Origin of the sequence: Aquaspirillum sp. LM1 (assembly GCF_002002905.1) — a bacterium.
Lineage (GTDB): Bacteria > Pseudomonadota > Gammaproteobacteria > Burkholderiales > Aquaspirillaceae > Rivihabitans.
In genome coordinates, this window is the sequence record NZ_CP019509.1 from 57132 (window position 1) to 114491 (window position 57360).

Annotated in this window: 52 protein-coding genes (2 of these 52 running past the window's edge); 18 read left to right on the forward strand and 34 right to left on the reverse strand. The window is 62.7% G+C overall.

Going from position 1 to position 57360, the window contains the following annotated elements; translation table 11 throughout:
• The 4 genes from aceE to BXU06_RS00245 form a co-directional block, all read left to right on the forward strand.
• Window positions 1-1338, forward strand: the 3' portion of a protein-coding gene (aceE, locus tag BXU06_RS00230) for a pyruvate dehydrogenase (acetyl-transferring), homodimeric type (protein ID WP_077295953.1). 1329 nt of this gene lie to the left of the window's left edge; only the last 1338 of its 2667 coding nucleotides appear in the window; the start codon falls outside the window, past its left edge; its stop codon occupies window positions 1336-1338.
• Between the two features lie 30 nt (window positions 1339-1368).
• On the forward strand, window positions 1369-3000 hold the full coding sequence (gene aceF, locus BXU06_RS00235) for a dihydrolipoyllysine-residue acetyltransferase (RefSeq protein ID WP_077295954.1): 1632 nt from the start codon (window positions 1369-1371) through the stop codon (window positions 2998-3000).
• 120 nt (window positions 3001-3120) lie between these two features.
• Window positions 3121-4902 carry a dihydrolipoyl dehydrogenase gene (gene lpdA, locus BXU06_RS00240; protein WP_077295955.1) on the forward strand — a complete coding sequence of 594 codons (1782 nt, stop codon included), beginning with the start codon at window positions 3121-3123 and terminating at the stop codon, window positions 4900-4902.
• A 305-nt stretch (window positions 4903-5207) separates the two neighbouring features.
• A complete protein-coding gene (locus tag BXU06_RS00245; protein WP_077295956.1) occupies window positions 5208-6911 on the forward strand; it encodes an ATP-binding protein in 1704 nt (567 codons plus the stop codon).
• 143 nt (window positions 6912-7054) lie between these two features.
• Here the strand turns inward: BXU06_RS00245 and BXU06_RS00250 are convergent, their stop codons facing one another.
• The 5 genes from BXU06_RS00250 to BXU06_RS00270 all read right to left on the reverse strand — a co-directional run bounded on the left by BXU06_RS00250 (window position 7055) and on the right by BXU06_RS00270 (window position 10856).
• Window positions 7055-7762: a C39 family peptidase gene (locus tag BXU06_RS00250; protein WP_077295957.1), complete on the reverse strand. Its 708-nt coding sequence runs from the start codon at window positions 7760-7762 to the stop codon at window positions 7055-7057.
• Entirely contained in the window at window positions 7762-8322 is a 561-nt protein-coding gene (locus tag BXU06_RS00255; protein ID WP_077295958.1) for a hypothetical protein, read from the reverse strand. The genes BXU06_RS00250 and BXU06_RS00255 overlap by 1 nt, the downstream gene beginning before the upstream one ends.
• A 407-nt stretch (window positions 8323-8729) precedes the next feature.
• Window positions 8730-9083, reverse strand: a complete 354-nt coding sequence (locus BXU06_RS00260; protein ID WP_077295959.1) for a hypothetical protein — start codon at window positions 9081-9083, stop codon at window positions 8730-8732.
• 503 nt (window positions 9084-9586) lie between these two features.
• Window positions 9587-9871, reverse strand: a complete 285-nt coding sequence (locus tag BXU06_RS00265; RefSeq protein ID WP_077295960.1) for a hypothetical protein — start codon at window positions 9869-9871, stop codon at window positions 9587-9589.
• 148 nt (window positions 9872-10019) lie between these two features.
• Window positions 10020-10856: a transporter gene (locus BXU06_RS00270; RefSeq protein WP_216352511.1), complete on the reverse strand. Its 837-nt coding sequence runs from the start codon at window positions 10854-10856 to the stop codon at window positions 10020-10022.
• 311 nt (window positions 10857-11167) lie between these two features.
• Between BXU06_RS00270 and BXU06_RS00275 the strand changes: the two genes are divergently transcribed.
• Entirely contained in the window at window positions 11168-11893 is a 726-nt protein-coding gene (locus BXU06_RS00275) for an ATP-binding protein (RefSeq protein ID WP_216352512.1), read from the forward strand.
• Between the two features lie 46 nt (window positions 11894-11939).
• On the opposite strand, the gene BXU06_RS00280 is transcribed toward BXU06_RS00275, so the two are convergent.
• The 14 genes from BXU06_RS00280 to rsxA form a co-directional block, all read right to left on the reverse strand.
• On the reverse strand, window positions 11940-12905 hold the full coding sequence (locus BXU06_RS00280; RefSeq protein WP_077295962.1) for an FHA domain-containing protein: 966 nt from the start codon (window positions 12903-12905) through the stop codon (window positions 11940-11942).
• Window positions 12906-12963: 58 nt separating this feature from the next.
• Entirely contained in the window at window positions 12964-15081 is a 2118-nt protein-coding gene (locus BXU06_RS00285) for a TOMM precursor leader peptide-binding protein (protein WP_077295963.1), read from the reverse strand.
• Window positions 15065-15784, reverse strand: a complete 720-nt coding sequence (locus BXU06_RS00290; RefSeq protein ID WP_171982064.1) for a class I SAM-dependent methyltransferase — start codon at window positions 15782-15784, stop codon at window positions 15065-15067. Before BXU06_RS00290 ends, BXU06_RS00285 begins: the two co-directional genes overlap by 17 nt.
• Before the next feature lie 288 nt (window positions 15785-16072).
• Window positions 16073-16462, reverse strand: a complete 390-nt coding sequence (locus tag BXU06_RS17795) for a BMA_0021/BMA_0022 family TOMM bacteriocin (RefSeq protein ID WP_216352513.1) — start codon at window positions 16460-16462, stop codon at window positions 16073-16075.
• Window positions 16463-16924 carry a BMA_0021/BMA_0022 family TOMM bacteriocin gene (locus BXU06_RS17800; RefSeq protein WP_216352514.1) on the reverse strand — a complete coding sequence of 154 codons (462 nt, stop codon included), beginning with the start codon at window positions 16922-16924 and terminating at the stop codon, window positions 16463-16465.
• Window positions 16894-20898: a TOMM system kinase/cyclase fusion protein gene (locus BXU06_RS00300; RefSeq protein WP_077295965.1), complete on the reverse strand. Its 4005-nt coding sequence runs from the start codon at window positions 20896-20898 to the stop codon at window positions 16894-16896. Before BXU06_RS00300 ends, BXU06_RS17800 begins: the two co-directional genes overlap by 31 nt.
• A 511-nt stretch (window positions 20899-21409) precedes the next feature.
• A complete protein-coding gene (locus BXU06_RS00305) occupies window positions 21410-22750 on the reverse strand; it encodes a hypothetical protein (protein ID WP_216352515.1) in 1341 nt (446 codons plus the stop codon).
• 170 nt (window positions 22751-22920) lie between these two features.
• Entirely contained in the window at window positions 22921-23193 is a 273-nt protein-coding gene (locus BXU06_RS00310; RefSeq protein ID WP_077295966.1) for an RnfH family protein, read from the reverse strand.
• A 140-nt stretch (window positions 23194-23333) separates the two neighbouring features.
• Window positions 23334-24029: an electron transport complex subunit E gene (locus tag BXU06_RS00315; protein ID WP_077295967.1), complete on the reverse strand. Its 696-nt coding sequence runs from the start codon at window positions 24027-24029 to the stop codon at window positions 23334-23336.
• Between the two features lie 2 nt (window positions 24030-24031).
• Window positions 24032-24640, reverse strand: coding sequence for an electron transport complex subunit RsxG (rsxG, locus tag BXU06_RS00320; RefSeq protein WP_150125047.1), 609 nt, complete (start codon window positions 24638-24640; stop codon window positions 24032-24034).
• Between the two features lie 2 nt (window positions 24641-24642).
• Entirely contained in the window at window positions 24643-25740 is a 1098-nt protein-coding gene (locus tag BXU06_RS00325) for an RnfABCDGE type electron transport complex subunit D (protein WP_077295969.1), read from the reverse strand.
• On the reverse strand, window positions 25737-27272 hold the full coding sequence (rsxC, locus tag BXU06_RS00330) for an electron transport complex subunit RsxC (protein WP_077295970.1): 1536 nt from the start codon (window positions 27270-27272) through the stop codon (window positions 25737-25739). Before rsxC ends, BXU06_RS00325 begins: the two co-directional genes overlap by 4 nt.
• 26 nt (window positions 27273-27298) lie before the next feature.
• Complete coding sequence (locus tag BXU06_RS00335; RefSeq protein WP_077295971.1) at window positions 27299-27838, reverse strand: RnfABCDGE type electron transport complex subunit B; 540 nt, start codon at window positions 27836-27838, stop codon at window positions 27299-27301.
• An 18-nt stretch (window positions 27839-27856) separates the two neighbouring features.
• Window positions 27857-28435 (reverse strand): electron transport complex subunit RsxA, encoded by a 579-nt coding sequence (gene rsxA, locus BXU06_RS00340; protein WP_077295972.1) that lies wholly within the window; start codon window positions 28433-28435, stop codon window positions 27857-27859.
• 354 nt (window positions 28436-28789) lie between these two features.
• Between rsxA and nifL the strand changes: the two genes are divergently transcribed.
• The 4 genes from nifL (at window position 28790) to modC (ending at window position 33950) form a co-directional block, all read left to right on the forward strand.
• Window positions 28790-30322 (forward strand): nitrogen fixation negative regulator NifL, encoded by a 1533-nt coding sequence (nifL, locus tag BXU06_RS00345; RefSeq protein ID WP_171982065.1) that lies wholly within the window; start codon window positions 28790-28792, stop codon window positions 30320-30322.
• 12 nt (window positions 30323-30334) lie between these two features.
• The gene (nifA, locus tag BXU06_RS00350; RefSeq protein ID WP_077295974.1) at window positions 30335-31942 is read left to right on the forward strand and encodes a nif-specific transcriptional activator NifA; all 1608 of its coding nucleotides are present in this window, start codon (window positions 30335-30337) and stop codon (window positions 31940-31942) included.
• A gap of 260 nt (window positions 31943-32202) precedes the next feature.
• Window positions 32203-32886, forward strand: coding sequence for a molybdate ABC transporter permease subunit (gene modB / locus BXU06_RS00355; RefSeq protein WP_077295975.1), 684 nt, complete (start codon window positions 32203-32205; stop codon window positions 32884-32886).
• The gene (gene modC / locus BXU06_RS00360) at window positions 32883-33950 is read left to right on the forward strand and encodes a molybdenum ABC transporter ATP-binding protein (RefSeq protein ID WP_077295976.1); all 1068 of its coding nucleotides are present in this window, start codon (window positions 32883-32885) and stop codon (window positions 33948-33950) included. Before modB ends, modC begins: the two co-directional genes overlap by 4 nt.
• Window positions 33951-35160: 1210 nt before the next feature.
• Here modC and BXU06_RS00365 read toward each other — a convergent pair.
• From BXU06_RS00365 to BXU06_RS00410, 11 genes are all read right to left on the reverse strand, one after another.
• Complete coding sequence (locus BXU06_RS00365) at window positions 35161-35394, reverse strand: DUF2789 family protein (RefSeq protein WP_077295977.1); 234 nt, start codon at window positions 35392-35394, stop codon at window positions 35161-35163.
• Between the two features lie 66 nt (window positions 35395-35460).
• The gene (gene arsA, locus BXU06_RS00370) at window positions 35461-37233 is read right to left on the reverse strand and encodes an arsenical pump-driving ATPase (protein ID WP_077295978.1); all 1773 of its coding nucleotides are present in this window, start codon (window positions 37231-37233) and stop codon (window positions 35461-35463) included.
• Window positions 37234-37378: 145 nt separating this feature from the next.
• Window positions 37379-37735 carry an arsenite efflux transporter metallochaperone ArsD gene (gene arsD / locus BXU06_RS00375; RefSeq protein ID WP_077295979.1) on the reverse strand — a complete coding sequence of 119 codons (357 nt, stop codon included), beginning with the start codon at window positions 37733-37735 and terminating at the stop codon, window positions 37379-37381.
• Between the two features lie 72 nt (window positions 37736-37807).
• Window positions 37808-38167: a helix-turn-helix transcriptional regulator gene (locus BXU06_RS00380; protein WP_077295980.1), complete on the reverse strand. Its 360-nt coding sequence runs from the start codon at window positions 38165-38167 to the stop codon at window positions 37808-37810.
• A gap of 42 nt (window positions 38168-38209) precedes the next feature.
• Window positions 38210-38467 carry a hypothetical protein gene (locus BXU06_RS17155; protein WP_150125048.1) on the reverse strand — a complete coding sequence of 86 codons (258 nt, stop codon included), beginning with the start codon at window positions 38465-38467 and terminating at the stop codon, window positions 38210-38212.
• Between the two features lie 85 nt (window positions 38468-38552).
• Window positions 38553-39320 carry a VacJ family lipoprotein gene (locus BXU06_RS00385; protein ID WP_077295981.1) on the reverse strand — a complete coding sequence of 256 codons (768 nt, stop codon included), beginning with the start codon at window positions 39318-39320 and terminating at the stop codon, window positions 38553-38555.
• The gene (locus BXU06_RS00390) at window positions 39304-39573 is read right to left on the reverse strand and encodes a lipid asymmetry maintenance protein MlaB (RefSeq protein ID WP_077295982.1); all 270 of its coding nucleotides are present in this window, start codon (window positions 39571-39573) and stop codon (window positions 39304-39306) included. The genes BXU06_RS00385 and BXU06_RS00390 overlap by 17 nt, the downstream gene beginning before the upstream one ends.
• Window positions 39560-40189 (reverse strand): phospholipid-binding protein MlaC, encoded by a 630-nt coding sequence (locus BXU06_RS00395; protein WP_077295983.1) that lies wholly within the window; start codon window positions 40187-40189, stop codon window positions 39560-39562. Before BXU06_RS00395 ends, BXU06_RS00390 begins: the two co-directional genes overlap by 14 nt.
• 46 nt (window positions 40190-40235) lie before the next feature.
• The gene (gene mlaD, locus BXU06_RS00400) at window positions 40236-40715 is read right to left on the reverse strand and encodes an outer membrane lipid asymmetry maintenance protein MlaD (protein ID WP_077295984.1); all 480 of its coding nucleotides are present in this window, start codon (window positions 40713-40715) and stop codon (window positions 40236-40238) included.
• Between the two features lie 26 nt (window positions 40716-40741).
• Window positions 40742-41527 (reverse strand): lipid asymmetry maintenance ABC transporter permease subunit MlaE, encoded by a 786-nt coding sequence (mlaE, locus tag BXU06_RS00405; protein ID WP_077295985.1) that lies wholly within the window; start codon window positions 41525-41527, stop codon window positions 40742-40744.
• Entirely contained in the window at window positions 41520-42332 is an 813-nt protein-coding gene (locus BXU06_RS00410) for an ABC transporter ATP-binding protein (RefSeq protein WP_077295986.1), read from the reverse strand. The genes mlaE and BXU06_RS00410 overlap by 8 nt, the downstream gene beginning before the upstream one ends.
• A gap of 324 nt (window positions 42333-42656) precedes the next feature.
• On the opposite strand from BXU06_RS00410, the gene BXU06_RS00415 reads away from it, so the two are divergent.
• The 7 genes from BXU06_RS00415 (at window position 42657) to BXU06_RS00450 (ending at window position 51146) form a co-directional block, all read left to right on the forward strand.
• Window positions 42657-44552: a type II secretion system protein GspD gene (locus BXU06_RS00415; protein WP_077295987.1), complete on the forward strand. Its 1896-nt coding sequence runs from the start codon at window positions 42657-42659 to the stop codon at window positions 44550-44552.
• A gap of 44 nt (window positions 44553-44596) precedes the next feature.
• The gene (locus tag BXU06_RS00425) at window positions 44597-45454 is read left to right on the forward strand and encodes a hypothetical protein (protein WP_150125049.1); all 858 of its coding nucleotides are present in this window, start codon (window positions 44597-44599) and stop codon (window positions 45452-45454) included.
• Window positions 45451-47148 carry a GspE/PulE family protein gene (locus tag BXU06_RS00430; protein ID WP_077295990.1) on the forward strand — a complete coding sequence of 566 codons (1698 nt, stop codon included), beginning with the start codon at window positions 45451-45453 and terminating at the stop codon, window positions 47146-47148. The genes BXU06_RS00425 and BXU06_RS00430 overlap by 4 nt, the downstream gene beginning before the upstream one ends.
• Before the next feature lie 62 nt (window positions 47149-47210).
• Window positions 47211-48416 (forward strand): type II secretion system F family protein, encoded by a 1206-nt coding sequence (locus tag BXU06_RS00435; RefSeq protein ID WP_077295991.1) that lies wholly within the window; start codon window positions 47211-47213, stop codon window positions 48414-48416.
• Window positions 48416-49834 (forward strand): hypothetical protein, encoded by a 1419-nt coding sequence (locus BXU06_RS00440; RefSeq protein ID WP_077295992.1) that lies wholly within the window; start codon window positions 48416-48418, stop codon window positions 49832-49834. Before BXU06_RS00435 ends, BXU06_RS00440 begins: the two co-directional genes overlap by 1 nt.
• Window positions 49831-50415 carry a hypothetical protein gene (locus BXU06_RS00445; RefSeq protein WP_077295993.1) on the forward strand — a complete coding sequence of 195 codons (585 nt, stop codon included), beginning with the start codon at window positions 49831-49833 and terminating at the stop codon, window positions 50413-50415. Before BXU06_RS00440 ends, BXU06_RS00445 begins: the two co-directional genes overlap by 4 nt.
• A gap of 185 nt (window positions 50416-50600) precedes the next feature.
• A complete protein-coding gene (locus BXU06_RS00450; protein ID WP_077295994.1) occupies window positions 50601-51146 on the forward strand; it encodes a YaeQ family protein in 546 nt (181 codons plus the stop codon).
• A gap of 75 nt (window positions 51147-51221) precedes the next feature.
• On the opposite strand, the gene BXU06_RS00455 is transcribed toward BXU06_RS00450, so the two are convergent.
• The gene (locus BXU06_RS00455; RefSeq protein WP_077295995.1) at window positions 51222-51731 is read right to left on the reverse strand and encodes a type II secretion system protein; all 510 of its coding nucleotides are present in this window, start codon (window positions 51729-51731) and stop codon (window positions 51222-51224) included.
• Window positions 51732-52499: 768 nt separating this feature from the next.
• On the opposite strand from BXU06_RS00455, the gene bioA reads away from it, so the two are divergent.
• Window positions 52500-53849, forward strand: coding sequence for an adenosylmethionine--8-amino-7-oxononanoate transaminase (gene bioA / locus BXU06_RS00460; protein WP_077295996.1), 1350 nt, complete (start codon window positions 52500-52502; stop codon window positions 53847-53849).
• Between the two features lie 103 nt (window positions 53850-53952).
• On the forward strand, window positions 53953-55071 hold the full coding sequence (proB, locus tag BXU06_RS00465; RefSeq protein WP_077295997.1) for a glutamate 5-kinase: 1119 nt from the start codon (window positions 53953-53955) through the stop codon (window positions 55069-55071).
• Window positions 55072-55142: 71 nt separating this feature from the next.
• On the opposite strand, the gene BXU06_RS00470 is transcribed toward proB, so the two are convergent.
• The 3 genes in view from BXU06_RS00470 to BXU06_RS00480 are tightly spaced (at most 18 nt apart) and all read right to left on the reverse strand, a layout consistent with a single transcriptional unit that may run on beyond the window.
• Window positions 55143-56000 (reverse strand): hypothetical protein, encoded by an 858-nt coding sequence (locus BXU06_RS00470; protein ID WP_077295998.1) that lies wholly within the window; start codon window positions 55998-56000, stop codon window positions 55143-55145.
• Between the two features lie 18 nt (window positions 56001-56018).
• Window positions 56019-57041: a hypothetical protein gene (locus tag BXU06_RS00475; protein WP_077295999.1), complete on the reverse strand. Its 1023-nt coding sequence runs from the start codon at window positions 57039-57041 to the stop codon at window positions 56019-56021.
• Window positions 57038-57360 carry the 3' portion of a DUF4255 domain-containing protein gene (locus tag BXU06_RS00480; RefSeq protein ID WP_077296000.1) on the reverse strand. It continues 268 nt past the right edge of the window, so the window shows 323 of its 591 coding nt (coding positions 269-591); its start codon lies beyond the right edge, outside the window; its stop codon occupies window positions 57038-57040. Before BXU06_RS00480 ends, BXU06_RS00475 begins: the two co-directional genes overlap by 4 nt.

Sequence of the window (57360 nt, forward strand, 5' to 3'; positions counted from 1 at the left end):
GCAGATGACAGCCCGGAAATGCAGTACATGCACGCCCGCCGCGCCGCGCTGGGCGGCTACCTGCCGGCGCGCAAGCCGGTGAAGGCACCGATGACCGTGCCGGGTCTGCATGCGTTTGACGCCATGCTCAAGGACAGCGAAGGGCGCGAATTCTCCACCACCATGGCCTTTGTGCGCATGCTGGGCACCCTGCTGAAAGACAAGAATATCAGCCGCCAGATTGTGCCGATTGTGCCGGATGAATCGCGCACCTTTGGGATGGAAGGCATGTTCCGCCAGTACGGCATCTGGTCTACCCAAGGCCAGAACTACGTGCCGCAGGACGCCGACCAGTTGATGTTCTACAAGGAATCCAAAGACGGCCAGATGCTGCAGGAAGGCATCAACGAGCCGGGCGCGATGTCGAGCTGGATTGCTGCCGCCACCAGCTACGCCAACCACGGCATCCCGATGATTCCGTTCTACATCTACTACTCGATGTTCGGCTTCCAGCGCATTGGCGACCTGGCCTGGGCAGCGGGCGACCTGCGCGCACGCGGCTTCCTGCTGGGCGGCACCGCTGGCCGCACCACGCTGAACGGCGAGGGCCTGCAGCACGAAGACGGCCACAGCCATATCCAGGCCGGCCTGATCCCCAACTGCATCAGCTACGACCCGACCTACGCCCACGAACTGGCGGTGATCCTGCAGGACGGCATGCGCCGCATGTATGTGGAACAGGAAGACGTGTTCTACTACATCACCCTGATGAACGAAAACTACCCGCACCCGGCGCTGCCGGCGGGCAGCGAGGAAGGCATCCTCAAGGGCATTTACCTGCTCAAGGATGGCGGCGAGGCCGAAGTGAAGGTGCAACTGATGGGCTCGGGCACCATCCTGCGCGAAGTGGAAGCCGCTGCCGACCTGCTGCGCAACGACTTTGGCATTGCCTCCGATGTCTGGAGCGTGACCAGCTTCAACCTGCTCAACCGCGATGGCCGCGAAACCGAGCGCTGGAACCTGCTGCACCCGACCGAAACTGCCCGTCAGTCGTTCCTGACTGCCAGCCTGAGCGGTCGCAACGGCCCGTTTGTGGCCGCCACCGACTACATCCGCGCCTACGCCGACCAGGTGCGCGAATTTGTGCCGGGCCGCTACACCGTGCTGGGCACCGATGGCTTTGGCCGTTCCGACAGCCGGCAGAACCTGCGCAAGTTCTTTGAAGTGGACCGCTACTACGTGGCCGTGGCGGCGCTCAAGGCGCTGGCCGATGAAGGTAAACTGCCGGCCTCGCGCGTGGCCGAAGCGATTGCCCGCTATGGCATCGACGCCGACAAACCGGCCTCCTGGCTGGTGTAACCCCGGACGACGTGCGACAAGGACAAGAACATGAGCAATCTGATTGAAGTCAAAATCCCCGACATCGGCGGCCACAGCGGCGTGGATGTCATCGAAGTATTCGTCAAGCCGGGCGACAGCATCAAGGTGGACGACGCCCTGGTGACACTGGAAACCGACAAGGCCACCATGGACGTGCCGTCCACCGTGGCCGGGGTGGTCAAGGAAGTGAAGATTGGCGTGGGCAGCAAGGTCAGCGAAGGCGATGTGGTGGTGCTGGTGGAAGCCGGCGCAGTGGCTGCTGCTGCTGCGCCAGTGGCCGCTGCGCCAGCTGCCGTTGCCGCGCCAGCGGCAGCGGTGACCCCAGCCCCGGCAGCCAGCGCCAGCGTGACTATCGTGGTGCCGGACATCGGCGGCCACAGCAATGTGGATGTGATCGACGTGGCCGTGAAAGTGGGCGACGAGATCAAGCTGGATGACACGCTGATTACCCTGGAAACCGACAAGGCCACCATGGACGTGCCAGCCACTGCGGCGGGCACCATCACCGCCGTGGCAGTCAAGGTGGGTGACAAGGTCAGCGAAGGCGCGCTGATTGTCACCGTGGCCAGCCGCGAGGCGGCTCCGGCAGCGGCCCCGGCGGCGACTCCCGTGGCTGCGCCCGCCGCTGCCGCATCTGCGCCTGCTACGCCGGTCGCCGCTGCTCCGGCGGCGGTGGCACCCGCTGCCGTGGCCAGCACAGTCAACGAAGCCGGCTTTGCCAAAGCCCACGCCGGTCCATCCGTGCGCCGTCTGGCCCGCGAGCTGGGCGTAGATCTGGGCCGGGTCAGCGGCTCTGGCCGCAAGGGCCGGATTACCGATGAAGACGTGAAAACCTTCGTCAAGGGCGTGATGGCCGGCTCGCTGACTGCCGCTGCCGCCCCGGCGGCCCCGGCTGGCTCGGGCGTGGGTCTGGACCTGCTGCCGTGGCCGAAGGTGGACTTCGCCAAGTTTGGCCCGATTGAAACCAAGCCGCTCTCCCGCATCCAGAAAATCTCCGGGGCCAACCTGGCGCGCAACTGGGTGATGATTCCGCACGTCACCTTCAATGACGAGTACGACATCACCGAGCTGGAAGACTTCCGCAAGAGCATCGGCAAGGAATGGGAAAAGTCCGGTCTGAAGATCAGCCCGCTGGCCTTCATCATCAAGGCGGCCGCCGAAGCACTGAAAGCCTTCCCCACCTTTAACAGCTCGCTGGACGGCGACAACCTGGTGCTCAAGCAGTACTACCATATCGGCTTTGCCGCCGATACGCCCAATGGGCTGGTGGTGCCGGTGATCAAGGACGCCGACAAGAAGGGCCTCAAGCAAATCGCCAAGGAACTGACCGACCTGTCGGCGCTGGCCCGTGACGGCAAGCTCAAGCCCACCGACATGCAGGGAGCCACCTTCACCATCTCGTCGCTGGGCGGCATTGGCGGCACCGGCTTCACCCCGATTGTGAATGCGCCGGAAGTGGCCATCCTGGGCGTGTGCAAGAGCCAGATCAAGCCGGTGTGGAACGGCAAGGAATTTGCCCCGCGCCTGATGTGCCCGCTGTCGCTGTCGTTTGACCACCGGGTGATCGACGGTGCCGCTGCGGCACGCTTTACCGTGTATCTGGGCAAGCTGTTGTCGGATGTCCGCCGGCTGATTCTGTAAGAAGCGCGTCTCCCGCCTCTTTGCACAGGGCTGCCGGCCACCGCCAGGCAGCCCGACAGCGGCCATCCGCCTTCGCGGGGCCGGCCAGCGGCCCGCCCCGCCCTACAGATTGGGAACACCATGAGCACTCTGATTGAACTGAAAGTCCCCGACATTGGCGGCCACAACAATGTGGACGTGATCGAGGTATTTATTAAAGTGGGCGACAGCGTGGGCAAAGACGACTCGCTGATTACCCTGGAAACCGACAAGGCCACCATGGACGTGCCGGCAGAAGCCGCCGGCGTGGTCAAGGAGTTGAAACTGGCCGTGGGCAGCAAGGTCAGCGAAGGCGATGTCATCGCCCTGATCGAAGCCGGTGCCAGCGCCGCTGCTGCACCGGCTGCCGCTGCTGCCGCCAGCGCCGAAGCCAAAGCCGCCCCTGCCCCGGCTGCCGCGCCAGTGGCCGCCAGCCACAGTGGCACCGCCGACGTGGAATGCGATGTGCTGGTGCTCGGTGCTGGCCCTGGCGGCTATTCCGCCGCCTTCCGCGCCGCCGACCTGGGCCTGAAAGTGGTGCTGGTCGAGCGTTACAGCACGCTGGGTGGCGTGTGCCTGAACGTGGGCTGCATCCCGTCCAAGGCGCTGCTGCACAACGCCGCCGTGATCGACGAAGTCAAGCATCTGGCCGCCAATGGCATCAAGTTTGCCGAGCCGGAAATCGACATCGACATGCTGCGCGGCTACAAAGAAAAAGTCATCGGCAAGCTTACCGGCGGTCTGGCCGGCATGGCCAAGGCGCGCAAGGTGCAGATCGTGCGCGGCGTGGGCAGCTTCCTCGACCCGCATCACCTGCAAGTGGAAACCACCGACGGCCAAGGCCAGGACAAGACCGGTGCCAGGCAGGTGATCAAGTTCAACAACGCCATCATCGCCGCCGGCAGCCGCGTGGTAAACCTGCCGTTTATCCCGCAAGATCCGCGCATTGTCGATTCCACCGGCGCACTGGAATTGAAGTCCGTGCCGAAGAAAATGCTGATCATCGGCGGCGGTATCATCGGCCTGGAAATGGGCACGGTGTACTCCACCCTGGGCGCACGCCTGGACGTGGTGGAAATGCTGGATGGCCTGATGCAGGGCGCGGATCGCGACCTGGTGAAGGTGTGGCAGAAGATGAACGAACACCGCTTCGACCACATCATGACCAGCACCAAGACCGTGGCGGTTGAAGCGAAGGAAGACGGCATCTACGTGACGTTTGAAGGTGCCAAGGCCCCGGCTGAGCCACAGCGCTACGACCTGGTGCTGGTGGCCGCTGGCCGCGCACCCAACGGCAAGCTGATCGGCGCGGAAAACGCTGGCGTGGCGGTCACCGACCGTGGCTTTATCGAAGTGGACAAACAGCAACGCACCAACGTAGCGCATATCTACGCCATCGGCGACGTGGTTGGCCAACCGATGCTGGCGCACAAGGCGGTGCACGAGGCGCATGTGGCGGCAGAAAACTGCGCCGGCCAGAAGTCTTACTTCGACGCACGGGTGATTCCGGGCGTGGCCTACACCGACCCGGAAGTGGCCTGGGTGGGTGTCACCGAAGAAATTGCCAAGCGCGACGGCATCAAGATCGAAAAAGCCGTGTTCCCGTGGGCAGCGTCTGGCCGGGCGATTGCCAATGGCCGCGACGAAGGCTTTACCAAGCTGATCTTTAACGCCGACACCCATCAGGTGATTGGCGGGGCCATCGTCGGCACCCACGCCGGCGACATGCTGGGCGAAATTTGCCTGGCCATCGAAATGGGCTGCGACGCCACCGACATTGGCAAAACCATCCACGCTCACCCGACCCTGGGCGAGAGCATCGGCATGGCCGCCGAAGTGGCGCACGGCAGTTGCACCGACTTGCCGCCGCAACGCAAGAAGTAAGCGCAAGACACGACGCACTACCCATCACAAAAGGGCAAGCCTGAGCAGGGCTTGCCCTTTTGTGATGGGTAGTGCAGGGAATCGGCGGCAAAAATCGTCTGACAACACGATTTTTCTGAATCAATCAGCGCGTCCCTAGCGGTCCTGTGCGGCGGCACCTGGCCGCGCTTTTTTCCCGCCGCTGTCATCAATCCGACATCCTCTGTTCGCCTGGTTTTGGCCAAGCGACTGTTTCAACGGGATAATTCTTCTGGCACAAAACTCGCTGCACCCGGTGTTTCTGGTATCCAACCCTGAGGCACCCCATGAAGCTACATATCGAACGCGCGCATATTGAAGCCTTGATCGGGCAGTTTCCGCGTCTGGCGGATTTGCGCGAGCAGCTGCGCTTTGGCAACCGGGTGGAGGTGGCGTTCAACCAGTTGCAGCCTGACGAGCTGGAGGCGCTGATTGCGCGTTATCGGCAGGGTGGGGTGTTCCTGCGCGCGCAGGCGGCGCAGCTGCATACCTTGCGCCAGGCGCTGGCCAGCGGCGGGCCAATATTTGACCCGGACAATCTGGAACTGCTGGTGCCGGCGCTGGCGCGTTACCTGATGACCGACGCCAGCCGTGGCTGGCTGTTTTCGGCACAGGTGACGGGCAAGCCGCTGGCGTATGTGGTCACCCGGCTGGACTTTACCCCGCCATCGGACGAGGAAACCGGCAAGGTGTTCATTGAGCTGAAAGCCAATGCCAAGGCACGGCTGGCCACCGCCACGGTGCGAATCAGCGCCCCTGACATTGCCAACCGCACCATTGCCGAAATTCTGGCCGCCAAGGGCTTTGTCAAGGAAACCCCGGACCTGCTCAGCAGCTACGACGAATGCGCCGCACGTTATTTTGACTGGCGCGCGCGCTATGGCCAGCAGTTTTCCGGACGCGGCGTGGGCTACTTTGCCGATAACCCCACCGCCACCCACCGGGATACCGATTATGCGCGCAAGGATGTAATCATCCTGTCGTCCACCGGCAGCCCGGCGCGGCTGGTCAACGACGAGGGAATTCTGAACGAGCGTCCGCTGGCGCTGGACGCCACCGGGGATATTCTCAGCAAGTTTGTCCGCCGGGTGGCGCGCAATTCACGGCTGAGCGGCAAGGAAGAAGCCGAGGTGGAAGACGCACAAACGGCGATTCCCAAGGGCATGTTCACCGAACTGCCGGTGCATTTTTATATTTTAATGTTCCACCTCGACCTGCACCATTATGTGTGGGTGCATGTGGACGATATGCAGCCCTACGCCTACCAGCCGGAGCTGAAAACCAAGCTGGTGCTGCCGCCGGAGCAAACCGACCTGATCGACATTCTGACTGCCGAGATGGACGTGCTGATGGATGATATTGTCGCCGGCAAGTCGGGGGGCACCACGGTGCTGTGCGCCGGGCCAGCCGGGGTGGGTAAAACGCTGACGGCAGAGGTGTATTCGGAGATCATCCAGCGCCCGCTGTACCGGGTGCATTCCGGCCAGCTGGGGCTGAATGTGGCAGCGATGGAAACTGCGCTGAAAGACGTGCTGACCCGCGCCCAGCGCTGGGGCGCGGTGATGCTGATCGACGAAGCTGATGTGTACATCAAGCGCCGCGATGACAATATCACCATGAACGCCGTGGTCGGGGTGTTCCTGCGGGTGCTGGAATATTTTAACGGCCTGCTGTTCCTGACCACCAACCGGGTGGACGACATCGACGAAGCCATCGTGTCGCGCTGCATTGCCATGATCAAGTTTCATCCGCCCAAACACGAAGACCGCTGCCGGATCTGGGCGGTGATGAGCGAACAGTTTGGCCTGAACCTGCCCGCCGCCCAGATTGAACAGCTGGCCAAACGGTTTCCGGCGGCCACCGGGCGCGATATCAAGGGCCTGGCCAAGCTGGTGGCCAAATACTGCAACCAGAAGCAACTGGCCCCGGATAACGCGGTGTTTGTGCGCTGCTCGGTGTTTCGCGGTATGGAGGTAGTGGGGGAGGAGTGAGCGAGCCCACGCAGGCAAACAGAATACGCCTGCGTGGGCAGCGCAATGCCTGACCCCGGCACATACACCAGAGCAAGCTGACGCTTGGTCCACTTTGCTGTCGGCACCAAGCCGGAACAGCGCCCACAAATCACCGAGGTGCATTACGGCAGCCTGCGAAATGCAAGCTGAAGTGCGGCATTGGCACTTTGGCGATACGGCGTTTTGGTGAATAAATCTTCAGAGGACACCCTCTCCACAGCAATCGGCAACACGGCCAGAAACTTGCCTGCCAGGCCATCATTTCGGTCCTCGCGCGTCAACCACATGGCCAGAAACTGCGCTCGACTGTAGGTGCGATTGCCCAGAGACGGATCCGCTAACCACACAGTGTCACTGCTGATGCCACGCAGCACCGTAAAATGGTCATCCTTGCGGTGCTTCACATACAAAATGATGGGCATCTTCAATCGCATAAGCTGCTCCCAACTCGCAGCAAAGCCCTGTGCACGAAAGCCGAACTGTGGCAATACCTGCGCCATGTCCTCGAAACTGGCGCGGCCATTGCGCTTGTCCATGGCCTTAAGCAAAACATCCTCTGTCACACTCTGACCATAAAAGCTGTTGAGCAAGGTAGCCAGGGACGCTGCACCGCATGAATAATCCAGGTCCTGCTTGACAATACGCGCGTCGCGGCGCGCCTTCCAACTTTGTACCTGGACAATGCCGTGCGCGGAGTGAGTGGCGAGCAGAACGCCCTCAACACGTGCTGGCGCACGGGTGTCCGTTACAACTGGCGTATCAGCCAATCCCATGGCGCTGAGCAAAGCCAGCGACATGGCGGAGACAAGGCGCAATTTCACGGAAAACATCAGCCCATGCTCGCTGGCGGGGAAAATCCGAACATGGCCAACACGATGGCGAGTAATGCAAACACGACCATCGTGGCCAACATAGCAGGAATCAAACCGATGACGATGCCGGCTATGCTGTAGCCCAGACTGGCCTTGGGAATGGCACCCGACAGCGCATTGGCTCCAACCCACACCGAATACAACCATAAAGGCAGCGTAAAGAGCGGGGGAATGCCCAGCGCCGTCAACCCCGCGCCCAGCGTGTCGGCCACCAGCCACGATGCCGCCACCAGATTGAACAGATCGCCCTGACCATCCCAGCGCCCGCCCCGCTTCATCCACCAGTGCAGCACACCGAGGATGACCAGGAATGCCGCCCAAGTGGCGAGCAACCCCATGACCACGGCCAGCCACAACGGCGGTACAGGCATGTCCGGCGGCACCGCGCGGAAGCTCGGGTCCAGGCCGATCAGCAGGCCGATAAGCGAAATGGCCAGCAGGGATTGCCAGCGAGGGAAGTCGAAGCGCGAGAAAGCAAGTTCATCGCGAATAAAGACTGAGAAGCCGAGAGAAAACATGAGATACCCTGTCAAATAAGACCACGCATCCAGCCAACCAAACAAGCAGCAACCCAAAAAAATAAAATGGCAAATGGCAAATGGCAAATGGCAAATGGCAAATGGCAAATGGCAAATGGCAAATTTTTAAAAATTTTTTATTATAAAATTAACGTTTTTTTAATCACCACCACCCGCGTTTTTCAAGCCAGGTGGCGATTAGGCCTAGCGCCAAAGAAAGTAAGACTCCTATCAAAATTATTTGCCAGCTTACTGTAAGCTGGTGCCCAAGAAAAAAATGGCTCACTAACGCACCACATAATAGAAATACGAATACAGTAGTGATATTTATTAGGTGGTTTCTCACGGCAGTCTCAAACACAAAGTGCAATAGAGTCAATGGACGGTCTCAAGAATCAAGTGCAACCTTACCCTTTACCTTGCAAGACTTTCAAAACTATTGAAGTAAAAATGGCAGTAAGTAGAGCCATTAGTATGCAAAGCATTGCTACCAATGCAGCACCGACACCAGGATCAATCCCCTGGAATGTATTTTTCACAAACTCTTTCACCGCACCACCAAACACAAAAAACGCTATACCCAGACAGAAAATTAATGCGATAGAATTTATATTTTTCATTTTCCATAACAAGGCGGGACTTGATAATTTAGTCACCATAACAAACACCATGAAGATCAGGTGGCGCAGGTTGGCTCCGAAAAGTGACCCGCCAGAAGCAGTACTGCGCCAATACAAAGAAGAGTGGGCCAATGTGCTCATAAAGATTCCGCCGATGGCGCGAGATCAATCGCGCCCTCACGGATCACGAGGTTTTGTGTCAAGAAGATGCCGAAACACGAGGCATGTCGCTGTTACCCCGACAACCGTGACAGCCCAAGTCACGAGAACGCTGCTGAACAGCTCAAAGCCCCAAGCAAGCCATGCTATCGAGCTCACGAGTGCGGCGTACCCGATGCTGGAGTAGAGCAGCTTGATCGTCCCCCTAGGCAATAAGCCAGATCGAGTTATCCAAAGTGGCCCTATTACAACGCAGATCCACCAAAATGTCTTCCCCATGGTCGATAGGATTCCCTTCCCTCGAAGATTCAGGCTTCTCTTACCATTGAGACCAGCTATAGCCGCCCCACGGCTGCGAGGCGGTATAGGCACCCAGTGCGCCGTATCCCAAACGGGCAACGTTGCCACCCGGAAGGGCTGCAATCAGGCCACCACTTGCGCCGCTCAAGAAGGAGTACGCGGCTCCCCCGTAGGACCAATCGGGATTACTGCCGATATAGCCGATGGTGTTCATTGTGCCTCCCAGGGCACCAGCTGCCGCCCACCAAACCCATGCTCCCTCGGTTTCTTTCATCTCCTGCCTGCGACAGGGTAGCCAGTTGCATCGGCTGCTCCGTCTGCTCGAACATTGCATTGATGTCCGTCTGGCTGAACGCCGCCACCGGTTGCACAGCTTGCAGGTTCTGCACCTGCGCCTCGCTGGCATGCGCCTGTGCCAACAGCATGCCCACCATGGCCAGCGCCAGTGCTGCGTGTTTGATCTGATTCATATAGACTCCTTCATATCACGAAGTACAACAACAAGCCTCGAAATAGACTCCCGAGGCACCCATTGACGGTGTTTGCGTCACCGGCAATTTCTCCCGGGCGGTTTGCCACCCGTCTCTTTTCGTGGCTGCGCTGAACACAGCGTTTCAATCAAAACGAGTACAACCAATTTGTCCGCAACTCTGATCCGTCGCGCCCCGATGCATTGGCCTTAAGCGTGGCGTTCAAAGTATTGCCCTGGGTGATGCCATAGCCGACGCCCAGCAACAGATCGGTGGCGGTGCGGTCGATGCCCTTGCTCTGACCAGCGAAGCGCTCTGCCTGCCGACGTGTCCACTGCATGCCAGTGGTCAGCGTCACGCGATCGTTCACAGCAAAGCCCACCGATGGATTAAGCAGCAGCAGGTTACCGGGGCGATAATCTTGTGCGCCGTCTTGTCGGGTTTGATTGAAGCGATAGGCAGTGGTCAAAGAAAACACAATTGGATCAATCGCCTTATAGGTGGTGATGCCCAGCATGGCCGACTTGAAGCTGGCGCTGCTGCGACGGTGCTTCTCCCGCAAGGCGATTTCGGCAAAACCAAGTACGGCAGGACCGTCGCCGTCTTTCCTGAACGGGTAGTTGACGCCCGCCCAGGCATCGGCAAAACCCGATTCGCTGTTTGATTCTGCGCCACCTACACCGCTGCGGCGGTGGTTAGACGACATGCCGCTTATTCGGGCGTACACCTCGGTCTTAGCCGTCAGACCGTAGCGCATGCCAAGGGTGGCAACCACGGTGTCGCTGTTGCCGATGCTCTCGCCAACGAGCGTGGGCAGGGTCACAAACGAGGTAGGGCCGGTCTGAACAATAATCGGCTCTCCAGTCGAAACTCCACTACGGTCTGTGTTGGCATACGCCAACGACAAATCCAGCTTTACCTTACCTTGGTCAGTGATGAGATCTTCGACTGTCAGCGGCAGGTCAGCCCACACGGCGGGAGACACGGCCAAAAGCAGGTAGGCACATAGGCAAGAGATACGCATAGAGCATCAAGAAATAAAGCAAGATTTTTTTGTTAGCATGATTGAATACTTCTATAGCATAAGCTGTATGTCAAGAAAAAAATCATTTTAGGTATAAATACGGCATGGATAAAGCTCTAAGGATGCGCTGATTTATTCAAAAAAATTGTTCTCACCAAAAGCAAAACCCAGCAAAATCAACACCCTGGATTCCCGCCTTCGCGGGAATGACGATTTTTTCAGCGTATCCCTAAGGCATATAAAGCAGCGCGAAGAAGTCGCGCATTAACTACGTGCGCAAGGATGTAATCATCCTGTCGTCCACCAGCAGCCCGGCGCGGCTGGTCAACGACGAGGGGATTCTGAACGAGCGTCCGCTGGCGCTGGACGCCACCGGGGATATTCTCAGCAAGTTTGTCCGCCGGGTGGCGCGCAATTCACGGCTCAGCGGCAAGGAAGAAGCCGAGGTGGAAGACGCACAAACGGCGATTCCCAAGGGTATGTTCACCGAACTGCCGGTGCATTTTTATATTTTGATGTTCCACCTCGACCTGCACCATTATGTGTGGGTGCATGTGGACGATATGCAGCCCTACGCCTACCAGCCAGAGCTGAAAACCAAGCTGGTGCTGCCGCCGGAGCAAACCGACCTGATCGACATTCTGACTGCCGAGATGGACGTGCTGATGGATGATATTGTCGCCGGCAAGTCGGGGGGCACCACGGTGCTGTGCGCCGGGCCAGCCGGGGTGGGTAAAACGCTGACGGCAGAGGTGTATTCGGAGATCATCCAGCGCCCGCTGTACCGGGTGCATTCCGGCCAGCTGGGGCTGAATGTGGCAGCGATGGAAACCGCGCTGAAAGACGTGCTGACCCGCGCCCAGCGCTGGGGCGCGGTGATGCTGATTCTGGTGGCCAAATACTGCAACCAGAAGCAGCTGGCCCCGGATAACGCGGTGTTTGTGCGCTGCTCGGTGTTTCGCGGTATGGAGGTGGCCGACAGCGCCGATGCCGGGTAAGCCGTCCGTGTGCGCTGCGCCAGCCAGACCCGGCTGGCCGCCCGCGCTACATCATCGCCGCATGCGGAAAGCTGCCTTCTTCAGTCAGCCCTTTCAGAATCCGGAACGGATAGCCGCCAAAGCGGACCTCGCCGCGCCGGCGTTCAAACAGGCAGGCGGGCTGGCGGCTCATCGGCAGGGCGCGGGTGATTTGCTGGCGCGCGCGAAAGATCTGGATATTGATGTAGGGCGGATCCACTCCGAGCATGCGCGCCAGATTGTCCAGCGGAATCCAGCCCTGACTGGACTCTTCCACGCCCTGGCGGGCATCGCGCAGGCGCTGGCGGGCCAGGGTGGCCAGGGTATAGTGATGGATGCGCTCGCCCAGTGAAATCACTTGCTGGCCAACGCGTAAATCCAGGCTGGTATGCTCTTCATTCTGGCTGAGATGAAAATCAAAATGCAGATCTTCCGCCACCTCTTCCTTTCCTTGCGCGGGCGCTTCCTGGGTCATATCCAGCTCTTCTCCCAGCACAAATTCCCACAACTGCGGACCAATGCGGATGCAATCACCGTCGGCCAGCGCATCCATCCGGTTCATCCGGTCCAGCAGCCAGGTGGCATTGCTGTGGTAGATATTCACTTCTGGCGCGCTGACGTCGGGCAGCAGGTTTTCTTCCGGGCGCAAGTGCTGTATCTGGCAAGGTTCGTCCAGCGCAAACAGGCATACTTGCGGCGCAGCGTCGTCGATCACCTCCCAGATGGCGTTGGGGCCAGCCCCAAACTGGATGTGCTGACCCTTCTGCAGCGCCTGCCACTGTCCGGCAGGCAGTTTTTTCCCGCCCAGGAGTGTGCCGTTGCGGCTTTGATCGTAGATCTCCCACTGACTGCCGTTCCAGCGGATCAAGGCATGCAGCTTGGACACATCGGCTTCCTGCAAGACGGTGCGGCAGGAAGCCGGGTGGCGGCCAAAGGTGTGAATCGGGCGCAGCATCACGCGCCGTCGCAGTGCTTCATTACGCAGAATAGCCATGTTGATGCTCCTGTGGTGAGGAAAAGAACCGGCAGATCAGGCTGACCCAGGCCGCTTCTCAGACATATAAATCCCAGGGGTTCAGCGCGTCGGCGGCAATCGGGGTGTCTCGCCAGCCTAGCGCCACGGGCACCTGGTATAGCCGTGGGTTGGCCCGTTCTGGCCAGATATGGCAAGCGCCGGGTACGACCACCTTGACGGTGTGCAGCGGAATATCTGGCCGCGAATAATCATGCACCAATACTTCCAGCCCGCAACGCTGCAGCGCCTGCACACAGGTATGGATGTCTTCGGCAATGTCGGCGTGTGCGGCAGGCCAGGCCGGCGGGGAGGCCGGCGGCGGAGCTGGATGCAAAAAGGCCACGCGGGCCGCGTCAGCGTCACGCCAGTGCGCCGGCAGGCATTTATTGGCGGCCACCAGCTGAATCAGCTCGGTCAGCGCGCGCTCGGCAGCCAGGGTGGGCTCCAGGCTGCAGCCAAAGCCCAGCGCCCAGTCGCCGCTGGTGGTGTGCCGGGCAATGGCCGCCACCACCGGAATGCCCATGTCGTGGGTCAGGTCGAGCATCCAGCTGTCCCAGTCGCTGCCCAGCGCCTGGGTGGTGCGCAGCCAGGCGGGGCCAGCGTGCTGGCTGGGGTAGGCCGGGCGCGGCAGGGCGTTGTACCACCAGATGGCCACTGCGTCGCGCTCCACCACTTCCAGCAGGCCCTGCAAAATGGCTTCTTCCCGACAGTTGCCGCTGGCGCAGCCATTGGAGCTCCAGCTGGCGTAATCGGACCAGGGGGCCGGCACGTCGGCATAGCAGGCAGCCAGCGGCAGCAGGCGGGCAGAGTGATGGGTGAGCGACCAGGCCGGCGACCAGGCCATCAGGGTGTCGTCCTCGCAGGGCAGGTGCGCGGCCCGTTCGCCGGGGCGCGCCTGCGCGCGCTGCTCGGCGCTGAAAAACAGCAGCGACTGCGGCAGCACGCACAGCGTGCTCAGGCTGCGCGCGCGGCCCATCACCACCGCTTCGTCGCCCTGATAACCCGCTGCGTAGCGTTCAATCGCTTCGCACAAGGCGCTGGCCTGCGACTGGGCGTCGCTGGCACCCTTACCCAGACAGCTTTGCGCAACGACGCGCGTCAGACAGTCCAAGCCGCTGGCCAAAGGGCGGAAAAACTGGCTGTGATACACCGACATATCGCCCAGACTGGGCAACGCGCACAAATCAGCCACCACACCGCTAACTGGGCTGACTTCGGCCATCAGTCGGGTGACCGTCTCATGCGAGGTTTGTGTGCGAGCCCCACCGGCCACACCAAGCAGCTTACGTGCCGGATGCAGGCGCAGTGGCTGGTGCTGATGCATCGCCAGCCAGTCAGGATTGCCACAGGCAGAACACTGTGGACGTTGTGGGCTGGGATGGACGCACACTTTGTCATCAGCATGCACGGTCAATAGCGGCCATTCGGTTAATGGTTGTGCCAGATAGGTCGTCAGCGTGCGCAGGCGCATGCGCGCTGCATCGGCATTGGCGGATAGTGGCACACCTTGATGCTGGCTGCTATTCAGGTTGCGCCAGTGGGCACGCACCGGCTGGTTGCGCGCCAGACGCGCATCCAGGCAATGCCAGCAAGCATGGCCGGGCTGATAATCAAAATAGGGCCCGAACCACAGTGCATCGCCACTGATGCGTAAAGGCAGCCAAGCCACGCCAGCTGCCTGACATTCTGCATGCAGCGTTGGCAGGCGTGGGTCGAAATAATCGTCACACACCACCAGCCGCAATGGTGATGTTGGCCAGGCCACGCTGGTAACCCAGTGACACAGTTCCGTCTCGTCCAGCAACCTTGTCAGCACAACCAATTCCAGCAAAGGGGACAAGTGCAAGCCACGTGGGGAAAGTTTAAAATCCGGGGTCAGCCAACCGGTGGGGCGTGCTTGAGTGGCGCATATCCAGCCTTGTCCGGCCATCTGCGCCAGCGTGCTCAGCAGCGCTGGCAGCTCAGCCAGCCAAGACGGGTTGGCGCAGATTTCCGCCAGAGGCTGGGCCAGTTCAATCAATTCCGCGACGCGGCACACCAGCGGTTGTTCAAAATGCAGCAGGCCCCCATCATCAAACAACGTGACGCCATGCGGCTCCAGCACTGCCTGATAGCGCGGATGCCAACTCGGGATGAGGTTAAACCAATCCATCATCTGCCTTTTCCTCCGGCAGGCCTACTGCCAGACAAACCAGGGTGTAGGGCGGATGTTGGTGTTGGGCAAGAAAATCAGCGGCAAATTGTTGGTGACCGGCAGAAAATTCAGCAAATGGATGGCGCTCGGCCAGGATATGCAAGCCCGGATGGCCGGCAATCAGTTCGGTGGCGTCAATAGCGCCTCCGCGCACAGGCAGATGCACGCCGCCCTGCTCTGAAGATGCAATCATGGCTGGATGCAGAAAGTCGGCCAATATCTGTCCACGTAAACCGTAGCGAACAAAATAATCCGCAATGGTAACCAGCAATGCATGTGCATCATCGGTGGACAAATAAGGCAATACCCCTTCAAGCACTAATGCATGCGGTACATCAGCGCACAACCCGGCAGCGTCAAGCCAGCCTGTCTCCGTCAGCGAAGCCGCCCAGTTGCGCTCGCCAGCTACTGGCGGCAAGCACAGCTGGCGCACGGTGATGACCTCAGGTAAATCCACATTAAACCAGCCCACAGCCGGATCCAGTATGCCGGCCAACCGAGCGCGCCGGGTGCATAGCCCCGCGCCCAGCGTCAGCACCAGACTGCCGGCACGCAAACCGGCATCACGCACACCTTGGTCAAAGTACTGGCTGCGCACGATGATGCCGCGCACCAGTGTGGGGTCAGCAGTCAGTTGTGCCAGGGATAGCGGGCAGGCACGCACGACTTGCTCAGCCAGTGCATCACGCCAGTTCAGTTCGGGTAAAGGGCAAGCGCGGGCCGCAATAGTCAGCGCCAAGGTGGCGGAGCTGTTGGTCAGCGCTGCCCAAGCGGTTTGGGCGGAAGCAAGGTGTGCAAAGCAATCGGTCATGAGAGTTTCGCTTGCTTAAACAGGATGGCGTGCTGACGCACGTTCACCCCATGCCGTTGGTACCCGGCATGGGGTGAACGTGCGTCACGAACGGTAGCGAACCGCGTATGGCCTGCTCGCTACTGCGCTTGATCACACCGGTCAGCAGGTGAACGGATAAGCCGGGCCGGTGTTGTTGTAGGATGTCAGCGCAATCGGCTGCAACGCTTTGTCTTTCGGCGCGTTCGGATAATTCAGCACGATGCGATTCTTGATTGGCTTGCCATTGGCATCATCAAGATTCCATTTCTCGCCATCCCAGTTCAGGCCTGGGTTGGTGACAAACTTGATTTTGAAGTTGAACGGGCTGTTATAACCCAGCCACTGACTCAACACCGCAGACGCATCGCCACCAGGCGGATAGAGCAACGCTTCCTTGAAGTTGGGGTCGGTCCAAGCCAGGGCGATGGCGCGCAGCACCAAACCGCCAAATGCCGGCATAGAGTCGGGGCCGCAGCCCGGAATGCCCAGATCGGTAGGTAATGCAGCCATTTAAACGCCCTCCACTTTCGATTGAGTGTGTTCAACATCCTGTATTGGGCCAAGCAGATCCGGGAAGATCTGATAGAACGCAGCCAGTGCTTCAGCAGCACCAGAGGCCGGACGGTTGGGCAGCACAATTTCAAAGCCATCGTCCATGCCAATCCAGCCACCTGTCAGCTCAGGCTTCCATTGGGTTTGCTCGGTAGGGAGTGCGCTGTTTTCCAGGTGGATATCCAGCTTGGGCCAAACGGAAGTCAAGCCGAATTGCTCAGCCAACAACGGCTGAATGTCGTCAGCCGCCAGCAGTTTTGCCTCGAATGCCGGATCAGCCCAGGCTTGTGCGATGGCGCGCAGATAAGCCAGGCGAAACTCCAGCAATGGTCCGCCGGTTTGTACAGTGGTGACACTCATCGTGTGATGCTCCTTTTCAGGGGTGGGAGTCAATCCGCCCAGGGCGATAATTCGGGCCACTGAGCCAGCAAGTCGCGCAGACGCTCTGCAGCGCCTACGCAAAAATCCGGGTCAAGCTGGTTAATCAAATACAAGGCCTGCGCCTCTATACGGCGTTTGCCACCTGCATGAGCACACTCGGCGGCGGCAGTGGCGGCGGCCAGAATCTCTACCAGGCTGGCGCCACGTGCCCACAGATAGTTCGCCTTGTCCCAGTAAAGCTCGGCCAGATGTCGGCGCTCGCTCAACACCTCGACCAACGCCAGACAATCGTCCAGCCTTGCCAGCGCGCCATCAAAATCACCCGCACGCGCCAGAGAGTGTGCGGCAAATGCCCGATAACTGGTCTGGCCATAGCGGCAACCGATGCGCCACAGCGCTTCAACACCAGCATCAGCTTCGGCCACCTCACCCACAGTCCAGCTGCGGATAATCTGTGCGTAACCCAAAAATGCCGGCAGACCGTAGCGCTGCGCCAGTTCGATTAATTCTTCGCACACGGCTTGCGTGGCGACAGCATCGTTACGGCCCTGATCAAATAGCGCCAGATACAGCAGTGCAATACCCAGCGACGGCACATGCGCCAGTTGCCGTGCATGCGCCACGGCCACATGGGCATCGTCACATGCCGGCTGTCCATAACCTTGCCCCCAGCGCACTAATGCGCGTGTTGCATACGACCAGACCAAGGTATCCAGGCCAAAGCGTGCGGCATGTTCGGCATGCAGCACACTATCATGCTGCGCAATCGCAGCGGACAGTTCGCGTTCGGCATCGTCAAACCAGCCTTCTGAGTAGTGCGCCAACCCCAGCCATAACTTCGCCGACACATGCGCATGGCTGTCATCTGTTATTTGAGCTTGCAGCAACATGGCTTGCGCCAGCTGCATGACCTCGGCGCGATTGCTGGCAACATGGTGATAGGTCAGCGTGGTCCATAAATGTTGCAGGCGCAATTCAGCTGAGATGTTCTGCGCAAGAATGACCTCAGAAAGCGCTATCTTTTCTGCCACCTGCGGGTGAGCCCAGCCATGCTTGTTCATCAGCGCCTGGGTGACATAGCCATTCAGTTCCAGCCGGGCTTCCAGCTTCGCCTGACCACTCAGGTGCTGAATCCAGCCATCCACCTGCTGGGCGTAGGCAATGGTTTCATCATTCAGCGAACGATGCTGGGTTTGCCGTAACTGGGCCAGCCCCAGCGGAATGGCCTGGGCGTAATGTTCTGCCCGGGCAAAATGGTGGGCCAGCGCCCCCGGCGATTCTTCCGCCTGATTGGGGTAGATTTTTTCCATGGCCAGCGCCACGGTTTCATGCCGGCGCTTTTGCTGCGATTTCAACATGCCATCGTAGGCTGCATCGCGAATCAGGGCATGGCGAAAAATATACCGCGCGCCGCCATCTGCCAGGGCCAGCAAACCGGCCTCAACCAGAACATTGAGGCTAATATCCAGATTTTTCCCATGGGCGTCGATTACACATGTATACAGCAGGCCGGCGTCCACTTCGCGGCCAATGGTGGCGGCCAATTGCAGGATATCGCGCGCCGGGCCAATCTGGTCAAAGCGGTTATTCAGTGATTCGCGCAGGGTAATGGGAATCCGGTCCAGATGGGTGCTGTCCTTGAAGTTCCACACCCCGTCCTGCTCGACCAGGCTGGTTTCCCGCAACATGTGCGACAGCTCCTGGATAAACAGGGGCACGCCGTCGGTGCGCAGCACAATATTGTCCACCACGGTGCTGGCCAGGCGTTGCGGGGCAAACAGATGGCGCACCATGGCAGCGGCTTCGGCGCTTTTCAGCCGGCCAATCTCCAGCAGGCGCGTGTCTGCGCCAGGAGACAGGCCCCAGCCTGGCCGGCAGGTTTGCAGCAGGACAATCCGCTGCTTGCCCAGGCTGTCGCTCAGGTGTTGCAGCCATTCCAGCGAGGCGGAATCTGCCCAGTGCAGGTCTTCCACCACCAGCAGCAGCGGTGCCTGGTGGGATAGATACAGCAGCCATTGCACGGCGGATTCGATCAACAGGCGCTTTTGCAGCACCGGGGCCACCGGGCTAGGTTCGCGGTGGCCAAACGGCAACGCCAGCCAGGTGCAGAAAATCGGCAGCACCCGGTCCACATCGCAGCCGGCGTCCTGCAGTGTGCTGGTCAGCCGGGCAATCTGGGATTCTGGGTCGGCGGGGCCGGATTCCAGCACCTGCTGGCGCAACAGCGCCAGGAGCGGAGCCAGCGCGCTGTTTTCGTATTCAGGAAAGCAGCGCGCACACAAGGTGCGCCCCCCCTTGCGGACAATATGCCGGCGCAGGGTTTCGCTCAGGCAGGACTTTCCCACCCCGGCTTCGCCACGCAGCATCCAGCTGCGGCCCTGGCCAACGCGGGCATGACGCCAGCTGCGCAGCAGCTCGCGCAATTCGCGGCTGCGGCCAATGCAGCGGGTGTGCCAGGAGTCTGATCCGGCCACTTCTTCAATCGGTTTGAGCGTGTCAATCAGCAGACGGAAGCAGGGAATCACCAGCGGCGTGGACGGAATCCGCACCTGGCCCGCCGCGTCAAACTCGGCAAAGCCGCGCAGCAGCTGGCGAAACGATTCGCTCACGCAAATTTCCCCCGGCATCGCGGCGGTTTCGATCTGCATGGCAATATTCAGGGTATTGCCCGGCGACACTTCGTGGTTGGCAATCACCACCATGCCGGTGTGCAGCCCAACCCGCACTTCCAGCTGGCCCCCCACCCGGCACAGCTCGGCATCGCTGGCACGCCGGCGGGCCAGGCTCATCAGTTCGGTGGCAATGGTGGCCGCCAGCCGGGCGTCGCCCTCGGTGCTTTTCGGGTAGCCAAACATCACGCAAAACTGATGACCCAGGTTGCCGATCAAGCTGCCACCGCGCTGCAGGGCCGCCTCCTGAAACGCTTGCGACAGGGTGCGCTGCAGGCTTTCCTGCTGTTCAAAATCTACCGCTTCCGGATCATCGTCCAGCGGTGGCAACCACACCGATACGCCGCAAAACAGCAGGGTGACCTGGCGCTTTTCCTCACGCACTGGCTGGCTGACCACGGTGGGCAGCAGGGTGCTGGCCGCCTGCGCCGGGGTAGGCAGTGACACATCCACCAGATCGTCCAGCCGGATGCGCGACAGCTCGTGCAGCAACACCTGGGCCGACTGGCTGCGCTCATCGCGCTTTTTACGCAGCGCCTTGCGCAGCAGCGAGGCTACCGGGTGGCTGGCCACGCCCTTGGGCAGCATGATTTCCTGTGGCACCAGCTTTTGATAAAAGATATCGGCGGTGGATGCGCCTTCAAACGCCGGTCGCCCAGTCAGGCATTCCAGAAAAATCAGCCCCCAGGCGTAAAGGTCGGACTGGGTGCAGGGGGCTTCGCCGCGCAATTGCTCTGGCGCGCTGTAAGTGGGCGTGCCCAGGCATTCGTCGGCGTGGGTGATGTTTTTGAAATGCGGGTCGCGAAAGTCCGGCACCAGCGTGCTGATGCCAAAATCCAGCACCTTGGCGTGTCTGACCACGCCATAGGTGGCAATCATGATGTTTTCTGGCTTGAGGTCGCGGTGGACAATGCCCAGTTGATGCGCACAGGCCAGGGCATCCAGCACCTGCATCATCAGCCGGCCCGCCTCTACTGCTTCCAGCGCGCCTTCCTGCTGCAGCAGCTGCTTGAGGGTAATGCCGGGCACGTATTCAAACACCCCATAGACAAATGGCCCGCTCATGCCGTCGCCCAGCAATTGCACAATGCTGGGGTGGCGCAGACGACCGCACAGCACGGTTTCACGCTGGAAGCGTTCTATCCGGCGTGCGTCATCGTCTACCCTGGCGATTTTGATGGCAACTTTTTGCTGGTTTTTGTCGTCGGTGGCCAAAAACACCACGCCATAGCTGCCGGTGCCCAGCAGGCTTTCCAGCGTATAGCCCGGCACAGAAACCGGTGTGGCCGTTGGGGAGTTCAGCGAGGCGGGAAGGGGCATGTTTGCCAGTGTAGGCGCTTTCATGGCCGGGTCCTTGTGGGTGTGCGGTGGCGCCAGGGGGAAACTCAATCAATGCAAAACCGGCATGGCCACATCAGGCACCAAAGCTTGCCATCCGGTTGCTCAGCAACAGGCAAAAAAACGCCACACAGGCAAAAGCATGTCGTGACATGCTTGCTGTCGTGGGCGCGAATGAAACGGATTATGGCATTATCTCCATTTTGGGAGATAGTGTTTGTGCGAATTTCAATAGATAGTCCTATTCTGAATCCGCATTTAGAGAGCAAGGATAGACAATTGCGATATCCGTTAAGACTATTCATTTATTGTATACCCGTAGAGTTACGCTAATAGTGGCTGATCGGAGCGGACCGCACGCATTCATCTTGATGACATTGATAGGCAACATATTCCAATGGGCTGATTGCCTTGACTGGCCATGACGCTTGCCCATTCGGCAATCGGCAAACGCAAAAAAAAACCGGGCGATTGCCCGGTTTTTTTGTCTGAAGCGCTGCCTGATGGTAACAATGCGTCAGGATGCCGCTGGCTGCACCAGTGCCACCGGCGCAGGCGTTGGCTTTGGTTCATCATGCGGTGCATCCGGGTGCCAGCCCAGGGTCAGCATCAGTACGGCAAAGCCAACCACATAGCCTACCGGCACATGCCAGCCCTGCTTGAGCCATTGGCTGGCCGAACGGCCTTCCGGGTACATATTGGTCAGCGCCACGCCAGCAGACGAGCCAAACCACAGCATCGAACCGCCAAAGCCCACGGCGTAAGCCAGCACGCCCCAGTCGTAGCCGCCTTGCTTGAGCGCCAGCGCGGTCAGCGGGATATTGTCAAACACTGCCGAGATAAAGCCCAGCGCCAGCGCACTCATCCACGAAGCGGGCGGCAGTTGCTCCACCGGCATCATCGACGCGCACATCACCAGCGACAGCAGAAAAATCGACCCCTTGATGGTTTCTGGCAGCAGTTCCCAGTCGTGGCGACGTACCGGAATGGTCAGGATAATGGCCAGCCACACCGCCACGCCGATAAACGGAAAGCTGTCGGCCATCCCGGTGTAGAGCATGTTTGCACCGACATTGGTAACCACGGCAAAGGTGAGCATCACGCCGACAATAAACAGGCGGCCCCAGTCCACATGGGTGTGAGCATGGCTGTGCTTGAGGATGGGCGAGTAGGCATGCTGCTGCTTGGCGGCAAAGTAGCCGACAATCACCAGCGCCACCACGGCAGCCACATAAGCATCCAGCACCACCAGCGGGCTAACGCCGTCAATCCACATCATGGTGGTGGTGGTGTCGCCTACCACCGAGCCCGAACCGCCAGCATTGGAGGCGGCCACAATCCCTGCCAGATAGCCCACATGTACCTTGGCCTTGAACAACTGGTGGGCCATCGCCCCGCCAATCAGCGCGGCGGCAATATTGTCCAGAAAGCTGGAGATGAAAAACACCATCACCAGCAGGACAAACCCACCTTTCCAGTCATCCGGCAGATACTTGGGCAAAATCACCGGCACATGGCTTTTTTCAAAGTGACGCGCCAGGATGGCAAAGCCGGTCAGCAGGCAGAACAGATTGGCCACCGTCACCCATTCATGGTGCAGATGGCCAATGAAACCGGCCACGCCCAGGCCGGTGGTAAAGCCCACCGTGGCAATCTTGTACACGCTCAGCGTGGCAAAACCGCCCAGAGCCACCCACAGGGAAAAGTGGTGAAATACCGCCACCCCCAGCAGGGTGGCGGCAAATACGATGAACTCCAGTGGAATGCCGGCAATATTCACCCCACCATTGGCAGCATGCGCAGCCAATGGCAGGAAAATACCAGCTCCCAGCAGGGTAAGACGAGAACGACAAGTCATGATGGCTTACTCTCTAGAGAGTCTAAGGAAACGTGATGCTTGCCCGGTGCAAGCAGATGAACTCGGTGTGCGAATCATCCGGTAAGCCAATCAGCGGGCAAGACATCCTGATTAGGGGTAGCGAGTATAGCGAAAGACCCATCCGGCCATGGATAGGGGGATTCCCTATATCAATCATCCGCCGGGGTGTCCCGACGCGGTACGGTTTCCGGATCGGCAATGATGGGCCGGTAAATTTCCACCCGATCCCCCGCCTTGAGCGCTGTGCTGGGCTTGACTACCCGGCCAAAAATGCCCACCTTGCGCTCGGCCAGATCCACATGCGGAAACTGCTTGAGAATGCCGGAGCGCTCAATGGCGTCCACCACGGTGGATTCCTCCGGTACGTCCAGGCTCAGCCAGACTTGCTGGCCGGGTTCGGAATACACAACACCCACTTGCATGGCATGCTCCTTTACATCGTTTGCATCAAGACACCCCAACCCAGGCAACAGGCATTATCCCATTATCCGGTAGGGGACGGTTCAAGACACCGGTCAGCCACGCCACAACGCGGCTGACCGGTCAATCAGCGCCGGCAGGCTCAGCAGTGCGCCGGTTCGGCATGCGCCGGGGCGGGCTTGCCGGCATGGCGCGCCTGACGGGCTTCCATGGCGCGCTTGCCTGCCAGCAAGAACCCCAGGATGGCAAAGCCACCCGGTGGCAAAATCATCAGCAGTGCGCCGCCGTAGCCCGGCAGCGTCATTTCCAGAAAGGCAAAACCGGGGCCCAGCAGGTTTGAGGCATTGCTGAACAGGGTGCCCGAACCAAAAAACTCGCGGATCAGGCCAATCACCGTCAGCGCGCCGGTAAAGCCCAGGCCCATGGCCAGGCCGTCCACGGCTGAAATCAACACGCCGTTTTTCACTGCAAATGCCTCAGCGCGGCCCAGAATGGCGCAGTTGACCACAATCAGCGCAATAAACAGGCCCAGCACCTTGTACAAATCATGCATCCAGGCGTTGAGCGCCATGTCCACCACAGTCACCAGGCCGGCAATCACCACCACAAACACCGGAATGCGTACCTGCGAGCTGACGGTGTGGCGAATCATCGACACCAGAATATTGGACACAATCAGCACGGCAGTGGTAGCCAGCCCCATGCCCAGGCCATTGGTGCCGCTGGTGGTCACCGCCATGGTCGGACACATGGCCAGCAGTTGGGCAAACACCACGTTTTGCCCCCACAGCCCTTCCTTCATTACATTGCCCACCGAGGGCGTATTGCTGTCAGCCATGTTCAGCCTCCCAGAATGTCGGTTTTGTGCTCACTGAAAAACACCATGCCGCCCTTGACCGCCTTGACCACGGCGCGCGGGGTGATGGTGGCGCCGGCAAACTGGTCGAATACACCACCGTCCTTTTTCACCGCCCATTTGTCTGCCGGTGGCTCGCCCAGAGACTTGCCGTCAAAGCTCAAAATCCATTTGTCCTTGGCAATTTCAATCTTGTCGCCCAGACCAGGGGTTTCGGTGTGCTTGAGCACGCGGGCACCCAGCATCTTGCCGCTGACATCCACGGCCATCAGCACGGCAATTTCGCCGCTGTAGCCGCGCTCGCTGACCTGAAACACCACGCCTTTGAGCTCGCTGCCCAGCCGGGCGCGGTAAATGGTCAGCGGTTTGTCCTTGTATTGCAGGGTGACCACATCCTTGACCAGATCATTGTCGGCAAAGCCCTTGGGCAGCACTTCGCTGAGCGAATTGCGCAGGTCGGCGGCTTCGGCGGCGGCAATGGCATCGTGGGTACTGCTGGCTGCTACGGCCAGTGCGCCGCTGACCAGCAGCGCCACCGTGCCCAGCAGCACCGGCTGATAGCCGAGTTTTTCCCGAATGGCGTCCAGATTCATCTTCATGCCTCCTTGGCAGCCGGAACATCCAGCGGTTTACCGTTGCGCTGACGCCCCAGGATGCGCGGCTTGAAGGCGCGGTCCAGCATGGGAGTCAGGGCGTTCATGAACAGCACGGCAAACGCCATGCCCTCGGGGTAGCCGCCCCAGGTGCGGATAATCCAGGTCAAGAGGCCAATGCCCAGCCCGAACAGCAGCTTGCCCAGTGGGGTGGTGGGCGAAGTGACATAATCGGTGGCGATAAAGAACGCCCCCAGAATGGCCGCCCCGGACAGAATATGGCTGGCAGGGTCCAGGTAATGTGCCGGATCGACACTGTGGCCAATGGCGGCAGGAATGGCCAGCCCGGCCAGCACGGCCAGCGGGATATGCCAGGCGATGATGCGCGTAGCCAGCAGATACAGCCCCCCGGCCAGCAGCAGCGCCGCGCTGGATTCGCCCAGGCTGCCGGTGCGGATGCCATGCCAGGCCGCCGCCGCTGGCGCATGGCCGCTGGTCAGGCTGTGCAGCAGGTCAATGCCGCGCGACAGTTCGGTTTTGGCGTAGCCCAGCGGCGAGGCGCTGGCCATGGCGTCGGGGATGCCGGTGACGCCCAGCACAATAAACAGGCTTTCGGTAAACCCCGGTGCCGACAGGCTGGCCTGCGCGCCAGGCAGCACCCAGGTGGTCAGCGGCAGCGGAAACGACACCAGCAGCGCCACCCGTGCCACCATGGCCGGGTTGAACACATTCTGGCCCAGGCCGCCAAACACCTGCTTGCCAATCACGATGGCCAGAAACCCGCCCACCACCGGCACCCACCACGGCGACCATGGCGGCAGGGTCAGCGCCAGCAGCCAGCCAGTGAGCAGCGCCGAATGGTCTTTCAGCGCCCGCGATGGACGCGGATCGCCTTTCAGGCGCAGGCACAGCGCCTCAAACCCCACACAGGACAGCAAGGTGAGCGCCCAGACCAAAAACGACGGCCAGCCGTACAGCCAGAAGGCAAACAGGGTAGCTGGCACCAGCGCCAGTTCAACCCGCATCATGGTGCCGGCCACGGTCTTGCCGGCATGGGCATGCGGCGAGGCAACCGGGCGGGAAGTGGAAACAGCGCTCATGTGGGTTCTCCCTGTGGGCTGGCTTCGGCGCTGGCAGCGGTTTTGGCCGCAGCAGCAGCGGCAGCAGCGGCGCGTTCGGCCTTGCGCTTGGCGGCGGCTTCGGCTTTTTCGCGCGCTTCCTCTGCCAGCCGGGCTTCACGCGCCTGCGCCAGTTTCTTGGTGGATTCCATCCGCAAGGTGGCGCGATCGCGGGCAGACAATTCGTTTTTGGCGTAGGTGAAGTGCTGCACCAGCGGAATGCTCGACGGGCACACATAGGCGCAACAGCCACAGGCAATGCAATCTTTCAGCCCCAGGTCCACCGCTTCGCCCAGCGCTTCCTTGCGGATATGCGCGGCCATATCCAGCGGCAGCAGCCCCATCGGGCAGGCTTCAACACAACTGCCGCAGCGGATGCAGTCGTGGGCCTCTTCGTCGCGGGCTTCTTCGCGGTCCAGCGCCAGAATGCCGCTCACGCCTTTCATCACCGGCACCCGCCAGTGCTGCACTTGCGAGCCCATCATCGGCCCGCCAATCACCCGCCGGGCCAGGCCAATGCCATCGCCCTTCAGGCCGCCGACAAACGCCAGCACATCCTGCGCCAGCGCCCCCAGCGGTACGTCCACATTGCCGGGCGCGCTCACACAGGCACCGCTGACTGTCACCAGCCGCGACACCAGCGGGCGGCCTTCGCGCACGGCCTGCGACACCGCCAGCGCCGTACCCACGTTATTGACCAGCACGCCCGCGTCAAACGAGCGGCCATCGGCGGGTACTTCAATGCCAGTCAGGGTTTTCACCATCTGCTTGTCAAAGCCCATCGGAAAGCGCGCCGGCACCGGGCAGACGCGCACCTCGGCAAAACCGGCGGCAGCAGCCTGCATGGCGGCAATCGCCTCGGGCTTGTTGTCTTCAATGCCAATCAGCGCCTGTTTGGCCCCCGAGGCATACACAATCAGGCGCACGCCATCCACCACGCCAGCGGCCTGGGTGCGCATCAGCACATCGTCACAGGACAGATACGGCTCGCATTCGCCGCCATTGATGATCACCGTGTGGATGCCGGCGCGGTTGGCCCCGGTCAGCTTGACTGCCGACGGGAAGGTGCCACCGCCCATACCCACCACGCCGGCAGCCGCCACTTTCTTGTTCAGCTCTGCTGGCGACAGGGCAAACGGGTCGTCGCAGCCTTGCAACGCAATCCATTCGTCCAGACCATCCGGCTCCAGCACAATGGCCGGCATGGTCAGCCCGGACGGGTGTGGCGCGGTCACTTCGCTGATGGCCACCACGGTGCCGGAGGTGGACGCATGCACCGGGGCCGACACCATGCCCTGGGCTTCGGCCAGACACTGGCCTTTTTTCACTTTTTGCCCCACCAGCACCACCGGGCGCGCGGGCGCGCCAGAATGCTGCGACAGCGGCAGATACAGCCGGTCCGGGGCGGGCATCACCCGGATTGGTGCATCAGCCGCCGGGCGTTTGCGGTCGTCCGGGTGAATGCCCCAGTCGGCACTGCCCAGCAGTTTGTCCAGCAAGGTACGCATGTTCATGATGACTTGATCCTTGGCAATCGCAATCAGGCGGCCGCAGTGGCCGGGGCCGGGCGCGGCATCACCCAGTGTTGCAGGGTCACCGGCACCGGCTTCATCAGCAGGGCTTCGGTTGGGCACACCGGCACGCAGCTTTCACAGCCAGTGCAGGCTTCGCGCAGCACGTTGTGGATTTGCCGGGCGGCGCCCACAATGGCGTCAGTCGGGCACACCTTGGCGCAGCGGCAGCAGCCAATGCACAGCTCTTCGGCCACCGCAGCCAGCTTGGGGCCGGAATCGTCCATGCCCGACAAGTCCAGCGCCAGGTCCAGCTTGGCCGCCAGCGCGCTGGCCAGTGCCTTGCCGCCCGGCGGGCACAGTGTGGCGGGTGCCGAGCCATCCACCAGCGCAGCCGCTGCGCCGGAACAGCCCGGAAAACCGCACTGGCCGCAATTGGAACCCGGCATCATGTCGATCACTTCGTCCACCAGCGGGTTGCCTTCCACCTGCAAGAAGCGGTTGGCCACACCCAGCACAATCCCCAGCACGGCGGCCAGGACCGTCAAACTCAATACGGCAGCAAGCATGAGGGTTTCCTTTCAGAGTCAGATGTTCAGGCCAGAGAAGCCCATGAAGGCCAGCGCCAGCAGGCTGATGGTGACAAACGCAATCGGCGCGCCGTCAAAGGCGTCGGGCACTCTGGATAACGCCACCCGCTCGCGCAGGCCGGCAAAAATCACCATCACCAGGGTAAAGCCCATGGCCGAGCCAAAACCGTACACCAGGCTCTTGAACAGGCCGAACTGCTGCGAGATGTTCAGCAGCGCCACACCCAGCACGGCGCAATTGGTGGTAATCAGCGGCAGGTAAATGCCCAGTGACTGGTAGAGGCCAGGGCTGATCTTGCGGATCACCATTTCGGTAAACTGCACCACAGCGGCAATCACCAGGATGAAGGTGAGGATGCGCAGGTAGGACAGGCCCAGCGGGGCCAGCAGCCAGTTTTCCAGCATCCAGGAGGCACCCGCTGCCAGGGTAATCACAAAGGTAGTGGCCAGGCCCATGCCCAGCGCGCTGTCCACGCTCTTGGATACGCCCATGGCCGGGCACAAGCCAAGAAACTTCACCAGCACCACGTTGTTGACCAGGGCGGTGGACAGCAGTAGCAGAATGTATTCGCTCATGACGGTCTCGCACACAAAAGGGAATGCCCTGTTTTTGCATAAGGCATGCCACACTGGGCCAGTTTCACGCAAAGCCTTGCCAGCACTGGGTTTGTCTGATGGCGCGCGGCAAATGCTGCAGCGCAATGTCGGATACCCGACAGGGCTTTCGTCGGGTTTGTCCCTTCGGGGCCGGAATTCTGCGTGTTTGCTGCTTTTACGACACTCGGCACAGTTCCTGCTTGAGTGTCAGGTATGATATCGGTTCGCCCGCCCGCGCAAGGGGCTATCATGGGCGCTCCGAACACGAGAAAGGTCGGGTGTGCCGCAAGGGTGGCGCGACCCCGGCCTCACCCCAAAACTGGAGACCGCATCATGTCGGCTGAACTTGCATCCTCGACTCTGGCTTTGCGTACTGGCGTGGCACCGCTGCCACCCGAACTGTACCGACAGGCGGTGGAAGAAGCCGATCTGGCCGTGTCGATTACCGACCGGCATGCCAACATCCTGTATGCCAATGCCGCGTTTACCCGCGTCACCGGCTACACGCTGGACCAGGTGCTGGGCCAGAATGAATCCATCCTGTCGCACCAGACCACCCCGCGCGAGGTCTACCAGGAAATGTGGCAGCGCCTGGCTGGCGGCCAGTCGTGGACCGGGCGGCTGCTCAATCGCCGCCAGGATGGCAGCGTCTACCTGGCCGAGGTCAGCATCACGCCAGTACACGCCGCTGACGGCAGCGTGACCCACTACCTGGGCATGCACCGCGATGTCACCACGCTGCGCCAGCTGGAATGCATGGTCAACAACCAGAAACAGCTGATTGCCTCGGTGCTTGACGTTGCCCCCATGGTGTTTGCCCTGCTCGACAGCAATGGCTACGTGATGCTGGACAACCAGGCCTACCAGGCCATGGCCAGCGACCTGCGCAACGACAACCCGGCCCACCTGCTGATGGACACCCTGTGCCCCGACTGGCGGCATGCGCTGGTCACCGAGCCCAGCCGCTGTGTGTTCACCGAACTGGAAGCCCGGCTTGACCGCCCGGTGGGCGGGCCGCGCTGGTATACCTGCACCGCCCAGCTGATCCGGCTGAGCAACGAAGCCACCGACAGTTTTTTCTGCGCGCAAAACGCCGTGGGCCTGCTGCTGACCTGCTCCGACATCACCGCGCTGCGCGCCGAACAGGAACGCGCCCGCACCGCCGCGCTGAAGGCCATTCTGGCTGACGAAGAACGGGTGGCGGCCATTCGCGAAAGCCTGTCGGCGGCGCTGTTCCGCCTGGAAGAGCCGATGAACGTGATTTTCTCGGCAGTGAATCTGCTGCGCCGGCGCGATCCGGCCAGCGCCAGCATGCTGGAAGACGCGCTGGACGCCAGCCGGGTACATCTGGACGCGCTGCGCGAAGTGATTCCGCCGCGCGGGCCAGAAACCATGAGCAATATCAACCTCAACGAAATCCTGCGTGACGTGCTCGACATCGTCACCCCCAGCCTGCTGGCCAATGGTGTGGTGGTGGACTGGCTGCCTGCGCCCACCCTGCCCATGATCTATGGCCGGCCCGTGCAGTTGCGCGTGCTGTTCAAGGCGTTGCTGGACAACGCCATTGAGGCCATGAGCAGCAAGGGCTGGCGTCGGCGCGAACTGGCGCTGCAAACCCGCCAGCACGATGATTGCATCGTCATCACCGTGGCCGACCGAGGCCCCGGCATGACGCCAGATTGCGAACTGCGGGCATTCGAGCCTTTCTTTACCACCAAACGCAGCGGTGGCCGCCATCTTGGCACCGGCTTGTCCCGCGCGTACCAAGTGGTCACTGACCATGGCGGATTCATCGACCTGGCCGAAAACCCCGGAGGGGGATGTCTGGTCACGGTGGAGTTCCGTCTGGACGGCGATCCTCTGTAAAGCGAAATCGACATGGATACTCCGCCCACTGATGTGACGCCCGCGACGGGCGGACAGAACTGCAACTTCTGTCCCACCCACCACCTCAACCTGCTGCAGCTGTCGGCCCTGTATGCGGTCAGCCAGGTGTTCAACCGCACCCAGGACACCGCCGACATGCTGCGCGAGCTGCTGCGCGTGCTGCACGATGAAGCCGGGCTGACCCACGGCCTGATTGGCGTGGTGGAACCCGACACCGGCTATCTGGCGGTGCACAGCCTGTACCACCCGGACCAGGCCGCCACCGACAGCGTGCGCTACCAGCCCGGCGAGGGCATTCTGGGCCTGCTGCTGGAAAAACCGCGCACGGTCATGCTCAAGCGTGTGGCCGACGAGCCGCGTTTTCTGCACCGGCTGGGGGTTTACCTGCCGGAACTGCCGTTTATTGCCGTGCCGATCAAGGCGGGCAATGCAGTGTGCGGCGTGCTGGCAGTGCAGCCAGAAAACGAAGACGACGGCCTGCTCAGCGACCGTGGCCAGTTTGTCGAAATGGTGGCCAACCTGATAGGCAAGAGCGTGCAGCTGGCGCGTGAAGTGGCGCAGGAGCGCCACGCGCTGATTGAGGAGCGCGATTCACTGCGCCGCACCGTGCGCCAGCAGTTTGGTTTTGACAATGTTGCCGGCCATTCGGCCAGCATGCGCCGGGTATTCGACCAGGCGCGCCAGGTGGCCAAGTGGAACACCACCGTGCTGATTCGTGGCGAAACCGGCACCGGCAAGGAGCTGATAGCCAACGCCATCCACTACCATTCGCCGCGCTCGCGCCACGCGCTGGTGAAGCTCAACTGCGCCGCGCTGCCAGAAAACCTGCTGGAAACCGAGCTGTTTGGCCATGAACGCGGCGCGTTCACCGGTGCGGTGGATACCCACAAGGGCCGTTTTGAGCAGGCGCATGGCGGCACGCTGTTTCTGGATGAAATTGGCGAAATCTCGGCGGCGTTTCAGGCCAAGCTGCTGCGGGTGCTGCAGGAAGGCGAATTCGAGCGGGTGGGCGGCAACCGCACCATCCGGGTGGACGTGCGGGTGATTGCCGCCACCCACCGCGACCTGGAAGCGGCAGTGGACGCTGGCGAATTCCGCGAAGACTTGTTTTACCGGCTGAATGTGATGCCGCTGTTCCTGCCGCCGCTGCGCGAACGCATCGAGGATATCCCCGATATTGCCCAGCACCTGCTCAGCAAGATTGGCCAGGCACAGGGGCGCAAGCTGCGCATGACCGACGCCGCCACCAGCCGGCTGGCTGCACACGGCTGGCCGGGCAATGTACGCGAGCTGGAAAACTGTCTGGAGCGGGCCGCCGTGTTGTCCGAGGATGGCCGGATTGACGTGGGGCTGATTTGCTTTCCCAGCGCCCGCGACCGCTCGCCGGCCCGCACCCCCAGTCGTCCGGTGGCCAGCCCGGCCAGCAATGCCCCGCCGCCATCGGTGGACGATCCGTCCTTGTCTGAACGCGAACGGGTGATTGCCGCGCTGGAGCAGGCCGGCTGGGTGCAGGCCAAAGCCGCCCGCCTGCTGGGCATGACCCCCCGGCAGATTGCCTACCGGATCCAGACCTTGAACATCGAAGTGAAACAGCTGTAAGCCCGCCCCTCCCCGCCCAGTCGGGGAGGCCGGGCCAGCAGTCGCTGTAGCATTCTGTAGCAAACGCATCATCCTCTACTCCCATCTCCTGGCGCGGGCCAGATGTATTTTCCTGTCAAATCAAGTGCATGTTTTTCGTTTCGCCAGTCAGGCATGGCCTTTGCTAAAATTCGGCTATTGCCTGGCTTATATCACGCTGCCACCGCCTCCCGCCGGGATAACGCAGCGTAGCCCCCTGGGCGGGCCGATCTGGAGACAACATGCTGACTGACAATGACCTGCAAGCCATCTGGCTGACCGTGCGTCTGGCGGGGGTGGTGACCCTGATCCTGCTGCTGCTGGGCACACCGCTGGCCTGGTGGCTGGCGCGCAGCAAGGCCTGGTGGAAAGGGCCGATTGGCGCGGTGGTGGCGCTGCCGCTGGTGTTGCCGCCGTCGGTGCTCGGCTTTTATCTGCTGCTGGCCATGGGGCCGCACGGCCCGGTGGGGCAGTTTACCCAGTGGCTGGGCATCGGCCCACTGCCGTTTACCTTTTGGGGACTGGTGCTGGCCTCGGTGTTCTATTCACTGCCGTTTATGGTGCAACCCCTGCAAACCGCGTTTGAATCGATTGGCGATCGCCCGCTGGAAGTGGCCGCCACCCTGCGCGCCTCACCGCTGGATGCGTTTCTCACCGTGGCCGTGCCCCTGGCTGCACCAGGGTTTCTCACTGCCTCCATCCTCACCTTTGCCCATACCGTGGGCGAATTTGGCGTGGTGCTGATGATTGGCGGCAATATCCCTGGCGTGACGCGGGTGGCATCGGTGCAGATTTACGACCATGTCGAAGCAATGGAATACGCCGATGCCCACCGGCTGGCGGCTGTCATGCTGGGCTTTTCCTTTGTGGTGCTGCTGGCGCTGTACGCCTGGCGGCCCAAAGCGGGACAAGGAGCATCGGCATGAACGCCATCCAGGCATGTTTCCAGCTGAACTGGCCAGGCTTTACCCTGGATGTGGATCTTGAACTGCCCGGCCACGGCATCACCGCGCTGTTTGGCCATTCCGGCTCGGGCAAGACCACCCTGCTGCGCTGTATTGCCGGGCTGGAGCGCGCCGCACATGGGCGGCTGCAGGTGGATGGCGAAGTCTGGCAGGATGCACAGCGCTGGCTGCCGGTGCACCAGCGCCCGATTGGCTATGTGTTTCAGGAAGCCAGCCTGTTTGCCCACCTGAGCGTGATGGGCAACCTCAGCTACGGCATGAAGCGCAACGCCCAGGCGCAGCAGGGGCGGCTGGATCAGGCGATTGAACTGCTCGGCATTGGCCACCTGCTGACGCGCAAGCCCGATCATCTGTCTGGCGGCGAACGCCAGCGGGTAGGCATCGCCCGCGCACTGGCGGTGTGCCCGCGCCTGCTGCTGATGGACGAACCGCTGGCCGCGCTGGATCTGAAGCGCAAACAGGAAATCCTGCCCTATCTGGAGCGGCTGCACGACGAGCTGGATATTCCGCTGCTGTATGTCAGCCATTCCCCCGACGAAGTGGCACGGCTGGCCGATTATCTGGTGGCGATGGAAGCCGGGCGGGCGCTGGCCTGCGGCCCGCTGGCCGATACCCTGGCGCGGCTGGACTTGCCCATTCGCCTGGGCGAGGATGCCGGGGCGATTCTGGACGCCACCATCGGGGCGGTGGATGCGCACTGGCATCTGGCGCGCGTGGACTTTGCCGGCGGCAGCCTGTGGGCGCGCAACCCCGGCCTGTCACTGGGCCGCAAGGTGCGCGTGCGGGTGCTGGCCCGCGACGTCAGCCTGGCCGAACAGCCGGGCAACAGCAGCATTCAGAACGTGCTGCGCGGCCAGGTGGACGCCATTGGCGACGACGACCACCCTGGCGTGGCACTGGCGCGGGTGCGGGTGGGCAGCAGCGTACTGCTGGCCCGACTCACCCGCCGCGCCGCCCATGAGCTGGCAGTGAGCGCCGGCAAAGAGCTCTGGGTGCAGGTCAAGTCGGTGGCCTTGCTGGAGTAAGCCCACGCCGAGATATCTGGACCGAACCTCTGAGGGAGACGCTGAGCTTTTACTTGCCACAGCGAACCACCCACCGCACCCCCACCCCGTCATTCCCGCGCAGGCGGGAATCCAGAGGCATCCACAGCGTGCAGCGGGTGCAAGTTCTCACGACCGCCACGCCACGCTCAACGCCCACGGCGCACGATGTAGCGCGGCCTGGGTTCCCGCCTGCGCGGGAACGACACGTCAGGTAAGGCTCATGCCGAAAGAGGTCTGGTCACCCATCACCTTGAAACGCAAGGGTATATGTGAGTTAACTGACGTCTGGCATCTCTATTTGTTATTTTAAAACAAATACTTGATTTTACTTGCCACAGCGAACCACCCACCGCACCTCCACCCCGTCATTCCCGCGCAGGCGGGAATCCAGAGGCATCCACAGCGTGCAGCAGGTGCGAGCTCTCACGACCACCACGCTACGCTCAACGCCTACGGCGCACGCTGTGGCACGGCCTGGGTTCCCGCCTGCGCGGGAACGACAAGTGAGGTGGGGCTCATGCCGAAAGAAGTCTAGTCACCCATCACCTCGAAACGCAAGGGCATATGTGAGCGAGCTGACGTCGAGTATCTCTATTTGTTATTTTAAAACAAAGCTTTGCATTGCCACGGCGAACCACCCGCCGCACTCCCACCCCGTCATTCCCGCGAAGGCGGGAATCCAGAGGCATCCACAGCGTGCAGCAGGTGCGAGCTCTCACCACCACGCCACGCTCAACGCCCACGGCGCATGCTGTGGCACGGCCTGGGTTCCCGCCTGCGCGGGAACGACAAGTGAGGCTAGTAGCCAGTCACGTTGAAACACAAGGGTTCATGTCGCCACGAAGAACTACTCGCCGCACGACACCGAGTCATTCCCGCGCAGGCGGGAATCCAGGCGTGTCCACAGCGCACAGCGGGGTGAGTTCTCACGAGCGCTTACCTGCGCCATGCCCACCGCGCACACTGTGGTGCGGTCTGGGTTCCCGCCTGCGCGGGAACGACCCCTCAGGTGAAGTTCATACCGAAAGCGGTCTAGGCACCAGTCAATCGGTTCAAATCATGGTGACTGGCTACTAGGCTCATACCGAAAGAGGTCGAGCCCTCAGTCACGTTGAAATACCCGCGTGCAGGCGAGTGCGCTGACGTCGGGCATCCGCACCAATTATCAGTTTTATATCATGATGACTGACTACTGGCGCAAGCGTACGTCCAGATCATCCACCCACGCGGCCCAATCCGCATCAGCCGCAATTTGCTGGCGCAAGAACGCTTGCTGAGCCGGCTTCCAGAATGGCGCATCGGGCAAGGCAATCGCACTGCTCAACGGGCGATGTCGGGCAATGAAGCCGGCAATCGACTGGGCATCGCTGGCCAGCCCCAACTGGCGAAACAATTCACTGAGGGTGTGAATGGCGTGATCCATGGAGCATCCTTTTCCGGGCGGGAGGCGTCGTTTCGACAACCAGGCCGCCTGTTGCCCTGCCTGGGCTCAGCGTTGGACTGGTCGCGCCTCGGCCAGTTCCAGCAAGCGGGCCACGCCTACCGGTTCGGCGGCCATCAGCGGTGCCACTGCCAGGCGTTTGGCGTGCAGGCTGGCCACCCGCTCGATTTCCTGCTGTTCATTCCATGCCCGTTGCCGCAGCAGGGGCGACGTCGGCTGGCTGGCGGCCAGGCTGTTATTCACCACCCAGGCCCAGGGCTCAATGCCGGCCCGGCGCAAGTCGGCCTGCAGATTGGCTGCTTCCAGCACGGGCGTGGTTTCCGCCAGGGTGACAATCAGCACCTTGGTTTGTGCCGGATCCTGCAACTGCATCATCGGCGTGGTGTAGTGGGCATGGCTGTGCGCCATTTGCCGGGTGATGTCGCGGTGATACGCGCCAGTGGCGTCCAGCAGCAGCAAGGTGTGGCCGGTGGGGGCGGTGTCCATCACCACAAACTTGCGCCCGGCTTCGCGGATAATGCGCGAGAACGCCTGAAACACGGCAATTTCTTCAGTACAGGGCGAACGCAGGTCTTCTTCCAGCAGCGCCCGGCCTTGCGCGTCCAGCTGGGCACCCTTGGTGGCCAGTACATGCTGGCGATAGCGTTCGGTTTCGGCGTGCGGGTCAATCCGGCTGACGGTCAACCCGGCCAGCGAGCCCTCCAGCGTTTCGGCCAGATGCGCCGCCGGGTCGGAGGTGGTCAGGTGAACCGGCAGGCCGCGCTGGGCCAGCTCAACCGCCACTGCTGCCGCCAGCGTGGTTTTACCCACGCCACCCTTGCCCATCAGCATAATCAGCCCATGGCCATCCTGCGCCAGCTCATCCACCAGGCTGGCCAGGCTGGGCAAAACGCGCGCGGGCGGCAAGGCCGGCACCGGGGTATCCGGGCTGGCGGGGGCGGGGTTGAGCAACTGGCGCAAGGCATCCAGCCCCACCAGATTAAACGGCTTGAGGGCAATCTGGTCGAGGGGCAAGGCGCGCAAATTGGCCGGCATGGCCTCCAGCGCCGCGTGTTCGCGTGCGCCCAGTGCCATGGCCAGCGCATCCTGCCGGGCTTCGCTGTCGGGCAGCACGCCATTCACCACCAGATACTGCTGCGACAGGCCAATGGCGGCCAGTTCTTCGTGGGTGCGGCTGGCCTCACGCAAGGTGGCCGGCTGGGCGCGTGCCACCAGCACCAGCCGGGTGCGCAGGGGGTCGGCCAGCGCCGCCACGGCAGCCTGATACTGATGACGCTGTTTTTCCAGCCCGGCCAGCGGCCCCAGGCAGGAAGCATCGCCCTTGCCCGCCTCCAGAAACCCACTCCACGCCCCCGGCAATTGCAGCAGGCGGATGGTGTGCCCGGTGGGCGCGGTGTCAAAAATAATCTGGTCGTAGTCCGCCGTCAGCGCCGACGCCACCAGCAACGCGGTGAATTCATCAAACGCGGCAATTTCGGTGGTGCAGGCACCGGATAACTGTTCCTCGATGCCCCTGACCACACTGTCGGGCAACACCCCGCGCACCGGGCCGACAATCCGCTCACGGTAGACCGCTGCCGCCGCCTGCGGGTCGATTTCCAGCGCGGCCAGCCCAGGCACCGCCGGGATGGCGGTGATCTGATTGCCGATGCTGACGCCAAACACCTGACCCACATTCGATGCCGGGTCGGTGCTGACCAGCAACACCCGCTGGCCGGCATCGGCCAGTTGCACGGCAGTGGCGCAGGCCAGCGAGGTTTTGCCCACCCCACCCTTGCCAGTAAAAAACACAAAATGCGGAAGCTGATCAAGAAAATGCATGGGGTAACTCCAGTGGGGTGAGGCGGCCACGCGGGGCAGCGGGCTAGAAGGACAATGACGGTGGGTCAGCCGGGCATCACCTGGCCTGGGCGGGGCATGCGCCCGCCAGGATCCCCGCTTGCCCGACTACGTAGTCAGGGTGTCGTTAGCAACAACTGCTACCGGCGCAGCAGGCGCTGGCTACCGGTGTGGCGGTGGGCTCCAGCGCCAGCCAGCGCGTCAGCTCGGCGCGGCTGGGGTAGCGTCCGGCCAGCGCCACTTCGCCGTCCAGCAGCACCAGTGGCAGCGCCTCTTCACCCACGCGGGCCAGAAATGCCTTGGCCGTGGCATTGTCGGCAAATGCCAACGGCTGCTGGGCCAGGTTAAAGCGTTCAATCTGCGCGCCAGCCTGCCTGGCCCAGTCTACGTCGGCGGCAAAGCTGACCAGCGCCTGATCCACTTCAACGCCACACACGCCTGTGTTACAGCACAGGGCCGGATCGAATACCTGAAGGGTTTTCATTGCAATGCTCCATCTATTATTGAAATGATACAGCTAAAAAATCAGCACAGCCCAACCCGGCTCATGCCGCAATCAGCCCGGCGACAACGGCGGCAGCACCCCTTCGGCACAGCCCGACGCTGCACGCAGCTCGGCGCAATACTCCGGATGGTCGGCGCAGCACTCGGCGCTCAGATAAGCAATCAGCTCAAGCATTTGCGCCAGATTGGCCCGATACCGCTGAAAGCGCCCTTCCTGTTCCACCGTCAGCAGCCCGGCCTGGGTCAGCGCCTTGAGGTGAAACGACAGATTGGTGGGCGGAATATCCAGTGTACTGGCAATCACGCCAGCCACCATGCCGTGCCGGCCCTGGCGGACCAGCAGACGAAAGATATCCTGACGCACGCCGGAGGCCAGCGATTCAAACATTTTAGTGGCGGTGTGTTGTTCCATACTGCAACTATACAACTAAAATTAAAATAATAAAAGCCCAGCCTACCGCTGGCACAAGCCTCGTTCCGGCAAAGACAGGAATCCAGGATGTTGATTTTTATGGGTTTTATTTTTGGCGAAAACAATTTTTCTGAATAAATCAGCGCGTCCCAAGAAGAGAGGCGGAACTTCCCTGCACACATCACTTCTGGCAGCGTGCTGGTCAAACGCCTTGCCTGCCGGGGTGTCAGCTTCAAAGATGATCTGGTACAGGCGATTGCGCCAGGCGGCGCGAGTGGGCAAGGCCGGAGTGGCGCGCATGCAGGGGGAATCCCTTGAGAGGAATCCCTTGAGAGATGGGGGGCGTCAGCGGGCACAGCGGCCCGCTGAACACCTGGCAGCGGGTTTATTTGCTGGCGGGTTCTGGCGGCACCAGCGAGTCAATCGAGCTATCGTCCAGCGGGGCCAGGGCGGCCTGGTTGCCAATCCGGCTGTTGCGGTATTGCAGATAGCCATCGCGGGTAAACGAATAACTGTCCAGCGCGGCTTCGTCGGCGGCCTCGGTCAGCGAGAGCACATTGGCGCGGCGGTTAACCAGATTCAGGCCAGAGGCGCTGTTGCGGTCGGCGGGTTGGCCCAGCAGGTAGCTTTGCGGGTTGCTCGCCGAATCGGCCACCTTGCCTACGGTATCGCGCACGGTGGACGGGCCAAACAGCGGCAGCACCACGTAGGCGCTGTTCTGGTAGCCCCAGCGGCCCAGGGTTTCGCCAAAGCCGGTTTTGTACGACGGCAGGCCGGCGGGGGTGGCTATGTCAATCAGCCCGCCCAGACCAAAAGTGCTGTTCAGCGCCACGCGCATGACATCGGAGCTGGCCCGGGCCGGATTGGCCTGCAGCAGGTGGTTCAGCGCGCTGACGGCATCGTCAAAGTTGTTGAACACATTGCTGACGGCGGTGCGCGCCAGTTCGGGCATTACGGCGCGGTAGCCGCGTGCCACTGGCTGGATGATGGTGCGGTCGGCAGCGTCGTTGAAGGCGTGTACCCGACGGTTGACCGGCTCATACGGGTCAAAACGGTTTTGCGGGGTGGCGGCGGCGCAGCCGGCCAGCAGAAAAACAGTCAGCGTGGCCAGCAGCAGGCGGTGATGACCACGGGATTCAGGGTGCGCAAACAAGGTCGTTCACTCCATATAAGGCAATCAGGCTGAGCAGGCTGGCGGGCAGTTGGCGCTGTTGGTGGCGGTGGCCGGCGGCGCGGGCCAGCTCCAGCATCAGCGCCACGGCGGACGAGTCCACCTGGGTGACGCCAGACCAGTCCAGCGCCTGTGCCTGACCGGCCTGGCCGCGCAAGCGGGTGGCCAGATTGGCGGTGTGGTCAAAGGTCACCGGGCCAGACAGGGCCAGCACGCCGGGCTCAGTTGCTGGCATGCTTGCTGCCGCCCATTGCGTCGTTTTTGTCTTTCAACGACTGGATCAGCGCATCGGGGCCGCCCTGGCGCAGGATGTCGTTGAAGTTGTTGCGGTAGATGGTCACCAGGCTGGCACCTTCAATGCTGACGTTGTACACGCGCCAGCCGCTGGCGGTTTTGATCAGGGTGTAGTCTACCTGGGCGCTGCGTTTTTCGCCGGAATTGGCCGGCAGCTCCACGTCGGCGCGCACCGTGGCTTCACGGGCGTCGGCGGCGGTGTTGCTGGGCTGCACGGTGATCTGCGCATTCTTGAAGCGGGTCATGGTGGACGAATAAGTGCGCACCAGCAGGGTGCGGAACTGCTCGGTCAGCTGTTTTTGCTGTTCCGGCGTGGCGTCACGCCAGCCCCGGCCCACCGCCAGCGCGGTCATGCGGGTAAAGTCGAACTTGGGCAGCACCAGGGTTTCCACTTCGCCCCGGATGGCGCGGGTGTTTTTGCCAGTGTCGCGCTTGAGCACGTCCAGCACCTGGCGCGAGGTGTCGCGCACCAGTTCGTCCGGGGTGTCGGCCATGGCGTGCAGCGAAAACGACACAAAGGCACAGCAGATCAGTAACTTGCTTATCAGGTTTTTCATATCAATCACTATCCAGAGAGTTTGAATGCAGTGTCACAGGGGGGGCTTATTGGCTATCGGACGCGCTGGCCGGTTTTTCAGCGGCGTTCAGCATGAATTTGCCGATCAGTTGTTCCAGCACCAGCGCCGACGAGGTGAGCTTGATCCGGTCGCCGGCGGCCAGATTGTCCGGGTCACCGCCCTGCATCAGGCCGATGTATTGTTCGCCCAGCAGGCCCGAAGTGAGAATTTCTGCCGAGACGTCACGGCTGAATTGGTACTGGCTGTCTACCGCCAGCGTGGCGCGGGCGCGGAATGATTTGCCGTCCAGCTGGATATCCGTCACCCGGCCCACCACCACCCCGGCCATTTTTACCGGGGCTTTGACTTTCAGTCCGCCGATATTGTCGAATTCAGCATATAAGGTGTAGTGGCTGCGGCTGCCGCCAGCGGTCAGGTTGGCGGTTTGCAGGGCCAGAAACAGCACGGCGGCGCAGCCCAGTGCGGCAAAAATCCCTACCCATAAATCTATCGTAGCGCGTTTCATTGAATTGTCTCAGCGAGATTCGGCAGTTAAAACATAAAGGCGGTCAGCACAAAATCCAGCGCCAGAATCACCAGCGCCGAGGTCACCACCGTGCGGGTGGTGGCCGACGACACCCCTTCGGCGGTGGGTTTGGCGTCAAACCCTTCAAATACGGCAATCAGCGACACTGCCACGCCAAACACCAGGCTTTTGATCAGGCCGTTGACGATGTCGGTTTGCCAGTCCACGGCATTCTGCATTTGCGACCAGAACGTGCCGTGGTCCAGGCCAATCAGTTGCACGCCCACCAGGTAGCCGCCAAAAATCCCCATCACATTAAAGATGGCCGCCAGCACCGGCATGGACAGCACCCCGGCCCAAAAGCGCGGGGCCACCACGCGGGCCACCGGGTTGACCGCCATCACCGCCATGGCGTCGAGCTGTTCGGTGGCTTTCATCAGGCCAATTTCGGCGGTGATGGCCGAGCCGGAGCGGCTGGCAAACAGCAGCGCCGCCAGCACCGGACCCAGCTCACGCAGCAAGGACAATGCCACCAGCGCGCCCAACGCATCTGCCGAGCCAAAGCGCACCAGGGTGGAATACCCCTGCAGGCCCAGCACCATGCCAACAAACAGGCCAGATACCACGATGATGATCATCGACAGCACGCCGGCAAAATACACCTCGCGGATCACCAGCGGAAAGCGGCGCAGGCTGGTGCCCGAATAGCGCAGGATGTCCACCAGAAAACGGCAGACATAGCCCAGCTTCCACACCGCCTCAATCAGGCGGTGGCCCAGGGCCTCGAATACATTGCGTTGCGGTTCAGCCATGTCCGCCTCCTACACCCAGCTGACTGGCGTAATCTTCTGCCGGGTAGTGCAGTTGCACCGGCCCGTCGGGTTGTCCATCCACAAACTGGCGCACAAACGGATCATCCGAGCGGCGCACTTCGTCGGGTGTGCCTCCGGCCACAATCCGGCCTCCGGCCACAAAATACACATGGTCTACCACGCTGAGCGACACATGCACATCGTGGGTGACCATCACGGCGGTGGTGCCCAGGGCGTCGTTCAGTTGCTTGATCAGCGCGGCAATGGTGCCCAGCGCAATCGGGTCCAGCCCGGTAAAGGGCTCGTCGTACAGCATCAGCGCCGGGTCGAGCGCAATTGCCCGCGCCAGCGCCACCCGGCGCGCCATGCCGCCGGACAGCTCGGCGGGCATCAGCTGCGCCGCACCGCGCAGGCCCACCGCCTGTAGCTTCATCAGCACCAGGTCGCGCACCATGCTGTCGGGCAGCCGGGTGTGTTCGCGAATCGGAAACGCCACATTGTCCAGCACCGACAGGTCGGTAAACAGCGCGCCAAACTGGAACAGCATGCCCAGCTTGCGCCGCAGCGCGTACAGCCCGGCGGTATCCAGCCGGTTGACTTCCTGGCCGTCCACCCACACCCGGCCAGTGTCGGGTTTGACCTGGCCGGAAATCAGTCGCAGCAGGGTGGTTTTGCCACTACCGCTGCCGCCCATGATCGCCACCAGCTGGCCACGCGGAATGCGCAGGCTGATGCCGTCCAGAATGCGGCGCGAGCCATAGGCAAAGCTGACATTTTCCAGCTCGATGAAAGCGTCGGAGTCCACCGTCAATGTTCAATCTATAAGAATTAAGAAATCGTGCGAGCCGACAGGATACGCAAGCCCGGCCAGCCAGTGCGGCTTTTTTGCACACCGGCAGCGGAAATTTGCCTGACATGCTGTTGAAATAATGCTGACTGGCTAGAAAATCCGTAGACTGCCATGACGCTGTCAGTGGTTTCATCCCAATCTGGATCAAGCGGAGCCCGGTGGCCACGCCTGCGTCAGCGCCGCTGACGCGGTTGGCCACTGACCCTTGCCTCTGCCAGCCGGACCGAGCATTTTAACTTTATCAGTGGCTGCAAAGCCAGTCTGGCCCGGAGTCGTCTGATGCAACGACCTGCTGTCCACGCCCGCTTGCGCTGCCGCCGCCCGGTAGATGGAGCGCCGAATGCCCGGATAAGTTTCTTGCTCACGCCCGCGCGCCCGGTGCTGTGGCTGCTGTGGCTGGCGCTATGCGCCTGCCAGCAGGTTCCGCCGCTGACGCCGGGCAGCCACCTCAGCCTGCCCTCGCCACTGCCCGGTGGTGACATTCCGCCCCCTCTGCCGCCCAGCGCGCCGCCAGCCAAACCGGCCCCGTCTACCCAGGCTGCCTTCAGCCTGAATGTCAGCCACGCGCCGGTGCAGGATATTCTGGTCAATCTGGCCCGCGACGCCAAGGTGAATATGGACATCCATCCGGCGATAAGCGGCACAGTCAGCCTGCATGCCATTCGTCAGCCGCTGCCAGTGCTGCTGGACCGGATTGCCCAGCAGGTAGACATCCGCTGGCAGCGTCAGGGCAACAACTACAGCGTGCTGCCCGACCTGCCGTACATGGCCACCTACACCCTGGATTATGTGGCGATAGAACGCGACACCCACAGCGAAATGGGCGTGCTGTCTGCCGTGGCTGCCGGCCAGGAAGGGCGGGCCAGCAATGCCTCGACCACCCGGCTGACCAGCCGCAGCCAGCAGCATTTCTGGACCACGCTGGTGAAAAACCTGGAAGACCTGCTGCGCCGCGAGGACGAAACCCTGCAGGTAATTACCGTGCTGCGTGAAGAAGAAGTTCGCGACACCACCACGCTGACCGAACAGCAAACCCGCAGCCGCAAGCACACCCTCGCCGGCCCCAGCACCCCAGCGGGTGTGACCGAGCGCGACAGCGAGCAAAACCGCACCAGCCATACCCGCATCCAGCCCGGCCAGCGCTTCACCAGCCGCGAAGACAAAATAGTGCGGGTGACGCTGCACAGCGAAACCGGCGTGCTGGCCGTGCGCGGTACCGCGCGCCAGCAGGCGCTGGTCAGCCGCTTTTTGCGCCAGGTCAGCGCCAGTGCCCGTCGCCAGGTGCTGATAGAAGCCACCATCGTGGAAGTCGAGCTTACCCGCGAATTTGAAACCGGGGTGGACTGGTCACGGCTGGCGCAGGGCCGCCAGCTGGAGTTCATGCAAAACACCAGCGGGCTATTGTCTGCTGACGCCTTGCGCGGCAATTTTCCGCTGGAGCGCGCGCTGGGCCAGTCGCCGGTGTCGCTGCTGTTTTACCAGAGCGGCTCGATTGCCAGCGCGGTCAAGCTGCTGGAGCACTTTGGCCGCACCCGGGTGCTGTCCAGCCCCAAGTTGATGGCGCTGAACAATCAGGCGGCGCTGCTCAAGGTGGTGCGCGACATTCCGTATTTTTCCATCAAGGTGCGCCGCACCGAAGGCATGAACGACAAACCCGACCGGGTAGAGTACGAAAGCACGCTGCACACCGTGCCGGAAGGCATTGTCATGAGCGTGCAGCCGCAAATCAGCGCCAGCGGCCAGGTGTTGCTGCATGTGCGGCCTACTATCACCCATATCCTCGGCTTTATCAGCGATCCGGCGGTGACGCTGGTCGATCCACGGGTCAGCAGTCTGGTGCCCAGGGTGCAGGTACGGGAGATGGAGTCCACCCTGCGCCTGGGCAGCGGCCAGATTGGTGTGCTGGGCGGGCTGATTCAGGACAAGCTCGACCAGCAAAGCGACGGCCTGCCCGGTTTGAGCATGCTGGATGGCCTGGGCCGGCTGTTCAGCCGCAAAACCGACCAAATGGTCAAAACCGAGCTGGTGGTATTCTTGCGCCCCACCCTGATTGACCAGCCCGATCTGGGCGGCGATTTGCGCGGCCTGCGCCCCAGCCTGCCCGATGCCGGTTTTTTTACCGCGCCGCTGCCTGAGGTGCCAGCGGCGGCATCGCGCACCGAGGCGGTGCCATGAGCCCGTCGCCCTCCAACTGGCAATTGGGGGCGCCAGGAGACGCTTTGTCGGCCGCCCACCTGCCCTTGCCGCCGGCCCAGCCAGCCCCCGATGCGCCAGCGACTGACGCCGCGCAGCCCTCAGCCGTGCCAGTGACGCCGGCAGAGCCCGCCGGCCCGTCCCTCCACGGCATCCACGTGCCGCCCACCGTGGAGCCAGTGTCGGCGTGGCTGCCACCCCCGCCACCCCCTGCCTCGCCCCCATCGCGCCGGCAGCAACCGCTGCTGCTGGCGCTGGCTGGGCTGGCGGGTCTTGGCCTGGCTGGCTGGTGGTTTATCCCGCATGCAGACAGCCCGCCACCCGCGCCTGTTGCCCCAGCGTTGGCCCCGGCGGCACCCACTCAGGCCGCGCTGCCGGCGCCCGATCCACAGGCGGTGTCGGCGTTACTGGCCGCGCCCGCCGCCGCGCTGGCCACCCCCACTGCCCCGGCCACGCCGCCGCTGCCCCCGACCGCCAGCGCGCCATCGTGGGAGATTCGCCGCGACGCCGACCTGCCCGCCAGCGACGTGCCCGATGGCACAGGGGCCGAGCCGACGCCACGGGTGGCGCTGTGGCCGGGCGAGGACGCGCACGATAGCGACGATGGCCTGCCCGCTGGCTGGTCGGACTGGCAGCAGGCCAGCCGCGCCGCCGCCCAGGGCGACTGGGCCAGTGCGCTGCAAGGCTACCAGCGCGCCTACGCCGCGCTGCCCAGCCAGCCGGAGCGGGCGTTCAATCTGGCGGTCAGCCTGGAGCAACTGGGTCAGCGCGACGCTGCCCGGCTGTGGTATCAGCACGCGCTCAGCCTGACCGACGCACACAGCGACCCGGCGCTGCTGGCACACTTGCACGCCCGGCTGGCCGTGCCCGAGCCCCGCCCATGAGTCGCGCCGCTTCCCGTGTGCGGCTGGGCGAACACTTGCTGGCCCGTGGCCTGATCGACCGCGACCAGTTGGAGATTGCCCTGGCCGAACAGGCACATACCGGCCAGCCGCTGGGGGCGTTGCTGGTGCAGTTGGGTTTTGTGGCCGATACGCTGATTCGCGATGTGCTGGCCGAACGGCTGGGGGTGGCGGCTGTGGCGCTGGGCAACTGCCATGCTGACCCGGCGGCGCTGGCGGTGTTGCCCGAGGCGCAAGCCCGGCATTGGCGGGTGTTTCCACTGCACTACCAGCCGGCCAGCCGCTGTTTGCAACTGGCGATGACCCAGCCGACCGATCTGCCGCTGTGCGACCAGATCCTGCAACACAGCCATGGCCAGATTGCCCGGCTTGACCCACGCCTGGCCTGCGAAGCCGACATCCTGCAAGCCATCGATCGCCACTATGGCCACCCGGTGTCGCTGGATGCCATCTTGCAGGAAATCCGCCAGGGGCCGGTGGCTGCGCCGCTGCATCCCGGCCTGGCCGACAGCCAGCCGGTGATCCGGCTGATTGACGCGGTGCTGACCGACGCGGTGCTGAAATCCGCCTCGGACATCCATTTTGAACCGGAGGCCCGCTTTGTGCGCATCCGTTACCGGATTGACGGGGTGTTGCATCAGGTGCGCTGCCTGCACAAGGACTACTGGCCTGCCATGCTGGTGCGGCTCAAGGTGATCAGCGGGCTGAATATTGCCGAGCAGCGCGCGCCGCAGGATGGCCGGGTGTCGCTGACCCTGTCGGGCCGGGCAGTGGATTTCCGGGTATCCAGCCTGCCCACCAGCCATGGCGAAAACCTGGTGATGCGCCTGCTCGACCGCAGCCGTGGCCTGCTGCCGCTGGCCCAGCTGGTGCCGGCCAGCCAGCTGGCGGCGGTGCAGCGTTTGCTGGCGCGGCCAGAAGGCATGGTGCTGGTGACTGGCCCCACCGGCGCGGGCAAGACCACCACGCTGTACGCCATGCTTAACCAGCTGAACGACAGCGCGGTGAATATCATGACCCTGGAAGACCCGGTGGAATATCCGATGCCCAGGGTGCGGCAAACCTCGATCAACGAAACGGTCAAGCTGGACTTTGCCGATGGCATCCGTTCGCTGATGCGCCAGGACCCGGACGTGATTCTGGTCGGTGAAATCCGCGACCATGACACGGCGGCAATGGCGTTTCGGGCAGCGATGACCGGCCACCGGGTGCTGAGCACGTTGCACACCCATTCGGCGCTGGCGGCCATTCCCCGCCTGCTGGACTTGGGCGTGCTGCCCGATGTGATGGCCGGCAATATTGTCGGGGTGATTGGCCAGCGTCTGGTGCGGCGTCTGTGTCCGCACTGCCGGCAGCCACAGGCTCCAGATGCCGCCGCCCGTCGCCTGCTCGGCCTGGGGCACGCCAACCATGGCGCGGTGATTTACCAGCCGGGCGGCTGCGCGCTGTGCGATGGCGTGGGCTATCGCGGTCGCCAGGCCATCATGGAGGTGCAACGCATCGACGCCGAACTGGACGCCCTGCTTGGCCAGCGGGCATCGCTGACCGAACTGCGCCGCTGCGCCAGCCACAAGGGCTTCCAGCCGCTGGCCGAGGCGGCGATTGGCCTGGTGCTGTCTGGGCAGACTGCGCTGGAAGAAGTATTGCGGGTGGTGGATTTGACCGACCGGATGTAAGCAGGCCGCCACGGCAGTTTGCGGGTGGCGCGCCCTTCCGGGTTTTGCACAGGAGACGCTTCATGCAGTTTCGCTACCGGGCGGTGCGCGCCGATGGCCAGATTCAGCGCGGGGTTTTGCTGGCAGCGCATCCGGCGGATTTAAGCCAGCGCCTGGCGCGCACGGGCCTGACCTTGCTGGCCTGGCAGGCGCAGTCCGGATGGCGGGCCTATGGCTGGGCGGCGCGGGTCAGCCGACGCGATGTGATTCATTTTTGCTTTTATCTGGAGCAACTCACCCGCGCTGGCGTGCCGCTGCTGGATGGACTGCGCGATTTGCGCGATTCGGTGGACAACCCGCGCTTGCGCGATGTGGTGGCCAACCTGGTAGAAGACGTGCAGGGGGGCCAGCAGTTGTCGCAGGCGCTGGCTGCGCATCCGGCGGTGTTTTCGCCATTGATGGTTGGGTTGGTGGCGGCGGGCGAGCTGGCCGGCACGCTGGCCGATGTGCTGCAACGGCTGACCGACACACTGAAGCGCCAGGATGAATTGCGCGCCCACACCAGACGCCTGCTGCTCTATCCAATGTTTTTGCTGGCGCTGGTGGGCGCGGTGGCCGGGTTTATGCTGGCGTATCTGGTGCCGCAGCTGGCCAGTTTTTTGCAGTCGGTGGGCGAAAGCCTGCCCTTGTCCACCCGGCTGCTGCTGGAGCTGTCGGCGTTGTTGCGCAGTTATGGCCTGCCGGCGCTGCTGGGTGGGCTGGCGCTGGTGATGAGCTGGCGGCTGGTGTTGCGCCGCCAGCCCGGCCTGGCCCGACTGGCCGACCGGCTGAAGCTGCGCGCGCCGCTGTTTGGCCCGGTGTGGCAAAAAATCATTCTGGCGCGCTTTGCCAGTGAATTCGGCATGCTGTTTGCCGCTGGCATTCCGCTGCTGGACAGCCTGCGCATGAGCGAGCAGGTGCTGGGCAACCGCGAAATTGAAGCCGGGGTGGCGGCTGCGCGCCAGTTGATTGGCGAAGGCCATGGCATCAGCGACAGCTTTGCCCTGACCGATATGTTTCCGCCGCTGGTGGTGCGCATGCTGCAAATTGGTGAAACCACTGGCGAGCTGGAACGGGCGCTGGACAATGTGGCGTATTTTTACCGGCGCGACGTACAGGAATCGGTAGACCGGCTGCTGGCGCTGATTGAACCCACGCTGACCGCTGCGCTGGGCCTGCTGTTGCTGTGGGTGATCAGCGCGGTGATGGCCCCGGTGTACGGCATGCTCAGCCAGCTGGGAGGGCGCTGATGGCCAACCTTGGGGTGATTCTGACCGACGCTGCCGCCTGGGTGTGGAGCCTGGACGGCCCGCCTGCACCCTGGCTGCGGCTGGACGCCAGCGCGGATGGCCACGCCGCCTTGTTGCGCTGGCTGGGCCAGCACAGCGGTGAACTGCGCTGTCATGTGCTGGTGGATCTGGGCAGTGAAACCCTGTGCCACACCCGCCAGCCAGCGCTGTCCTGGTTCAACCGCCGCGCGCTGGCGCGCGTGCAGCAAGGCCAGTGGTTTGCCGCCGACGGGGTGGCCCGTCTGCGCTGGCTGCCGCGCCAGCGCGGCCAGGACGTACTGTCTGGTTGCGGGTTGAATGCCTCGGCGTCGCTGCTCACCTGGCTACACCTGCTGGCCAGCAGCCAGGCCGGGGTGGCGTCGCTGCATTCGGCCACCTTGCTTGGCCTGCGCCTGCTTGACCGGCTGGCCTTGCCGGCCAATGGCGTGTTGCTGCTGCATCCGGCGGTGGACGGCCTGCGGGCAAGCTGGCGGCATCATGGTACCCCGCAGCTGACCCGCCGGCTTGCCGGAAGCGACGAAGGCGCACTGAATCAGGAGCTGCTGCGCATCCTGGGTTTTCTGGCCAGCCAGCGCCAGTACGCCGACAGCCAGCCGCCCTGCGTGCTGCTGGTGGCCGCCGATCCCGCCCAACTGGCGCAGCTGGCCACGCTGCCGGCGCTGGCCGGCTGTGTCCTGCACGGCAGCACCCTGGCCGACCTGACCGGCGCGGCCAGCCTGCGCGACTGGCTGGCACAGCATCTGGGCCGCGATGTGGGCGACTATCCGCTGCCGCCGGGTTTTGCCTATCACCGGCTATGGCAATGCGGCCAGCGCATGCGCCAGGCTGCGCTGGCCACCGGCTTGATCAGCCTGCTGGCAGGGGCCGGCCTGTTTGGCTACAGCGACTATCTGCGCCAGCTCAGCCACACCTTGCAACGGCGCAGCCACGCGCTGGAACAGGCCGACCAGCAGCGCAGCCAGCAACTGCCGGTGCTGTCCACCCTGCAAGCGCGCCAGCACAGCGTGGACAGCCTGCTGGCCCTGCACCAGCACTGGCCGCGCTACCCCGACGACCTTGGGCGCTTGCCCGCCCTGCTGGCCGAACTGCCGGGCTGGCGTGTGCTGGCGGTGCATTGGTCCATCGCATTTCCGCCGCCGCAGCGACCGCAGTCCAGCCTGCGCCTGACCCTGACCCCCGCCACCGAAGCCGACTACCGCCACAGCGTGCAGCAACTGGAACACGCATTGGCCAGCCAGCGCCGTCAGGGGGTGAGCGCCACGCTGATTCAGGCCCCGCACGACATTCAGCCCGACGGCACCCTGCGCCCGGAGCGCGCCGAGCATGGCCGCTTTGTGCTGCAGCTGACCCTGCCATCCTTACCCCGGAGCGCGCCATGAGCCTTCCCCGCTGGCCGCAACTGCGCCGCTGGCTGCCCTTGCGCTGCCTGCTGGTGGCACTGGCCGGGCTGCTCAGCCTTAGCGTGTGGTGGTGCGGCTGGGACGCGCTACACAGCGCCCGCCGCCAGCATCAGCAGGCGCTGGCCCGGCTGCAGCATGCCGAACAGCTACAGACCCACTGGCAGTACCGCCAGACGCTGGCTACCCGCTACACCCCCATCTGGCAGCAACTGCGCCAGCAGGGCCGGCTGGCAGAGGAAAACCGCCTGCTGGCGCTGGAAACCCTGTCTGCCCTGCGTCAGCATCCTGGTGTGGACAGCCTGAGCTACCAGCTTGGCCCACGCCAGCCGCTGGCCTGGCCCTGGCCCGACCCCAGTGCCGCTAGCCTGCGCCACAGCCCGCTGCTGCTGAACTTTCGCCTGAGCGCGCCGACCGCCCTGCCCGAGCTGCTGTCTGGCCTGGCAAGCCTGCCCGGCCTGCTGCTGCCAACCGACTGCCAGTGGCAGAGCAGCAGCGACAAAGACCTCTCGGTACACGGTGAATGCCGGCTGGTGTGGGTCAGCGCGGCAGAGGCAGAATAAGCATTGCGCACCAACCCTTGTCTGGTTAGGTGAGGCGTGCTGTGCTGGGGGGCTGCCATGCTTCGCGCTAGCTGGGGCAGCTAAGCGTGGATTCCCTGTGGCCTGGTGCATACCGACGCTGGCGGCCACCCGGCTGGGCGGGTATGCTCGCAGCCTTTGCTGACTTGCCTGACAACGGACCGACCATGGCGCTTAAAGCCACCATTTTCAAAGCTGAACTGAATATCTCCGATATGGATCGCGGCTACTACGCCAGCCATCCGCTCACCATCGCCCGCCACCCCTCCGAAAACGATGAACGCATGATGCTGCGCGTGGCCGCGTTTGCCCTGCACGCCGACGATCGGCTGAGTTTTACCAAAGGCCTGTGCGCCGACGACGAACCCGAGCTGTGGCGCAAGAACTACGCCGATGAAATCGAGCTGTGGATTGATCTGGGCGAACCTGACGAAAAGCGCCTGCGCAAAGCCTGTGGTCGCGCCGAGCAAGTGTGGCTATACACCTACGGCGGGCGCTCCAGCGAAGTGTGGTGGCAGAATATGCAGGGCAAGACCTCGCGTTTCAGCAACCTCACCATCGTCAATATCGCCCCGGAAACCCTGCAGGAACTGGCCGCGCTGACCGAACGCAGCATGCAGCTGCAAATCAGCATTCAGGACGGCCAGATGTGGGTGTCGTGTGACGAGCGCTCGGTGCTGGTGGAAGGCGAGTACTGGCAGCGGGCGGAGTGAAAGCGGCGCGCTGAGCCCCGGCAAGCCCACCCGCCACCGTGCCGGGGGCGGGTGGGCTTGGTACCGATCAGGCGATCAGTCTTTCGCTGCCGGCATCCGTGTGGGCTTGTACTGGCACGGGGCCGGCAGTTGTTTGTGCCAGCGCACGTCTACATCGCTGGCGCACACCCAGTTCACGCTGCCGTCTGGCTCTAGCCAGCCCTTGAGCAACAGGCGTTGTCCGTCCAGGTGGCGGCCCACGTCCTGCAGTTGCACCGACAGGGTGAGCACCCGGTCGCTGGCGCTGGCCTGCCAGCTGCCGTCTTGCAGGCGGCTGCCTGATGGCAGCGCGCCCAGGGTGCTTATCGATAGGCTGGCCGGCCAGGGTTCGCCGCGCTGCTCTTGGCCCAGTGCGTTGGCGGCGGGTTTGATGGCTTCCATCTGGTTATAGGCTTCGGTGGCCCGCTCGCGCACCTGCAGGTCCAGCCAGGACGACAGCGCCACCGCACCTAGCACGCCGGCCACCAGCAGCACCATCATTTGCCCGATCAGCGTCAGGCCCTGTTGTGCGGGCGGAACACACCGCCGTGCAGAAAAATGCTTCATACCCCATCCTGAAAAATGAACATCCTCGCACCCGCGAGGCCGAGATGCCGGCCATTGTGCCGGGTTATGCTGAAAAAGTCATACGTGGCGAGGGGTGCCAAGGATGGGCGGATTTGGTGACCGCACCATAAATCCCGACGCTATCACCTGACCGTTGCACCTAACCGCTTTACCCCCCGTATGCAGCGCCGAGCATCGCGGGAGTTGACTGCGCTGCGCGCAGGGTTGATTGAGGCGAGAGTGCGTCTCGCATCCGCCCTTCTTTCTTTGCTTCGCCAAAGAAAGAAGGCAAAGAAAGGCGACCCGACTTCCGCGCCCAGCCTGCGGCTGGGTGCCCTGCGCTTCTCAACCCTCAGGGCCGGCCCGGGAACTCGCGTCGGCTGCGCCGCCGCTCAAACAACCGTGCCGGACGTCCCCCTGAGGGTCTGCGATGCTCGGCGCTGCACACGGGGGTAAAGCGGTGATGTGCCACCGTCTCTAGTAGCCAGTCACGTTGAAACACGAGGGTTCATGCGCCACGAAGAACTATTGGTCGCACTACACCGAGTCATTCCCGCGCAGGCGGGAATCTAGGCGTGTCCACAGCGTATAGCGGTCTAAGCACCGGCCAGTCGGTTCAGATCATGGTGACTGGCTACTAGGTGATGTGCCACCGCCTCTACGGGTCATTCACTCTCTAGTTCGTCACTGTTCGTCATCGCCCTCTGATTTGCTTTACCCCCCTGGACTGCTAGACTCAAGGCCATTTTTGTCTGCCCGGATTTTCCTATGCACAACGCTGACTGGCTGGCGCGCAGCACCCGCGCCGTCTGGCACCCCTGCACCCAGATGCAGCGCCATGAAACCTTTCCCCTGATTCCCATTGCCCGGGGTGAAGGCGTATGGCTGGTGGATTTTGACGGCAAGCGCTATCTGGATGCGGTCAGCTCCTGGTGGGTCAACCTGTTTGGCCATGGCCATCCGCGCATCAACGCTGCGCTGGTGGACCAACTCGGCCAGCTGGAGCATGTCATGCTGGCCGGCTTTACCCACCAGCCGGTGGTCGAGCTGTCGGAGCGGTTGGGCGCGCTCACGGGGCTGGGGCATGCCTTTTACGGTTCTGATGGGGCCAGCGCCACGGAAATTGCCCTGAAAATGAGTTTTCAGTTCTGGCAGCAAACCGGCCATCCGGGCAAAACCCGTTTTATCCATCTGGCCCACAGCTACCACGGCGAAACCCTGGGCGCGTTGGCAGTGACCGACGTGCCGCTGTTTCGCCAAACCTACGCGCCGTTGCTGAATGCCGCGCTGAGCGCACCCAGCCCGGATGCCCGGCTGGCTGGCCCCGGCGAAGACGGCGAGGCGGTGGCGCGGCGGGCGGCAGCGGGGTTGGAAGCCTTGCTGGCGGCGCATGCCGGCCAGGTGGCGGCGCTGATTGTCGAACCGCTGGTGCAGGGAGCTGCCGGCATGGCGATGTATCACCCGGTGTACCTCAGCGAAGCGCGCCGGCTGTGCCATCAGTATGGCGTCCACCTGATTGCCGACGAAATTGCCGTGGGGTTTGGCCGCACCGGCACGCTGTTTGCCTGCGAGCAGGCCGGGATTCGTGCCGATTTTCTCTGCCTGTCCAAGGGCATTACCGGCGGCTACCTGCCCTTGTCCTGCGTGCTGACCACCGATGAGGTATACGCCGCGTTTTACCATGCCGACATCCGGCGCGGCTTTTTGCATTCGCACAGCTATACCGGCAATGCGCTGGCCTGCCGGGCGGCGCTGGCGGTGCTGGATATTTTTGCCGAGGACGACATCCTTGCCCGCAACCGTGGCAAAGCCGCCGAATTTGCCCCGCTACTCGCTCCACTGCAAGCCCACCCGGCGGTGCGCCATTTCCGCCAGCAAGGCATGATCTGGGCATTTGACGTGGACACGGCACGCGGTGACTTTGCCCTGGCGTTTTTCCGCGACATGCTTGAGCAGGGCTGCCTGGTGCGCCCGATTGGCCAGACGGTGTATTTCATGCCGCCGTATGTGATTGAAGCCGAACAGATGGCCATGCTGGTGGCGGCCACGCTGCGCACGCTGGATGCGCTGGTGGGTGAAGGCGAGGGCAGCGCGCTGGCCGAGCCGGCGGTGCCGTAACCCTCGGCAGATGCCGACTCGGGGAGCTCCGCTTGCCACGCGCTTCGCGCAGCCCGCCCCTGCTTTGTATAATGGCGCACCGCAACTTTCAGGAATGGCCTTTATGCAGTCCGTTATTCATGCCAGCCAGCGCATCGTGGTCAAAGTGGGCTCCAGCCTGGTCACCAACGACGGCAAGGGGCTGGACCACGCCGCGCTGAGCCGCTGGGCCAGTGAAATAGCCGACCTGACCCGGCGCGGCAAGCAGGTGGTGCTGGTGTCGTCCGGCGCGATTGCCGAAGGCCTGCAACGGCTGGGCTGGGCCACCCGGCCACATGCGGTACACGAACTGCAGGCCGCCGCTGCCGTGGGGCAGATGGGCCTGGTGCAGGCCTACGAAACCGCGTTTCGCGCCCACGGCCTGCAAACGGCGCAGGTGCTGCTCACCCACGAGGATCTGGCTGACCGCACCCGCTACCTGAACGCCCGCTCGACGCTGACCACCTTGCTCAAGCTCAATGTGGTGCCGATCATCAATGAAAACGATACGGTGGCCACCAGCGAAATCCGCTTTGGCGACAACGACACGCTGGGCGCGCTGGTCACCAACCTGATTGAAGCCGACGCGCTGATCATCCTGACCGATCAGCAGGGGCTGTACACCGCCGATCCGCGTAAACACGCCGATGCCCGTTTTGTCCACCATGCCCAGGCGGGCGATCCGGCGCTGGAAGACATGGCCGGCGGTGCAGGCAGCTCGGTGGGCACCGGCGGGATGATCACCAAGATCATTGCCGCCAAACGCGCGGCGCGCAGCGGTGCCGCCACGGTGATTGCCTGTGGGCGTGAGGCCAATGTGTTGTCGCGGCTGGCCGATGGCGAGGCGATTGGCACCCAGCTGATTGCCGCCGACACGCCGCTGTTGGCGCGCAAGCAATGGCTGGCCGACCACCTGCAACTGGCTGGCCAGCTGGTGCTGGACGCCGGTGCCGCCGACGCGGTGATCCACAAGGGCACCAGCCTGCTGCCGATTGGTGTGACGGCAGTGGATGGCGAGTTTCTGCGCGGCGAAGTGGTGGCCTGCGTGGATCAGCATGGCCGCGAGGTGGCGCGCGGGCTGGTGAATTACAGCTCGGACGAAACCCGGCAGATCATGCGCCATGCCACCCGCGAGATCGAGGCGATTCTGGGCTATATGGGTGAGCCGGAGCTGATTCACCGCGACAATATGGTCAGCGTGTAAAGCCAATGGGGCAACGCCCGGCGCTCCGGGCATTGCCCCCCCCTTCTGGCCTGTCAGATGCCAGCGGACGGTTAGCTGGCCTTGCCCTTGATGCCGCGCAGATTGGTGGCTTTCTGCAGCAGGTCAAACCAGAACGGCGCGCCAAACAGGGTGGAGAGCGCGGTCACCATCCAGCCCATGGTCATCAGCGCCAGCTGACTGGCCGAATACTGCCAGTACAGCACACCATCGCGCAGTTCAAACGGCGCAGTTTCCCAGCCTATGGGCAAGCTGGTCACGCTCAGTTGGTCCAGTGCGGTGTGCGCGTTGGCCAGGTTTTCCGGGGTGATGTTTTCCGCCAGGGTGGGGTGCAGCCACAGCACCTGAAACAGATGAAATGTATCAATATTGAACAGCATCGCCACCAGAAAGCCAAACAGCACCGTCCACCATTGCAGGGTGCGCTTGTAGCGCGCGCTGACCCGCTGCATGGCCGAATCAAACCAGTTGGCCAGCTCGGTTTCAAACTGGGTGATGTCGGCTGAGGCGCGCCGGTACATGCCGGTCATGGCCTGGCGCAATTGATTATTGGGGATGCGCTGGATGGCGGCGTTCAGGTCGCCCGGCGTGTTGGCCACGGTTTGCAGCACATCGGTCATTGCCTGGGCAAACTGGCTGGGCGACACATACGATGGCTTGTGGTCCAGGCTCTTGCTGCTGGTGGCCTGGCCATTGCCCAGCGGGTTGAACTGGGCATGGTTGTACAGGCTCAGGGCCAGATGGTTGACGTCCGGGTCATTCAGCAAGCGCTGAATCCCCTGCAGCAGGCATTTGCCGCGCAATTGCACAAACGAGGCAATCGCTTCGTTCAGCGAGCTGACAATCAGGCTGACCGCGCAAAAGCAGGCAATCAGGCCAATGGCCACTTCAAGAACAGTGCTTCCAAACATGCCGGGCTCCTTTTCGGGTTAAAAATACACGTAAGCATCCACCTGACTGCCGCCCTGGCTGGACGGGTTCAGTGTGTCAACGGCGGGGTAAGGCAGGGTAAGGTTCAGGCTGTGCGCGCTGCCCTGGCGTGATTGCAGACGCACGCTGTAGCGGCGGCCCGGTTCGGCCAGCAGGGTAATGCCCTGTGGTGAGGTGAACAGCGTGCTGGGCCGGTTGAACAGCGCGTCTTCCGGGCTGGCGCTGAAGTTGAGCCGCTGGCCAGTCTGCGTGTCATGCAACTGCAGCTGGCATTCCGCCAGCGGCACCGGCGGCGTGCCCAGCAAGTGGTAACGCCATTGCGGGCTGCTGGCCTCCAGCGATAAAAGATAGTCGGGCGGGGCCGTTGCCTGCAGCGCGCTGGCGTCAATCACCACCACGCCCCACGCTTGCGTCGGCACCGGGCCAAACCAGGCATCCAGCGCCGGCTGCTGATTCACCCTGAACTGATAACGCCCTTCCGCCAGCGGCCCCAGCGCCACCGGCAACTGCGCCAGCATCGCGGCTGGGCTAAGCGCCTGCCACACCGGCGCGCCCCAGTCGGCCTGGCCGGTTGGGCTGGCGGTGGCGGGGCACAGCGTCAGCGCGGCAGATTGCAGCGCCGGATTGACCGGCCAGTCAAATCGGGTGGGCGAGACGGGTAGGCGTGGTGCGTTGAGCGGGCCAGCCGGGTTGAGCTGGCCGGGCTGGCCGTGGGCCAGGCGAGCATCCAGGTAATACAGCCCGCTGCTGACCGGGGTGGCTTGCGCGGTGTAGCTGTCCAGCCAGGGGTCCTGACGCAGCAGCCAGAAACTCAGTAACGGTGCTGCCGATGGTGCGCTGCTGTCGGCACCTGGCAGTGCATACACCGCGCCGCCGTCGCCGCTGGGGCGAAACCGCCATTGCCGCCGCGCCAGTTCGGCCTGGCAGGCATCGCTGGGCTGCAGCTGCACCGCCGGGCAGCCATTATGGGCAAAGTAGCTGTGCTGGCAGCGCAATTGCCCCAGTAAACTGACCCCGCTCATGATGCGCGGCCCAGGTTGACATCCGGCGCGCTGACGTCGGGCGTTTGCCGGCGCGGCTGGCTTTCCTGCACGCTGAGCATGCGCACCTTGTACACCACCGATGGCTGGTATTTGGCCCCGAGCATGCCCCACAGATTGTTCATGTCCTGCAGGCTCAGGCTTTTCAGCTCGACGCTGAGCTTGGCCACGCCTGCCGGCCAGTCGGCGGCAGTTTCCGGGGTGAAATACGGGGTACTCTGGAAAAACCCCAGTGCGTGGCTCAGCAGGGTGAGTGCGTCCGGGTAGCGGGTGCAGGCGGCTGACACCAGAATGTCCAGGT

What these genes read in the sequence shown, in the direction of transcription:
- aceF (WP_077295954.1), top strand. Translation starts at nt 1,369, where the DNA reads ATGAGCAATCTGATTGAAGTCAAAATCCCCGACATCGGCGGCCACAGC.
- lpdA (WP_077295955.1), top strand. Translation starts at nt 3,121, where the DNA reads ATGAGCACTCTGATTGAACTGAAAGTCCCCGACATTGGCGGCCACAAC.
- BXU06_RS00245 (WP_077295956.1), top strand. Translation starts at nt 5,208, where the DNA reads ATGAAGCTACATATCGAACGCGCGCATATTGAAGCCTTGATCGGGCAG.
- BXU06_RS00250 (WP_077295957.1), bottom strand. Translation starts at nt 7,762, where the DNA reads ATGTTTTCCGTGAAATTGCGCCTTGTCTCCGCCATGTCGCTGGCTTTG.
- BXU06_RS00255 (WP_077295958.1), bottom strand. Translation starts at nt 8,322, where the DNA reads ATGTTTTCTCTCGGCTTCTCAGTCTTTATTCGCGATGAACTTGCTTTC.
- BXU06_RS00260 (WP_077295959.1), bottom strand. Translation starts at nt 9,083, where the DNA reads ATGAGCACATTGGCCCACTCTTCTTTGTATTGGCGCAGTACTGCTTCT.
- BXU06_RS00265 (WP_077295960.1), bottom strand. Translation starts at nt 9,871, where the DNA reads ATGAATCAGATCAAACACGCAGCACTGGCGCTGGCCATGGTGGGCATG.
- BXU06_RS00280 (WP_077295962.1), bottom strand. Translation starts at nt 12,905, where the DNA reads ATGGCTATTCTGCGTAATGAAGCACTGCGACGGCGCGTGATGCTGCGC.
- BXU06_RS00285 (WP_077295963.1), bottom strand. Translation starts at nt 15,081, where the DNA reads ATGATGGATTGGTTTAACCTCATCCCGAGTTGGCATCCGCGCTATCAG.
- BXU06_RS17795 (WP_216352513.1), bottom strand. Translation starts at nt 16,462, where the DNA reads ATGGCTGCATTACCTACCGATCTGGGCATTCCGGGCTGCGGCCCCGAC.
- BXU06_RS00300 (WP_077295965.1), bottom strand. Translation starts at nt 20,898, where the DNA reads ATGAAAGCGCCTACACTGGCAAACATGCCCCTTCCCGCCTCGCTGAAC.
- BXU06_RS00305 (WP_216352515.1), bottom strand. Translation starts at nt 22,750, where the DNA reads ATGACTTGTCGTTCTCGTCTTACCCTGCTGGGAGCTGGTATTTTCCTG.
- BXU06_RS00310 (WP_077295966.1), bottom strand. Translation starts at nt 23,193, where the DNA reads ATGCAAGTGGGTGTTGTGTATTCCGAACCCGGCCAGCAAGTCTGGCTG.
- BXU06_RS00315 (WP_077295967.1), bottom strand. Translation starts at nt 24,029, where the DNA reads ATGGCTGACAGCAATACGCCCTCGGTGGGCAATGTAATGAAGGAAGGG.
- rsxG (WP_150125047.1), bottom strand. Translation starts at nt 24,640, where the DNA reads ATGAATCTGGACGCCATTCGGGAAAAACTCGGCTATCAGCCGGTGCTG.
- BXU06_RS00325 (WP_077295969.1), bottom strand. Translation starts at nt 25,740, where the DNA reads ATGAGCGCTGTTTCCACTTCCCGCCCGGTTGCCTCGCCGCATGCCCAT.
- rsxC (WP_077295970.1), bottom strand. Translation starts at nt 27,272, where the DNA reads ATGAACATGCGTACCTTGCTGGACAAACTGCTGGGCAGTGCCGACTGG.
- BXU06_RS00335 (WP_077295971.1), bottom strand. Translation starts at nt 27,838, where the DNA reads ATGCTTGCTGCCGTATTGAGTTTGACGGTCCTGGCCGCCGTGCTGGGG.
- rsxA (WP_077295972.1), bottom strand. Translation starts at nt 28,435, where the DNA reads ATGAGCGAATACATTCTGCTACTGCTGTCCACCGCCCTGGTCAACAAC.
- nifL (WP_171982065.1), top strand. Translation starts at nt 28,790, where the DNA reads ATGTCGGCTGAACTTGCATCCTCGACTCTGGCTTTGCGTACTGGCGTG.
- nifA (WP_077295974.1), top strand. Translation starts at nt 30,335, where the DNA reads ATGGATACTCCGCCCACTGATGTGACGCCCGCGACGGGCGGACAGAAC.
- modB (WP_077295975.1), top strand. Translation starts at nt 32,203, where the DNA reads ATGCTGACTGACAATGACCTGCAAGCCATCTGGCTGACCGTGCGTCTG.
- modC (WP_077295976.1), top strand. Translation starts at nt 32,883, where the DNA reads ATGAACGCCATCCAGGCATGTTTCCAGCTGAACTGGCCAGGCTTTACC.
- BXU06_RS00365 (WP_077295977.1), bottom strand. Translation starts at nt 35,394, where the DNA reads ATGGATCACGCCATTCACACCCTCAGTGAATTGTTTCGCCAGTTGGGG.
- arsA (WP_077295978.1), bottom strand. Translation starts at nt 37,233, where the DNA reads ATGCATTTTCTTGATCAGCTTCCGCATTTTGTGTTTTTTACTGGCAAG.
- arsD (WP_077295979.1), bottom strand. Translation starts at nt 37,735, where the DNA reads ATGAAAACCCTTCAGGTATTCGATCCGGCCCTGTGCTGTAACACAGGC.
- BXU06_RS00380 (WP_077295980.1), bottom strand. Translation starts at nt 38,167, where the DNA reads ATGGAACAACACACCGCCACTAAAATGTTTGAATCGCTGGCCTCCGGC.
- BXU06_RS17155 (WP_150125048.1), bottom strand. Translation starts at nt 38,467, where the DNA reads ATGCGCGCCACTCCGGCCTTGCCCACTCGCGCCGCCTGGCGCAATCGC.
- BXU06_RS00390 (WP_077295982.1), bottom strand. Translation starts at nt 39,573, where the DNA reads ATGCCAGCAACTGAGCCCGGCGTGCTGGCCCTGTCTGGCCCGGTGACC.
- BXU06_RS00395 (WP_077295983.1), bottom strand. Translation starts at nt 40,189, where the DNA reads ATGAAAAACCTGATAAGCAAGTTACTGATCTGCTGTGCCTTTGTGTCG.
- mlaD (WP_077295984.1), bottom strand. Translation starts at nt 40,715, where the DNA reads ATGAAACGCGCTACGATAGATTTATGGGTAGGGATTTTTGCCGCACTG.
- mlaE (WP_077295985.1), bottom strand. Translation starts at nt 41,527, where the DNA reads ATGGCTGAACCGCAACGCAATGTATTCGAGGCCCTGGGCCACCGCCTG.
- BXU06_RS00415 (WP_077295987.1), top strand. Translation starts at nt 42,657, where the DNA reads ATGCAACGACCTGCTGTCCACGCCCGCTTGCGCTGCCGCCGCCCGGTA.
- BXU06_RS00430 (WP_077295990.1), top strand. Translation starts at nt 45,451, where the DNA reads ATGAGTCGCGCCGCTTCCCGTGTGCGGCTGGGCGAACACTTGCTGGCC.
- BXU06_RS00435 (WP_077295991.1), top strand. Translation starts at nt 47,211, where the DNA reads ATGCAGTTTCGCTACCGGGCGGTGCGCGCCGATGGCCAGATTCAGCGC.
- BXU06_RS00440 (WP_077295992.1), top strand. Translation starts at nt 48,416, where the DNA reads ATGGCCAACCTTGGGGTGATTCTGACCGACGCTGCCGCCTGGGTGTGG.
- BXU06_RS00445 (WP_077295993.1), top strand. Translation starts at nt 49,831, where the DNA reads ATGAGCCTTCCCCGCTGGCCGCAACTGCGCCGCTGGCTGCCCTTGCGC.
- BXU06_RS00450 (WP_077295994.1), top strand. Translation starts at nt 50,601, where the DNA reads ATGGCGCTTAAAGCCACCATTTTCAAAGCTGAACTGAATATCTCCGAT.
- BXU06_RS00455 (WP_077295995.1), bottom strand. Translation starts at nt 51,731, where the DNA reads ATGAAGCATTTTTCTGCACGGCGGTGTGTTCCGCCCGCACAACAGGGC.
- bioA (WP_077295996.1), top strand. Translation starts at nt 52,500, where the DNA reads ATGCACAACGCTGACTGGCTGGCGCGCAGCACCCGCGCCGTCTGGCAC.
- proB (WP_077295997.1), top strand. Translation starts at nt 53,953, where the DNA reads ATGCAGTCCGTTATTCATGCCAGCCAGCGCATCGTGGTCAAAGTGGGC.
- BXU06_RS00470 (WP_077295998.1), bottom strand. Translation starts at nt 56,000, where the DNA reads ATGTTTGGAAGCACTGTTCTTGAAGTGGCCATTGGCCTGATTGCCTGC.
- BXU06_RS00475 (WP_077295999.1), bottom strand. Translation starts at nt 57,041, where the DNA reads ATGAGCGGGGTCAGTTTACTGGGGCAATTGCGCTGCCAGCACAGCTAC.